The following is a 57,671-nucleotide window of genomic DNA, read 5'->3' on the forward strand; positions in this document are numbered from 1 at the left end:
GCGGCGATCGCGTTCGCCGAGTGGGTCGCCATGCACTACAGCTCCCAGGGCATCAAGGTCAGCGTGTTGTGCCCGCAAGGGGTGCGGACGAACATGTACGAGCGCGGCCAGGAGGAGGACCACCTGACCGCCCGCGCGGTGGGCGCGTCGGGCACGATCCTCGACCCGGCCGACGTGGCCACCACCGTCGTCGAGGGCCTGGCGGCCGAGCGCTTCCACATATTCCCGCACCCGGAGGTGGCGGAGTTCGCGCGCCGCAAGGCGGAGGATCCCGACCGATGGCTGGCCGGGATGTCGCGCTTCATCGACTCCCTGACGACGTCATGACGGGCGACACGGCCGCGGCCCGCCGCGCCTGGCGCCGCCTGGAGCCCTTGCACGGCATGATCTACTTCGTTCCCGAGGCCGCCGCCCGCTACGCCAACCTCGGCCTCACCGGCATGTCCGGATATTTCGCCTCGCGTGGCGCTGCCTTCGGCCGGGCCTCCGCCGACCTGGTCATCGCCACCTTCTACAACTTCTGCCCCGACCTCGTACGCCGCTCCCTCCCCGCCGCCTGGGACGTGGTGACGCCGGAGCAGATGCTCGAGGCCCGCCTCGAAGCCGCCGACGAAGCCCTGCGCCGGGCGGGCATCCACGAGCTTCCTCACCTGGCCGAGACCCTCGACCTGGCCCGCCGCGCCGCCACGGCAGCCTGCGACCATCCCCAGGGCCGACCGCTCTTCGCCGCCCACGCCGCGCTCCCCTGGCCGGACGACCCGCTCCAGCAGCTCTGGCACGCCCAGACCCTGCTCCGCGAGTTCCGCGGCGACGGCCATGTGGCCACCCTCCTCGCCGAAGGCCTCACCGGCCTGGAAGCCCTGGTCCTCCATGCCGCCGGCGGCGAGGTCCCCGTCGCTTTCCTCAAGATCAGCCGTGCCTGGCCGGAGGAGGCATGGACGGCCGCGGAAGCCGGCCTCCACGCCCGCGGGCTCCTGGAAGGGGGCGCGCTGAGCGCAGCGGGCCAGGCGCTGCGCCGCCACCTCGAGGACCGTACGGACACCCTGGCCATGGCCGCGTACGGGGCGCTGGGCGAGGACGGCTGCGAGCGCCTGGCCGAACTCGCCCGCCCCTTCGGCCGCCGGGTCGTGGACGCGGGCCTGCTCAGCCTCGGCTGACGACCTGGCCCGGCAGGCTGCCGGGCTGATCGACGTAGACGGTGCCCCCGCGCTGCCGGAACTCCTCCGCCTTCTCCGCGTAGCCCGCCTGGCGGATGTCGTGGCTGATCCGCATGGAGCAGAACTTCGGCCCGCACATCGAGCAGAAGTGCGCGGTCTTGGCCGGCGCGGCAGGCAGGGTCTCGTCGTGGAAGGCGCGGGCGGTGCCGGGGTCGAGCGACAGGTCGAACTGGTCCTCCCAGCGGAACTCGAACCGCGCGTCCGACAGCGCGTCGTCCCACTCCTGCGCCCGCGGATGCCCCTTGGCCAGGTCCGCCGCATGGGCGGCGATCTTGTAGGTGATCACGCCGGTCTTGACGTCGTCCTTGTCCGGCAGGCCGAGGTGCTCCTTGGGGGTGACGTAGCAAAGCATGGCGGTGCCGTACCAGCCGATCATGGCGGCGCCGATGCCGGAGGTGATGTGGTCGTAGCCCGGGGCGATGTCGGTGATCAGCGGCCCGAGGGTGTAGAAGGGGGCGTCGTCGCAGAGCTCGCGCTGCAGGTCGACGTTCTCCTTGATCTTGTGCATGGGCACGTGTCCCGGGCCCTCGATCATGACCTGGACGTCGTGCTCACGTGCGACCCTGGTCAGCTCGCCGAGCGTGCGCAGCTCGGCGAACTGGGCCTCGTCGTTGGCGTCCGCGATCGAGCCGGGCCGCAGCCCGTCCCCGAGTGAGAACGACACGTCGTAACGAGCGAGGATCTCGCACATGTCGGCGAAGTGCTCGTACAGGAAGCTCTCACGGTGGTGCGCCAGGCACCAGGCGGCCATGATCGAGCCGCCGCGCGAGACGATGCCGGTCTTGCGGCCGGCGGTGAGCGGCACGTACGCCAGCCGCACCCCCGCGTGCACGGTCACGTAGTCCACACCCTGCTCGCACTGCTCGACGAGCGTGTCCCGGTAGATCTCCCACGACAGGTCCTCAGGACGGCCCTTGACCTTCTCCAACGCCTGGTAGATGGGCACGGTGCCGACCGGGACCGGCGAGTTGCGGATGATCCACTCACGGGTCTCGTGGATGTCCGGGCCGGTGGACAAGTCCATGATCGTGTCCGCGCCCCACCGCGTGGCCCAGGTCATCTTCTCGACCTCCTCCTCGATGGAGGACGTCACGGCCGAGTTGCCGATGTTGGCGTTGATCTTCACGAGGAAGTGGCGGCCGATGATCATCGGCTCGGACTCGGAGTGGTTGACGTTGGCGGGGATGATGGCCCGGCCGGCCGCGACCTCCTGGCGGACGAACTCGGCGTCGAGGCCCTCACGGACGGCCACGAACTCCATCTCCCTGGTGATCAGCCCCTTCCTGGCGCAGCCGACCTGGGTGACGGGCTGGCCGGCGGCGCGGCGGTCGCGTACCCACTGCTCGCGCAGGCGCGGCAGCCCGCGCCTGACGTCGGTCTCGATGGCGGGGTCGGTGTGCGGGCCTGACGTGTCGTACAGCGTCACCGTCGATCCGTTCGACAGACGCACCTGACGCATCGGCACATGGAGGTCACCGGTGTAAACCTTGGTAAAACGCGCGTCATGCATCGCGCAAACTCCCTTCGCCGGCATTATCCGGAGCAGGTTCTGGCGGTCGGCGGCTGTCAGCCGTCCTCTCAGCCCGGTCCGTACCGGGCTCCCGCGTTGGACGGCGATGATCGTACCCATCCCCGATGCCGCGCCAAACCTGGCATGATCCGGGTCATGGAGGATCCGACCCCCCGCACAACGGCGACCTACGACCGCATCGCCCCGGTTTTCGCCGAGCGCAGCCGGACCCGCAGCGGCGGCTTCCTGGCCTTCCGTCAGCGGTTCGCCGAGGTGGCGCGGGGGCCGGTGGCCGACCTGGGGTGTGGTCCTGGGCATGACGCGGCCTGGTTCCTGGAGCAGGGGCTGCCGGTGGTCGGGGTCGACCGCTCGACCGAGATGGCCAGGCTGGCCGCCGCCCAGAGGGTGCCCGCGGTGCTCGGTGACCTGCGCAGGCCGCCGCTCGCCCCCGGCTCACTGGCGGGTCTGTGGTGCTGTGCGGCGCTGCTCCACGTGCCCGCCGACGAGACCGAGCCGACGTTGCGCGCCTGGTCGGCGGCGCTGCGGCCGGGCGGCGTGCTCGGAATGAGCACTTCAGCCGGCGACCGGCAGGAATGGGAGCCGATCCCCTACGACACCGAGGTCTCCCGGTGGTTCGTGCACCGCGACCCCGACACGCTGCTGGCGATGCTGGAATCGACCGGGTTCGAGGTCCTGGAACACGGTCTGAGCACCACCCACCGCACCTGGCTCAGCGTGCTGGCGCGCCGGCGCGAGGTTTGACGAGCGCCCTGGGCGGTACGTCCCCATCAGGGGAAACCATGATGAAGATAGCCGCTGTCGCAGGACTCGTGGTGGTGGCCGCGTTGGGAGGGACCACCGCCGCTGGGGACGGCATGGACAAGCACGAAGTCAGCCAGGAGCAGTTCGACACCTTGATGGCCCAATGCCGCTACGCCAACACGGCGCGGGCGCGGACCCAGTGCCGCACGGACGTCAAGGCCATGTACCGGATCGGAGAGGCCGACCCCACGCTCGACTGCCGCACGTACTCCGGCGTGTCCGTCTGCGGCACGCTGAAGCTCAGCAGAGCCGAGCGCCAGTGCACCAAGGACTCCACGGACAAAGGGCTGCCGTTCCGCCGGGCAGAGGTGGAGTGCTTCGCGTTTACCTGAAAGGCGGTCGTCGTGATCATCGTTGGGGTGGACGGCTCACGCACCGGGCTGGAAGCCGCCGCGTGGGCTACTGCCGAGGCCGCCCTTCGACGCACGCGGCTCGTCGTGGCCCACGCCGTGGCCAAGTGGGTGTACGAGGACACGCCCAGCAGCCACTACGCCGAGGTCAGGCGATGGATGCGCGAGGGCGCCACCACAGTGCTCGCGGCGGCCGAGGACCGGGTCCGTCGCGAGCACCCGGAGGTGGAGGTGACCACCGAGCTGCTGCCCGGCGATCCCCGCACTGCGTTGATCCACGCCTCCGAAGGCGCCGAGCTGCTGGTCGTGGGCAGCCGCGGCATCGGCGGCATCCGCGGGCTGCTGGTCGGGTCCGTCGCGCACGGAGTGGCCGCGCACGCCCGTACGAACGTGGTCCTCATCCGTGAGCTGCCCCGGCCGCCGCGCAGGGAAATCGTGGCCGGGGTGGACGGCTCGCCCGGCGGGCTGTGCGCACTCGACTTCGCCCTCACCGAGGCCGAGTTGCACGGTGCGCGGGTGCGTGCCGTACAGGCGTGGGCCTGGCCGCACCCGAGCGGCTTCGAACCGGCCGACCCCAACGGCGAGCAGAACGCCCTCCGGGCGCTGCAGAAGCTGACCGCCGACGGCCGGTCGCGGCATCCAGGGGTGGAGGTGGTGGCCGAGGTCGTCCACGGGCACCCCATCGAGGTGCTCAAGGAAGCGGCTGCGCGGGCCGACCTGCTGGTAGTGGGGACGCGCGGGCACGGTCAGCTGACTGGGATGATCATGGGTTCGATCAGCCACGCCCTGCTCCACCACGCGTCGTGCCCGCTCGCCATCGTCCGCCCCTGACTTGAAAGTTACATCCCGGATCGCGCATCGCCGCAGGTCGCGTCCCTCTGCCCAGGCAGCCGCCTTCCCGTCTCCGAGCCGCGCTCTTACGATCAACGCCAGGCGACGACGGGAGCGCGGACGATGCGGAAGACCTGGGCGTTACTGGCGGCGTTGCTCGCGACGGCCGGCGCAGTGCTGTTCTTGACGACCACCCCGGCCAGCGCCGCCGCCATCAGGGTCATGCCCCTGGGCGACTCGATCACCGGCTCCCCCGGCTGCTGGCGGGCCCTGCTCTGGAACAAGCTCCAGAGCACCGGCTACACGGACGTCGACTTCGTCGGCACCCTCCCGGCGCAGGGCTGCTCGGTCCCGTACGACGGCGACAACGAGGGACACGGCGGCTACCTGGCCACGAACGTCGCCAACCAGAACCAACTGCCCGGCTGGCTCGCCGCGACCCGGCCCGACATCGTCATGATGCATTTCGGCACCAACGACGTGTGGAGCAACATCCCGCCCGCGACGATCCTCAGCGCGTACACCACGCTGGTGAACCAGATGCGGGCGAGCAACCCCGCCATGAAGATCCTCGTCGCCAAGATCATCCCGATGAACCCGTCCACGTGCGCCGAATGCGCCCAGCGCGCCGTGAACCTGAACGACGCCATCCCCGGCTGGGCCGCCACCACCTCCACCCAGCAGTCGCCGATCACGGTGGTGGACCAGTGGACGGGGTTCAGCACCAGCACGGACACGTACGACGGAGTGCACCCGAACGCGGCGGGCGACCAGAAGATCTCCGACAAGTGGTACCCGGCCCTGGTGAACGCCCTGTCCGGCGTAACCCCGTCGCCCACCGTAACCCCGACCGTAACCCCCACCGTCACCCCCACCGGCACTGGCGGATGCACGGCCGCGTACAAGAACGTCGGCCAGTGGCAGGGCGGCTTCCAGGGCGAGGTCACCGTCAAGAACACCGGCACCGCGCCGATGAACGGATGGACGGTCCGGTGGGCGTTCGCCAACGGGCAGCAGATCAGCCAGATCTGGAACGGCACGCTGAGCGCGAGCGGCGCGGACGTGACGGTGCGTAACGTGAGCTGGAACGGCTCGCTGGCACCCGGCGCCACGGCCACATTCGGCTTCCTCGCCTCCTGGAACGGCGCCAACACCGCCCCCGCGCCGACCTGCGCCTAGCAGCTCGTCATGACGTCGTCACGATGGGGGCGCCTTCACTGGCCTGTCACTATGGGGGCACCTTCACTGGCCTGCACCAGCACGAAGCCCTGCCCCCTGAACGCCAGCTGCATGGCCTCCCCGCTCCCCCGCCCGATCAACGCCCCCACCTTCATCGTCCGGTTGACCCCGACCTGAAGCCCCGTGCTCCAGCAGACCGCCGACTGCCCGTCCGCGAACGTCGGCATGCGGGCGACATCGAGGAGCACCGGCGTGCCGTGCGTGGTCACCGCCACCCACCCCGTCCCCGTGACCGTCGTGTTGAACAGCCCACCCGCAGCCACCCCAGCCCCTTGCACCCGCTGAATGTCCCAAGTGAGCTGCGGCTGAAACGCCAGCAGATTCCGCCCGTTGACGGTCAGCCCTTCGTTCTCCAGGTAGAACAGGTGAATGTCGTCGGCATTGTCGGCCAGGTAGAGCAGGCCCTCACCACGGACCCGCATGAGCGAGGCGCCCTCACCGGTGACGGCCTTCTTGAACAGCTTGCCGAGCCCTCCTGCGCCCTCGTAATCGAAGTCCATCTGCCCCTGAAAGGCGACCATCGAGCCTTGTTTGGCGAGCACCTCATGAGGCAACTGGACCCGCAACATCTTCTTGTTCTCCAGCGCGAACCCACCGGGCAGCGGCTGGCCGTCGAGATTGCCGAAAATCGAGCTACGCACGATTCAACCCTTCGAACGGGAATGTTGCCGCCAGCGTACGGAAGAGCCCTACCACCCGCGCACGCGCCTCGTCGACCAAGCGCAGAGCCACGCTGGCTTCCTACGCACGGCGCCTCCGTAGTGCTGCTCCCGCGATGATGAAGCCGATCAGGTACGGATAGATGATTCCGCGTTCGAAGAGGCCGATGAGGACGCCGGCATCCGAGACGAGGATGGTTCCGAAGGCCATCAGCGAGACCAAGCCGAGTATCCCGAACACCACCAGGGCCCGGCCCAGTCTGGGGGAGATTCCTAGGAGCTGATGCGCCCTGCCGATCAGGATGGAAAGCACGTTGCCGGGGATGAACACCATGAGAGCGCCCAGCCCGTGGTAGTCGGTCGTGCCGTTGTCGTCAGACCCCGGAAACACTCCCACCAGCATGCCGCCGACCGCCAGCAGCACCGCCGTCGCGGCCATCGCCCAGCGCCGCCTGCCCGGCAGTCCCCTCAGCATGACGACGCCGCTCAGCGCGGCGAGCCCGAACAAGAAGAAGCCGGTATTCATCACCGTCGCGAGCGGGGAGTAGATGAACTGCCCAAACGCCGTTAGGGGGCCGTGAACCCCGAGGTTGCTGATGAAGTGGTGCGTGTAGCTGTAGGGCGGATCCGTCCATGCTGCGGCGGCGATGACCTCGGCGGTGAAGAAGATGCCTCCGCTGGCGATGAGCGCCGTCCCCGCCCCGCGGCGCTGCTTGATGTCGTTCAAGGTTTCCTCCTGTGGTTGGCATGTGAAGACTGAGGCGGGTCGCTCACACGGGGCACACACGGGGCACACGCGGGGCACACGCGGCGCTGACACGGACGCCCCGATTTGGGGCCTTGCGGGTGAGCGCGCGAAAATCGGGGAATGGACGGGGATGCACGGCTTCGCGTCAGGCTGCTCGGCGCGTTTCAGGTGTCCCGCGGTGACGCCGTCCTGCCCGTTGCGGGTGCGCGGTTGCAGGGCCTGCTCGTACGGCTGGCGCTCGCCGGTGGCCGCGCGGTCGAGCCGGGCGTGCTGGTCGACGCGATCTGGGCCGAGGAGCCGCCGTCCGGCCCTGCCCACGCCCTGCAGACCCTCGTATCCCGGCTGCGCCGCGCCCTCACCCCGACCGGCGCGGCCGGTGGCGTTGTCGTGCAGGTCGCGGGGGGCTACCGGCTGGCGGTGGACGCGGCCGACGTGGACGCATCGCGCTTTGAGCGGCTCACCGCTGCCGGTCGGGAGAGGCTACGGGCAGGTGACCCGGAGGCCGCGGTCGCCGCGCTCGCCGAGGCCGTGGCGTTGTGGGGCGATGATCCTGGCGCCGAACCGGCAGTCATCGCCGCGGTCGCGCCCACGGTCGCGACACGGCTGGTACATGTGTCGATCGAGGCGGTCTCCGACCTCGCCGACGCCGAGTTGTCGCTGGGACGGGCCGAGGTGGCCGCTGCCCGGCTGACCGGGTTGCTGGCCGAGCAGCCGGTCCACGAGCGGGCGGCCGCGCTGCTGATGGACGCGCTCGCCGCTCAGGGGCGTCAGGCCGAGGCGCTGGCCGTCTACGAGCGGGTCCGGCAGACCCTGGCCGATGTCCTCGGCGCCGACCCGGGCACCGCCCTGCGGGAACGCCACCAGCGCCTGCTGCGCCCCGGCCAGAGCGCCGCGGCTGTAACCGGGCGGAATGCCGGGTGGCAGGCGGCCACCGACCCCGGCCAGAAACGGCCGACCAACCTGCCCGCGCCGCTGACCAGCTTCATCGGCCGCGACGATGACCTCAGCCGCATCGGCACCCTGCTCACCACCAGGCGCCTGGTCACCGTCCTCGGCCCCGGCGGCTCCGGGAAGACTCGGCTCGCGCTGGAGGCCGCTCGCCGCCACCGCCACGAATACCGCGACGGCGCCTGGCTCATCGACCTCGCCCCCGTCACCGAACCAGCGAAGATCGCCACGGCCGTGCTCGCCGGGATCGGGCTGCGCGGCGGCGCGATGCTCGACGCCCGCAAGCGAGTCGAGGGTGACGAGCTGGACGTCCTCGTCGGCGAGCTCGGCGGCAGGGAGAGCCTGCTGCTGGTCGACAACTGCGAGCACCTGATCGACGCCGTGGCCCACCTGGTCGCGGCGCTGCTGCCCCGTAGCCCCGGGCTGCGCGTGCTCGCCACCAGCCGCGAACCCCTCGCGGTCGACGGCGAGGCGCTCGTGCCGCTGGCCCCGCTCGCGCTGCCTGACCCGGACGACAGCGTCGAACAGGCCCGAAGGGCGGCCTCGGTGCGCCTGTTCACCGATCGGGCCACCGCCGTACGACCCGGTTTCGACGTCGACGAGACCACACTGCCCGACATAGTGCGCGTGGTGCACGGCCTGGACGGCCTGCCGCTGGCCCTCGAGCTGGCCGCCGCCCGGCTGCGGACGCTGTCACTGCCCGACCTGGCCGGCGGGCTCTCCGACCGGTTCCGGCTGCTGTCCACCGGCAGCCGCACCGCGCTACCCCGGCACCGCACCCTGCGCGCGGTCATCGCCTGGAGCTGGGAGCTGCTGAGCGATCACGAACGCATCGTCGCGGAACGGATCTCCATCCTGCCCGGCGGCGTCACACCCGCCTCAGCCACCGCCGCCTGCGCCGGCACCACCGTGCCCACCGCCGCAATCCCCGAACTGCTCGCCACCCTCGTCGACCGGTCACTGCTGCAGCTCGCGCCCAGCACCGGCCGCTACCGCATGCTCGAAACCATCCGCGAGTACGGCGCCGACCGCCTGACCGACACCGGCGACCTCCGCACGGCCCGCGACCTGGCCGCCGCCCACTTCACCGAGCTGATGGCCCGCCACGACCCTCAACTGCGCGGGCCCGGCCAGCTGACGGCCATGAAGGTCATCAGCGCCGAGTACGACAACACCCTCGCCGCCCTGCGCCACCTGTGCGCCACCCACGACTCCCCCGGCGCGACCGCCCTCGCCCTGACCCTGACCTGGTACTGGCAGATGTCCGGCCGCCACTCCGACGCCGCCTACTGGCTGGGCGAGGCCCTGGCGCTGCCCGGCGGCGGGCCGACGCCCGAGCGCGACTGCGCCCGAGCCGTCTACTTGCTCAACCGGGCGGACATCCTGTCGGGGATCACCGCTGGGGAAGCCGCGGACGACCGGGCGGAGATGCGCGAGCTGGCCGACCGGCTGCTCGCGCATCCGGAGCTGCCGAGCCACTACCGCGTGTTCGGCCCGGTCCTGCTCTTCCTGCTGGAGGAGGAGGAGGCCGCGTTCGCGATCTTCCTGCGCCTGGCCGACGACGACGACGTGTGGCTGTCCGGGCTGGCCCACATGTTCCTGGCCGAGATCGCCGAGAACGCGGGCGCGCTCGACCGGATGCGTGTCCACGTGGAGGCGGCCCTGGCCTGCTTCCGGCAGGTCGGCGACCGTTGGGGCGAGGCCGCCACGCTTCCGAGGCGCGCCCGGCTGCGGCGATACGACGACCTCGACGGCGCGCTGGCCGACCTGCTCGAGGCCCGCGCGCTGGCCGGTGAGTTCGGCTCGCTCAGCCTCGGCGACCAGCTCTACAGCGACCTGCGCTGGATCGACGTGCACATGCGGCGCGGCGACACCGACTGGGCGATGGCGATGATCGACTCCGCCCGGGAGCGTGCGCTGCACGCGTCCTCGGCGGAGCTGCTGGTCCTGGTCGACGCGCGGGAGGCCGACATCCGGGTGCGGCTCGGCGACCTGGGCAGGGCGGCCGACCTACTCGACGACGCCGAACGAGGTCTGCCCGGCGACACCACGTTCCCCGCCGACCACGCCCGGACGCTGGTCGGCAGCGCACGGGCCGCCCTCTGCCTGGCTCTGGGCGACCTGCCCGGCGCCGACAAGGCGCTGCGGGAAGCGTACGCGGCCGCACTGGCAACCCGGGAACTGCCGATCCTGTCGCTGGTGACGGTGAACGCGGCCGCGCTCGCCGAAACGCGCGGCTGGCAGCACGAGTCGGCCGTGCTGCTCGGAACCGCCGCCCGGCTGCGGGGCGCGCACGACCACACCGATCCGCAGGTCCGCGAGCTCACCCGCCGTGGTCAGGCCGCGCTGGGCAGGGAAGAGTTCGCCGCAGCGTACGCGAAAGGCTGGGAGCTGGACGTAAAGACCGCCGTGACCACAGCCGACCCGGCCGGCTGAGGTAGCCCCCTTCACCCTTGAACGTTCGCCGCGAGATCCCGCACAACTTCAATCAACTCCGCCGGATCAAAGGGTTTCGTGAGGTAGGCGTCAACCCCGATACCCCGCCCCCGGCGTTTGTCGTCATCCTGCGCCCGCGCCGTGATCAACACGACCTTGATGTGACTGGTGTCCTCGTCCGTACGCAACTTCTCCGCCGTAGCCCACCCATCCAGGTACGGCATCATCACATCCAGCGTGATGACGTCGGGCATGACGTCCCGCACGCGATCAAGGCAATCCTGCCCATCCGTGGCGGTGGCCACCTCGAACCCCTCCAGATTCAGGTTGACTGCGATGAGCTGACGGATGACCTCGTCATCGTCCACGACCAGCACTTTGCCAAGAACCTCGCTCACGGGCGCAAAGTTAACCGGTAGCGGACCCGTCACGTGCGGTTTTCACGTGATGTGTTCGACGAGCGTTATCCGGTGCAGAGTGGTAGCTAGATGCTGGTAGCCTTATCACTCGTTGAGCCCCGTTAGCTCAGGGGATAGAGCACCGGCCTCCGGAGCCGGGTGCGCAGGTTCGAATCCTGCACGGGGCACGCAGAACAAGGGAAACATTTTCGGACGCCGATCCTCCTCCGGGAGGGTCGGCGATCTCTTTGGTCAGGGTCTTGATCAGTGGCATCTGCTCCGCCTTCACTGTGATGCGGATCAGGACTTCGTGCGTGTCCGCGCGGTAGCGGGTCGCGGTCGGTTCGTACTCTTCGATCTGAGTCAGGACGTTGTCCTGCCGCCTTCCGAGATCGCGGAGCTCTTTCCTGAGCCGGTAGGTGCGACCACGAAGCCCGCAGATCGGTGACGTCCTTTGTCGGCGCGCGCGGATATGACGATGGCGGTGAGGATCAGCCCTTCCTCGGCCATCCAGCGACCGGAGAACCCCGTCAGTTGCCGGCCCAGCACGTGCGGCCCGTTCACGAGCAGGCGGGCGGTGAACGTTCCCCGCAGCGGATCGATGGTCACCAGGGCGTTCTCGAAGTCCAGCCACCGCTTGGTCAGCGGGAACCAGGCCTTGTAGACCGACTCCTTGGCACTGAACAGCAGGCGGTCCCATGACGTGCCGGGATGCTCGCGGGAGAGCGTCCTGATGGCCTCGCGCTCCTCGGGCTGGGAGATGGCGTCCAGCACTCCGTTGGGCACGGTCTCATCGGGTTCGGCGTCTATGCCGATCGTGATGGCCTCCGATCGGGCCCCGATGACCGCGGCGCGGTATCCCGCACAGTGCGTGATGCTGCCGACCAGGCCCTTGGGCCACTGGGGCTCGCCGCGTACGCCGGGGAGCAGCGGCTGCGGCGGCAGGCCGAGCGCGCTCATGGCCTTCCTGGCGCACATCCGCGCCGTGGCGAACTCCGCGCGTCTCTTCTCGACGGACTTGCTGATCACCTCCTTCTCCGCGGCGAACAGTGCCGCGTCGTGGTCTTTGAACGTGTCGACGGCCGCCACCCACGGAGGAAGGATGTTCCCGATCAAGGCTTCAGCGTTCACACCTCAACGCTAGGCAGGCACCTGATCACGGGGAATCGGCGCGGGCCGATTCTGGGGCTGTCAGAGCCCTAATGAGGGGTAGGGCGGGGTAGTGGTGGGATTGCGAACGGCAGGGCCGGACACCGTGATCAGCGAGGAGTCGATCGCCCGGTTGACGGCGTCGATGCGCGAGGCGGCGCCGAGCTTCACGAAGATGTTGCGCAGGTGGCGTTTGACCGTGGCCTCTGTGGTGTTGAGCCGGGTCGCGATCTGCCGGTTGCTGTACGCCTGAGCGACCAGCTCCAGCACCTCTCGCTCCTTGCTCGTCAGGACCTCCGCGGGGGTGCTCTCCATCTGCGTCAGGCTCTCCTGAGAGACGGCCAGGACGATACGGTCGGGTTCGTGGTGGACGCTTCTGATCGCCGACACCAGCTCGTGCCGGTGCACGGTCTTGAGCAGGTAGCCGCGGATGCCGGCGGCCAGGAGCGGGCGCAGTAGGTGCGGCCCGTCGTACATGCTCAGGATGATGACCTGCGTGGCGGGCGACATCGCGCGCGCCCTGGACACGGTGTGCGCAGCCGCGTCGCCGGGGATCTCCACGTCGAGCAGCAGGATGTCCGGCCGCATCTCCGCGACCAGCTGGAGCGCGCCGCTGGAGGTGCCGGCCTCGCCCACGACCACCAGGTCGTCCTGCCCTTCCAGGATCTCCCGCAGGCCCTCCCGGAACAGCGCGTGGTCGTCCACGATGGCGATCTTGGTCGGGCGGTCAATACGACTCATCGAGCGACCCTCGCAGCGGCACGGCGAGGTCGATCCGAGTGCCCCGCTCCACCTCGCTGGTGATGGTGACCGTGCCGCCGAGCAGTGCGACACGCTCCTGGATGGAGATGAGCCCGAGGCTGTGCCGAGCGGGAGGCCGGTCCGAGTCGAAGCCGCAGCCGTCGTCGATCACGGCGGCCAGGAGCTCATGGGGGGCGATGTCCACCCTGATGACGATGGTCGATGCCCTCGCGTGACTGAGCGCGTTGCGCGTCGCCTCGGTCAGGATGAGCAGGCACTCCTCGCTGATCGCCGGTGCCACCCAGTTCTCGTCGCCGTTGACCGCCAGCTCGACCACCACGTCCTCGGCGCCGATCACATCGAGATGGGCGAGCAGCGCCTTCTCCAGACTCTGTATCGGCTCGAGGGGGTGGAGATCGGAGGTCAGCTGCCGTAATCGCCACATGGCCTCCTGGACGGCCTCCCGCGTCCGCTCGATCTTGACCATGGCCTTGGCGGGATCGTCGGCCCGGTGCATGACCGCGAGCTCCGCCTGCCTGTGGGCCACGCTGAGGCACTGGCCGATGCGGTCGTGGAGCTCTCTGGCGATGCGTCTGCGCTCGGCGAGATGCGCCTCGTGCACCTTGCTGAGCAGGAAGCCGGCGTAGCTGGTCGCGGCCTCCCTACTGCGTGTCGAGACGCTCTGTTCCAGGGTCGTCACCAGGCGCCTGAGCAGGAGGGCGGTCGCGGAATCGTCCTGGAGCCGCTGGCTCAGCGTGGTGAACGCCGTGCGGAAGAACACGGAGGCGGCCAGGAGGGACTCGCGGGGATAGACACCGGGCGTCGCCCCGGGCAGGGCAATGTCCCAGGCGAGGAGCTGGGGTGGGTCGTCGGACAGCGGGAGGCCGGCCAGCAATGCCGTGCCCATGTCGGACAGTATCTGGTTGGCGTTGGCCATCACCTGGGCTTTCGCGCGCCGATCCTGGATCAGCAGGCTCCCGGCGACTTCGAGGGCCCGCTCGTAATCGGCCAGGATTACCTCCCGACAGTCTTCAATAAGGGCGAAAGACGCATTCGGGCTGTTTGTTACCTCGTCTACCTCGCCTACCCCCACTGTGCCGCCTTTCGCAGTTCCCCCAGATGCCCATATTTTGGTTCATTACTGACCAGGAGGCAACAGAAGATGGTCAAGGAATGGCGTCAATCGATCAAACCGAGCACGCCTCAATTATTACCGGCCAGTTGTCATGCCCCCGAGCAATGCGGTTCGCCGGGAAGGGTAGGCGCACTTACCGCACCCCGGACGGCGGTGATCCTACTGGACGGGGACCAGAGCGTGACCTGACTGGCTCTTGAGGTCGGGCGGGAGGTCGGACCGCTGGCTGATGTTCAGCTTGCGATAGACGCGGGTCAGATGTTGTTCGACCGTGCTCACCGTGATGAACAGCTTGGCGGCGATCTCGCGGTTGGAATAGCCCACCGTGGCCAGGCCGGCGACCCGGCGCTCGGCATCGCTGAGGATGGCCACCACCTTGCTCGCCTCGGTGGTGTACCCGTCGCCCGCGACGCCCTCGTCGGACAGCGCCCGGCTCAGCGGCCGCGCGCCGCACTCCAGCGCCAGGGCACGCGCACGACCGGCGATGATGCCGGCCCTGCGAAACTCGCCCACGCTGTGATAGGCCTCCGTGAGGTCGAACAGCGCCTTGGCCAGCTCGTAGCGGTCGCCACAGGACTGCAGGCGCTCCGATGCCTGGCGGAGCAGCATGGGGCGGTGCCGCACCTCGCCGGCGGCGGCCAGCAGCCGCATCGCGACGCCGTCGGCACGTGCGGTGCCGGGGCCGGAACGGGTCAGCTGATCCTCGATCAGGCGACGGGCCTCCTCGCGCTCGCCCATGCGGAGGTGAGCTTCGGCGAGATCGGTCCGCCAGGCGATGAACCCCGGAGTGTCCATCTTCCACGTCACCATGAGCTGACCGCAGAGCCGGAAGTCGCGCAGCGCCGCCGCGGTGTTGTCGACGGCCAGCTGGTAGCGGCCGCGGGCGTGCAGGTAGTGCAGGCCGAACCTGGTCTGCAGCATTCCCTCCGGCACCGGCCGGTTGACCTCGGCGAGCCCCTCGTCGTACCGCCCCATCGCGGTGGCGGCCAGCAGCAGACTCGCCAGCGGGCCGCCCACGGCCACGCCCCAGCTGCCCGGCGGGATGATCTGCAGGGCCCGGCGAGCCTGCGCGGCGGCGTCCTCGAGGTCCCCCTGGCGCAGGGAGATCTCCGCCCTGATGGCGGTGAGCCGGGCCAGCCTGGCCGGCGCGCCGCCCGTACGCAGCTCGTCGAGGAAGGTGTCGCACCACGGCGTGGCCATGTCGGGCCGGCCGCCGTAGACGAGCGCGAGCAGCGCGCTCTCCACGGTGTCCATGGACAGGTCGTCCAGGCGGGAGCTGTGCAGGATCCGCTCCGCCGTGCTCGCGGTCTCCTCGCGGGGGCCGTCGACGAGCACCGAGGCCAGCGCCTTGACCGACTCCAGGCGGCGGCTCACCTGGATCGGCAGCACCGCCTCGCTGGCCTGCTCACGCACCGGAGCGGCCAGGTGTGCTAGGAGCGGCGGCGCCGAGCAGCGTAACCACAGCCGTGTCCCCGCGAGTTCGGCCACCGTCTGGGGCTCGGTGTCACCGAGCTTCTCCAGGTGCTCCAGCACGTCCCCCGCCTCGCCCATCCTGCCGTGCCAGAGCAGCGCCCTGGCGAGCACGACCGCGTCGCCGCCCCGCAGGGCGCCGTTGTGCAGGGCCTCGGTCAGCTCGGCGAAGTGGCCGGTGCGCGCGTTCGGGTTGATACGCCAGTCGGCGCGCATCAGCAGCGTCACGATCACGGCGCGCCTGCGCTCGTCCACGCAGCCGCGCAGGGCGAGCTCGAGATAGCCGACGGCGGCTTCGACCTCGCCGTCGGCAAGCCGGGCGTGCGCCGCGGACTCCAGTACGGGCACCGCCCACGCGGCGTCACTGAAGTCCGCCTCGATGAGCTGCTCGGCCACCGTGACGTCGGCCGCTCCCTCGGCGTACAGCAGCTCGGCGGCCCGCCTGTGCAGCTGCTGCCGCTTGTCGGCCCCCAGCTCGGCGAGCACCGCTGACCGGCCCGCCTCGTGGCGGAAGCTGCCCGACTCCAGCAGGCCCGCGGTCTCCAGCCAGTGGATCGACAGGGGCACCGGCGTGCTGTCGGAGTCGGCCAGCCGCCCGACGAGCGCGGGATCATCGAGCGCCGCCAGCCAACTGGCCACCTCGAGCAGTACGGGATCGGCTCGGTGGAGACAGGACAGCACGGCTTCGCCGTACCGCTCGGCGGGCCAGGCGCCGCCCGACTCGGCATCATCCAGCAGCCCGCCCACCAGGATCGGGTTGCCGCCGCTGAGCGCGTGCCACTCCGGCGCCAGCCGCTCGGCCGTCTCGTGGCCCAGGCGCACGCTCGCCATGCTCGTCACCGCGGCGCGCGAGAGCGGCGCCAGTCGTACGGCGGTGCAGTGCGGCTGCCTCAGCATCTCCGTGGGGAAGAACCTGTGCGCGTGGTGCATGTGGTCGGACTGGCTGAACACCGCCATGATCGGTGAGAATCGCGCCCTGCGCACGAGGTAGGACAGGCACAGCAACGAGGCGCGGTCGGCGTAGTGGACGTCGTCGACGACGATCATCAGCGGGCGACTCTCGGAGAGAGACAGCAGCACCGCGCAGAGCGCGTGCACAATCTCGGCGTCGACCTGTTCGAAGGCGTCCAGGCCCGACTGGGCGGCCGCTCCCGTGCGCAGCAGGTCCATCACGCGCTCGTGCGCGTCCGGCGTCAGCGGCGCGTTGTAGAAGAGCTGTCCCAGCACGCCCAGGGCGAGGTCGCTCTCCGCGCGCGACGCCGTCGCCACGAGTGGGAGTGCCCCCAGGTCATGAGCCTGCTCGGCGAAGGCGTGGAGCAGCTCGCTCTTGCCCGTGGCGACGACTCCGGTCACCATCGCGACCCTGCTCCTGCCGTCGACGACCTCCGCGAGCAGGCCCTGCAGGGATGCCAGCGCCGCGTCTCTTTCGATGAGTCTCATGCCGAATCCCCTCACAATAGCGAGAACGGTATTTTGAGACGGGCGGGAATATGCATTTCCATTGGTATTCCCCCATGCCTCACAACCTCTCCCGGAAGCATTTGAGTTAACTCTCAACTGTTGACGGGTCGCAGCTGCTGCTTAACAACACTCAGCACCGTACGACGGCACTCATGTCAAAACATAGGATGTGATCCTTTAATAACGCGGGAGGGACCCAAATGGAGCAACCCGTCTACAACTTTTGATCCGTCCGGCCGTACGAACGGGGCCACCGGACAAGGTGCCGGATGGTGAGCGTTTTCTGACGGTCCGCGCCGACATGCCGGCGGGTCACCGACGAGGCCGCGCCGCACGAGAGGAAAGACCGTCGGAATCCGCGGCTCGGACCCACTCCACAGTCGAATCGCCGGCCCGCGGGGCGGGGCCGGCGATCATGTCAGGGGCGGGCCGGGATCCGCGCCCGTTCGTACGGCCGGGCTCGTCGCACGGCCGCGCCGCCGCCCCGGACGTACGCCCCGGCAAGCGGGCGTGACCTGGGACAGCGGCGCAAGGAGTGCTTACTCGGCGATCCTCGTCCTGGTTGTCCAGCGGAAGACCAGACCCTGGCACTCGTCGTCGAGGTGGTAGTGCTCGGTGGTGCGCTCGAAGTGCTCGTAACCACTTCTGTGCGGGATTTTGACTTTCTCGTCGGCAGGGTTCGTGTTGCGGAACCGGGCCGCGTCGGGGAAGTCGCCGGGACCGCCGACCAGGACGATGTTGAGCCCATACGGCTCGTCATCGATCGCGCAATTGGCAAGAACCTCTCGTACCGAGTCAGGGAGTTGGGTCATGGAGCCCTCCACGAATTGACTTGACGAACCTAAAGGTGGCCGTGTCCTGGCATCCGCCCCCGATGCCCCCTGCCGACCGGCCCCGTTCGATCGTTACCGCGGCGTCCAGCGGAACGTCTTCAGGCAGAGGAGCAGGCCGCCGACGCACCACGCGGCGAGCACCAAAGCGATCATCGGATGCTCCCAGGCGCCGGCCGGTTCCAGGGCGGCCGCCTGTTCGGGCAGGAACACCGATCTCATGCCCTGGGTCATCCACTTGAGCGGGAACAGCGCCGCGAAATACTGCAGCAGGGCGGGCACGTCGGAGAAGGGCAGGTAGACGCCGGAGCAGAACTGCAGGATGAGGAAGGGAAGGGTGATGATGGCGTTGGCTCCGCGCCCGGTCTTCGGCAGGCTGCTGGCCGCGATGCCCAGGAGCGCGCAGGCCACGCCGCCGAGGGCGAGGACCCAGGCGAACGTCACCCACCGGTCGAGGGAGCTGGGCAACTGCACGTCGAACAGCAGCACGCCGACGACGATCAAGATGGCGACCTCAGCGACCATGCAGACCAGGACCTGGATGATCTTGCCGCCGAAATACGACACGTGCGGCATGGGCATGCCGTGGAGCCTCTTCAGCGTCCCGTCGTCGCGCTCCAGCGCGATGTTGATCCCCAGGTTCTGGAAGGACGTGCTCATGATGCCGGCGCCGATCATGCCGGCCGTGAGGATCTGGGCGCCCGTGACGCCGGGCGCCGTCATCCTGCTCATCGACATCGCGCCCAGCAGCATCAGCATGATGGCCGGGAGGGAGAAGATGACGATGAACTGGCCCTTCGTGCGGAAGAAGCCCTTGAGTTCGAGCGCGCCACGCTTCAGCGCCAGCCGGCCGGCGCCCGGCAGGCGCACGGCGGGCGCCGCGGCGAGGTCTTTCGATGATCTCGGGATCGTGGTCGTCACGTCTTCTCTCCGATGAGGCCGAGGTAGATGTCTTCGAGGGTCGGCCGCGAGACGGTCAGTTCGGGGATCTCCCCGTCGAACTGCGCGATGAGCTCGGCGACGACCTGCGTGGGCGTCGCGGTCTTCACCTTGCGCTCGCCGTCCGGAGTGGCCCAGCTGACCGTCGCGTCGGCCTCGGCACGACCGGCCAGGGTGGCGGGCTCGCCCAGGGCCACGATCCGGCCCTCCGCGATCACGCCCACGCGGTGCGCCAGCGCTTCGGCCTCGTCAAGGTAGTGCGTGGTCAGCAGGATCGTGGCGCCCTCATCGGACAGCAGGGAGATCAGCCCCCAGAACTGGCGGCGGGCCTCCGGATCGAAGCCGGTGGTGGGCTCGTCCAGGAAGAGCAGCTCGGGATCGCCCACGACGCCGAGCGCCACGTCCACCCTTCGCCGCTGCCCGCCGGAGAGCGTGCGGACGCGGGCGTCCGCCTTGTCCGTGAGGCCGACGAGCTCGATCACCGAATCGGGGTCCCGCGGCCGCGGGAAATAGCCCGCGAAGTGGTGCACCGTCTCCCGCACCGTGAACTCGGCGGCGTCGGTGGCCGACTGGAGCACCATTCCGAGCCGGGACCGCCAGGCGCGGCCGGCTCGGCCAGGATCCTCGCCGAGCACGCTGACCTCACCACCGTCCCGGTGACGATGCCCTTCAAGAATCTCAACAGTGGTCGTCTTGCCGGCACCGTTGGGTCCGAGGAGCGCGAACACCTCACCCCGAGCGATATCCAAATCGATGCCGTCGACCGCGGATACGTCGCCGTAAGTCTTGCGCAGCTCACGTACACGTACAGCTGTATCGCTCATGCCCCTTAGAGTTGGGGATCGGGCGGGGCTGCGATATTCACCTTTCGGTCCCCCCTACGAGCGTCGATCGATACCCCTAGCCCGCGCTGACCCAGCCTCAACACCGCGTGTCACTCCCCGGTGTCAAAAGGTTGACCCCTATCAACCGTTCGGAGGATTTCGGCCGAGCCGCCCGCCGGTGATCCTCGTAACATGACAGTCATCGAGATCGACGGCCTGCGGAAAAACTACCAGGGCCGCACGACACTGGACGGCCTCTCCCTGACGGTGGAGCGGGGCGAGATCTTCGGGATCGCCGGCCCCAACGGAGCGGGCAAGACCACGGTCGTGGAGTGCGCGTCGGGACTGCGGCGGCCGGACGGCGGCACCCTGCGGGTGCTCGGCCTCGACCCGCAGACCGACCGGCGCCAGCTGCTGCAGCGCATCGGCGCCCAGCTGCAGGAGGCGGCGCTCCCCGACGCGATCAAGGTCGGCGAGGCGCTGCGCATGTACGCCGCCCTCTACGACAAGCCCGCTGACTGGCGGGCACTCATGGACGAATGGGGGCTGACGGACAAGAAGCGGTCCAGCTTCGCGAGCCTGTCCGGCGGCTGGAAGCAGCGGTTGTTCATCGCGCTGGCCCTGGTCGGCAACCCCGAGGTCGTCTTCCTCGACGAGCTCACCACGGGCCTGGACCCCTCCGCCCGCCGCTCAACCTGGGGTCTGATCCGCGAGATGCGCGAGCGTGGCGTCACGGTCGTGCTGGTCACCCACTTCATGGACGAGGCCGAGGCGCTGTGCGACCGCATGGCGATCATCGGCCAGGGACGTGTGGTCGCCGAGGGCACCCCACGCGAGCTGATCAAGCAGGGACAATCCGATTCGCTGGACGAGGCGTACTTCGCGCTGACCGGAAAGGACATGGCATGAAAGGCATCTCGCAGGTCGTCGGGGTCGAGCTCAAGCTGGTCATGCGTGACCCGATGTCGGCGTTCTTCGCCCTGGCCTTCCCGGCGATCCTGCTGTGGGTCAAGATGCGCAGCAACCGGCCGCTGCCGGGCGGTGTGGAGGCCATCGACGCCACGGTGCCGATGCTGAGCATCTTTGTCATCGGCCTGGCCGGGCTGGTCATCCTCCCGACCACGCTGGCGCAGTACAGGGAGCGGCGGGTGCTGAAGCGGCTGCGCGTCACTCCCGCCTCGCCCAGCATGATGTTCACCGCCCAGTGGACCGCCCACATGCTGCTGGCCGCGCTCGGGACACTGCTGCTGATCGCCATCGGCCTGGCCGCCTACGGGCTCGCCCTGCCGGCGAATCCGGCGGTCGTCGTGCTGGCGTGGCTGCTCAGCGCGCTGAGCCTCAGCTCGATCGGGCTCCTCATCGGCGCCTTCGCCCCCAGCGGCCGGACCGCGACGGTGGTCGGGCTCAGCCTCTTCTTCCCGGCGGTCTTCATCTCGGGCGCCATCATCCCGCGCGAGCAGGCGTCGGAGTCGATGCGGGCCATCGGCGACCTGACTCCTGTGGCCCCGGCGGTGGCGGCGATCCGCGACGCCTGGGCCGGCAATGCGACATCCCCGATTACGCTGGGCGTCATGGTAGCGATTTTCGTCATCGCTGGCGGCGTTGCCGTCAGGGCATTCCGGTGGTAGGCGTCACCGACGTCTCACGGTGGGATCGAGCCTCGCCTGCTCTGCCGTACCTGTTCATCCTCCTGCCGACGGTCTTCGCCCTGATGCGGGACTGGCGGCCGTGGGTGCTGAGCCTGGCGCTGTTCGCCGGCGCGTGGCACTGGTTCATGGTGGGCCGCCGGCCGAGCTGGATCGAACGGCCCATCGTGATGGTCGCCTACTTCATGGTGATGCTCGCCGTCATCGCGATTCTGATGAGAATCGACACGCTGTTCATGGTGACCGGCTTGGGAGCGTTCGTACAGTCCTTCACTGTGCTGCCCGGAAGGTGGGCGTATTTAGGGGTGGCGGCGACCTCCGGTGTGCTGGTCGCAGCTCCCCCGGAGCCGGGGCGAAGCCCGGTAGACACGCTCTTCTCGTTCCTCGTGGCGATGCTCGTGGCCTCGACGATCGGGCTGGTCATCCAGACCATCTCCGAGCAGAACGAGAACCGCAAGGTGATGATCAGGCAGCTGAAGGAGACCGGCGCCAAGATGGCCGCGCTCGCCGAGGAGAACGCGGACCTGCAGGCCCAGCTGCTCACCCGGGCCCGCGAGGCCGGCATGCTCGGTGAGCGCCACCGGATGGCCAGGGAGATCCACGACACCATCGCGCAGAGCCTGACCGCCATCATCACCCAGCTGGAGGTCGCCGACAGCGTGATCGACGACGCCCCCGCCGCCCGCACGCGACTGACCACGGCGCAGACCCTGGCCAGGGAGAGCCTGAACGAGGCCCGCCGGTCGTTCCAGGCGCTGCGTCCCGCGCCGCTGGACGACGCGCAGCTCGGCTCCGCGATACAGGACGTCGCCACGAAGTGGTCGCAGAGCACCGGCGTGAACACCACCGTGTCGGTCACGGGCGACCCCCGGCCGCTGCACGCGGAAGTGGAGATCACCTTGCTGCGGGTGGCGCAGGAGGCGCTGGCCAACGTCGGCAAGCACGCCGCCGCCGGCCGGGTCGCCGTCACACTGTCGTACATGGAGGACGTGGTGGTGCTGGACGTGCGGGACGACGGCGCGGGCTTCACCCGAGGGCCGGCGAACTCCGCGACGGACGGGTTCGGGCTCATCGCGATGCGCCAGCGGGTCACCCGGCTGGCAGGTGACTTCGAGATCGAATCGGCCCCCGGTCAGGGGACGGGGATCTCTGCTACTGTTCCCGCCATTCCCGCCGCGTCGGACGCGGGATCATCCGACCGCTTCGGAAACGTGTAGCAGGACATGGCGATTCGTATGATCATCGTCGACGACCACCCCGTCGTCCGCGATGGATTGCGCGGGATCTTCACCGACGACGACTTCGAGGTCGTCGGTGAGGCGGCCGACGGGCCTGAGGCGCTCGTCGTGGCCAGGCAGACCAACCCCGATGTCGTGCTCATGGACCTGCGCATGCCGAAGATGAGCGGCGCCGAGGTCATCCGCCGCCTGCGCGAGCAGGCGCCCGGCATCCGTGTGCTGGTCCTGACCACCTTCTACGACGACGCCGACGTCCTGCCGGCGATCGAGCAGGGGGCCACCGGCTACCTGCTCAAGGACACGCCGGGCGCCGAACTGCGCCGCGCCGTGCAGGCGGCGGCCCGCGGCGAGACGGTGCTGTCGCCCACCGTGGCCGGGGTGCTGACGCAGAAGATGCGCACACCGGAGCAGCAGACACTGAGCCGCAGGGAGCTCGAGGTGCTCGGGCTCATCGCCCGCGGTGCGACCAACCGTGAGGTCGCCGCGAAGCTGTTCATCACCGAGGCGACGGTGAAGACGCATCTGCTGCACATCTTCGCCAAGCTCGGGGTGAAGGACCGCGCGGCCGCGGTCGCCGCGGCCTACGAGGCCGGCCTGATCAAGCCCGGGTCCTGACTAAGGGCACCTAGGGGTGGGCCTGGCCGGAGGCCGAACCATACCGTTGAACAGGCGCCAAATCCCTGCTCACGCGCATCCCCGAGCGGCGTGCACCGCCGCCGGATCCGTCGCGCCCGCAGACACGCCCGGCAGGTCGCCGAAGCCACCCCCTGCAGGAACTGGAGATGAGCCCATGAACACGCTTGCGCTCGCTGACCCGAGGGCCGAGCTGGCGACCGTCGGTGGCAAGGGCGAGTCCCTCGCCCGCCTGGCCGTGGCCGGTCTGCCGGTGCCGGACGGGTTCCACGTCACCACCGCGGCGTACCGCGACTTCGTGGACCGCCACAACCTGCAGGACAAGATCCTCTCGGGCGACGCCGACGAGATCGCGACCCTGTTCGCCGCCCATGAGATGCCGGCCGAGACGGCCGGTGACATTCTGGCCGCCTACGCGGCGATGGGCGAGGATCCGGCGGTGGCCGTGCGCTCGTCGGCGACCGCGGAGGACCTGCCGGGCATGTCGTTCGCCGGGCAACAGGACAGCTACCTCAACATCAGCGGCACCGAGCGGCTCCTGGACGCGGTCAAGCGCTGCTGGGCCTCGCTGTGGACCGAGCGGGCGATCGCCTACCGCAAGCGCAACGGCATCCCCCAGAACGAGGTGGCCATCGCCGTCGTCGTCCAGGAACTCGTGCCGGCCGACGCCGCGGGCGTGCTGTTCACCGAGGACCGCCTCTCCCCCGGCCTCCTGACCGTCAACGCCGCGTGGGGGCTGGGCGAGGCCGTCGTCGGCGGCCTGGTCACACCGGACACGATCACGCTCGACCGCGCGGGCCGTACGGTCGTCACCGAGACGATCGCGTCCAAGGCGGTCATGACCGTGCGCACGCCCGGCGGCACGGCCGAGGAGCCCGTCCCCCTGGACAGGCGCGACGCGCCTGTCCTGTCCGCCGCGCAGGCCGCGCAGCTCGCCGGGCTGGGCATGACCATTGAGGAGTTGTACGGCTGCCCGATGGACGTGGAGTGGGCCATCCACGACGCGCAGCTCTACATCCTCCAGGCGCGGCCGATCACCGGGCAGCGCGAGGTGTGGAACGACTCGCTCAAGGGCGACTACCTGTGGAGCAACGGCAACCTGGGCGAGGCGATCCCCAGCGTGATGACGCCGTGCACCTGGTCGCTCGTGCAGGCGTTCATGAGCGAGATCATGATCCTCGGCGACCTCGGCGGCCACCCCATCTGCGGGAACATCGGTGGCCGGGTCTACATGAACATGAGCCTGACCGCCTCGCTCGGAGCGGCGCTCGGGATCACGAAGAAGATCAAAGAGACCCAGGAACCGGTCTACGGCCGGCTGCCCGAGGGGATCGAGACGCCGCGCCTGCCGATGTCGCGCTGGCAGACGCTCAAGGCAGCCAAGCCGATGCTCGGCGGCCGCCGGGCCGTCCAGCAGGAGACGGGCCGGCTCCCCGAGTACATCGCGACCGTCGCCCAGCGCATCGAGAACATCCGCGACAAGATCGCCGCGCAGGACGACCTGGTCACGCTCTGGGAGAACGAGGTGGAGCCGCAGTTCCGCGAGAGCAACCGCATGCTGGCCTGCGCGGCCCGGCAGGACGCGGGCTCGCTCGTCTACCTCGGCTCCCAGCTGGAGAAGCTGGTCGGAGAGGTCGACGCCAACGCGCTGATGACCGGGCTGCAGGGCAGCAGCAGCCAGCTGGAGAGCCTCGGCCCGCTGCTCGGCCTGGCGCGGATCAAGCGCGGCGAACTCTCCCGCGACGCCTACGCCCGCAGGTACGGTCACCGGTGCCCCGACGAGTTCGAGGTCTCCATCGCCCGGCCGGTCGAGGACCCGGCGTGGATCGACCGGCAGCTCGCCGCACTCACGACCGATCCGGCCGAGCTGCTGGGGCGCCAGGAGGAGGCGAACACCGCCGCCTGGCAGCGGTTCCGCGAGCGGCATCCGCGCAAGGCCGAGAAGTTCCGCCGCAAGATCGACCGCTGGACGGCGATCGTGCAGGCCCGCGAGGACACCCGGTCGGAGATGATGCGCGGCTTCTGGATGGTGCGCGACTTCGTGCTGCGTGCCGGGGAGCTGACCGGGCAGGGCGACGACCTGTTCTTCCTGACGATCGAGGAGATCCTGGAGGTGCTGGGCGGCTCCCGCCGGCCGCTGTCGCGGGTGGCCACGCGGCGGGCGACGTACGCGCTGTACCAGGCGCTGCCGCGGTACCCGGGCATCATCCGCGGCCGGTTCGATCCCGAGCGGTGGGCGGCCGATCCGGACCGGCGGGGCGACGTGTTCGACGCCGCCGCGACGGTGGCGCCGCCGTCGCAGACCGTCAGCGGCATCCCCGGCTCGGCCGGCGTGGTCGAGGGCACGGCCCGCGTGATCGCCTCGGTGGCGGACGGCGACAGGCTGGGAGAGGGCGAGATCCTGGTGACGACCGTGACGAACGTGGGCTGGACGCTGCTCTTCCCGCGGGCGGCGGCGGTCGTCACCGATGTGGGGGCGCCGCTGTCGCACGCCACGATCGTCGCGCGCGAGCTGGGGATTCCCGCCGTGGTCGGCACGAGGAACGCCACCATGCTGCTGCGCGACGGTGACCGGATCCGCGTCGACGGCACCCATGGCACGGTCGAGGTCATCACCACCGCGGTACCCGCGCTCAGCTGAAAACCAGGACGCCGGGCTCGTGGCGAGCCCGGCGTCCTGTTTTTCAGCGGCTCGCGACGAGCAGCCGCATCCCGAGCGGCAGGTCGAGCAGCTTCCCCGGCACCAGGCCCGCCTGCTCCAGCAAGGTCCCGTACTCCTCCTCCGTGCGCTCCCGCCCGCCGGTCATCACCATCATGTGCAGGTCGAAGGCGAGCGGCAGGTACGAGTCAGCGGAGACGACCCGCTCGATGATCAGCAGTTCGGCCCCGGGCCGCATCGCCCGGGCGCAGTTGCGCAGCAACATGGCACACCGGTCGTCGTCCCAGTCGTGCATGATGCGGGAGAGCAGGTAGACGTCCCCGCCCGCCGGCACGGACACGAACAGGTCACCGCCGACGAGCTCGCATCTGTCCAGCACCCCTTCCAGGTGCGCGGACGCGGCCGCGACCACCTCCGGCACGTCGAACAGCACGCCCCGGGCCGAGGGGGTGTCCCGCAGCACCGTCCCGAGCAGGGCGCCCGTGCCGCCCGCGAGATCGACCACGGTGCGCGCCCCGGAGAAGTCGTAGGCGACGGGGACCTCGCGGAAGAACGCCGCGCCCGCCGCCATCCCGGCGTTGAAGGTGGCTGCCCTGCCGGGGTCGTCCGCCAGGTGCGCGAAGACGGGCATCCCGTGGACGTGCTCGAAGGCGGGCTCCCCCGTGCGGACGGCATGCGCCAGCCCGCCCCACGCGGCGCCGAAGTAGTCCTCGCCGTAGAGCGCGACGAGCGGCCCCAGCTCGTCGTGGCGCAGCAGGGCGCCCATCGGCGTGAGACCCCATCCACCGGCGCCGTCGGTGTCGACCAGGTCCACGCGCGCTAACAGCCGGAGCAGGCGGTGCAGCGCGCCGGGGTGGGCGCCGACCGCCTCGGCGAGTTCGGCGCAGGTCAGGCGGCGCCCTTCGAGTGCGTCCGCGACACCGAGCCGGACCGCGACGAAGGTCGCCTGTGCCAGCCAGCCTCCGGTGGCGATCCGCATGAGCTCGTGCTCCATCATGACTTCCTTACGGTGTGGACGGCCAGGCCGTGGAGAGGGCGCCGAGCAGCCGCGCGATCACTTCGGTCCGCCGCGGCACGAGGTAGAAGTGGTCGCCGCCCAGCACACAGAGGGTGAACGCGGCCCGGGTCAGCTCGCTCCACCGCGCGGCCTGCCCGATGGTCACCTCGGGGTCGGCCTCGCCGAGAAGCGCGGTGACGGGGCAGCTGAGTACGCCACCCGAGCGATGCAGGTACGTCTCGTCGACCCGGTAGTCGTTGCGGACCACCGGTAACGTCAGCTCACGGATCACCGGATCGGCGAGGAGTTCCGGCTCCATGCCGCCGAGGCGTACCAGATCGGCGATCAGCTCGTCGTCGGTGCCCGACCCGGTGCCGGAGGCGCGGTGCTCGTGCGGCGCGTGCCGGCCCGAGGCGAACAGGTGCGCCACGCCGCGGCCGCGGGCCTCCAACTCGCGCGCCACCTCGTACGCGATCAACGCCCCCATGCTGTGCCCGAACAGCGCGACCGGCCGGTCGAGCAGCGGTGCCATGGCGTCGGCGATCAGCTTGGCGAGGTGACCCGCATCGTCGACCATCGGGTCCGCGCGGCGGTCGGCCCGCCCCGGATACTGCACGGCGCGCAGCTCGACGGCCGGCGGGAGGTCGCGGTGCCAGGCCCGGTAGAAACTCGCCGAGCCGCCCGCGTGGGGGAAGCAGAACAGCCGCGAACCGGCCAGCGGCCGGGGCGCGTAGCAGGGGAACCAGCTCATGAGATCTCCGCGGCGGACAGTGGCCGCGGCGCCGGCTGGACCAGCAGTTCGGGCCGGCCGATGGCCGCGGTGGCGTCCTGCCAGAGGCGGCTGAGCGACAGGTAGTACTGGCCCTGGCGCAGCGGATCCGCCACCCCCTCGGCCGCCTCGCGCAGCTCGGTCAGCGCCCGACGCACGCCGTCCGGCCACACCGTGGTCACGATGTCGTGGAAGGTCGGGGCCTGTTCCGCGCCGATGACCGTGGCGCTGGGCAGGCGGAGGTGGTCCGCCCCGGCGTCGAAGCGGCCGTCCGGGTCGCGGCCGACGTACATGCGCGGGCTCCACACGAGCGGTCCGTGCGTGTTGACGAGCGTGAGCGAGCCACCCTCGGTTCCCAGCGTGATGCGGTGCAGCAGGTGCAGGTGGGCGTCGGGGTCGTTGGGGGCGATCTGGTTCTGCACGCGCAGGGTCAGCGGCACGCCGCCGATCGTCCCCGTGACGCAAAGGAAAGGCGTTCCGGGGGCGGTGGCGGTGAACGCCCACGGGCGCAGTGCGCCCAGCGCGCGGCCCAGGATGTCGAACAGGGCGTAGGCGACGTGGACGCTGCAGGCGGCGTCCACGTACAGCGGTTGCTGCAGCGCGCGGAGCCGGCGGGCGGCCTCGATGAACGCTCGCACCGGCTCCAGGTGCGCGTACAAGGTGTTGACGTGGTGGACGGCCGGCGCCGCCCGGGCGGCGCGCAGGCACTGGGCCAGCTCGTCGGCGTGCAGGGGGTGCTCCTGGAGCACGTGCACGCCGCGGCTCAGCAGCGCGCGGGCCAGTTCACTGCCCTCTCCCCCGACGACTCCGGCGCGCACCACCACACAGGCCAGGTCGGCCACGCCGGGCACCTGGTCCGGGTCCGTGAGCAGCGGCACCCCGTACGCCCTGGCGTATCCGGCGGATCTGGCGCTGCCGCGGGCGAGGATGCCGGTCAGCTGGAACGGGCCCTGCTCCAGGGCCGACAGGTAGACCTGGCCGAACCTGGTGCCGCAGACCACGACCCGCTTCACAGCGCGCCCTCCTCGAAGATCGGCGCGGTCACGTCGATGCGCGGCACGGCGTCCGTGAGCACGATCGTCGCCACGGGTTCCAGGTCCGCCAGCATCAGGGCGGGGTCGAGCACGCTGTCGGCGTAGTGGACGCCGGGCTCGATGGCCCCGCGGAGCATGGCGAGCGCCGTGTGCGCGACGACCGCGCCGCTGAGCTCGTACGAGTCCGCGGCCCGCAGCGCCAGCGTGTGGGTGGAGTGCGGGCCGCTGAGCTGGAAGAGCAGGACGTAGTAAGGCGTTCGCCCGGCCATTTCGAGCTCGGCCACGCGCGTCAGGTCCGCGGCCGAGGACACCGTGCTCGCGGTGGCGAGGACGCGGTCACCGGTGAGCACGTTGTACCAGCGGGCCTCCTGCAGCCCGAGTTCCCTGGCCACCCGTTCCGCCTCGGCGCTGAGGAAGGGGTAGGCGGTCACCAGGCCGGGGAAGTAGGGCAGTTCGACGTCGCGCGCCGGGGTCAGCGCGCGGGAGACCCGGCCGCCGTCGCGCCACCCGGCCAGGGCCTCGCCGTGGCCGCCGGCCAGCAGGTAGTCGCCCGCCGCCGCGGGGGTGAGCCGGTCGAGGCCGCCGGTGTAGACATCGAGGCGGAGCGGGCCGCCTCCGGCGAGCCTGGCCAGATGGCGGGGCAGGAGGCCGGTGAGGCCGGGGAGCATGCCCGCCGACAGGACGGCGCGGCGGCCGGCTGCGCCGGTGAGGGCGAGCAGGGCGAACGCGGGGTCGTCGCCGGCCGCGTCCACATAGTCGGCGCCGGCGGCCAGTGCGGCCCGCGCCACCCGGTCGAGCAGGAGGTAGGAAGGGCCCGCGCAGTTGACCACGATGCGGCAGCCCCGGCAGAACCTGGCCAGCGACGTTTCGTCGTAGGCGTCCACCTGGCACGCCTCGCCGCGGCCGGCCAGTTCGTCGCGCACGAAGCGGCGAGCGGACGCGCCGTCGCGCCCGCCGATGCGCACGCCGTGGTCGGCGAGCAGCCGCGCCGCCGCACCGCCGACCGCGCCGTACGCTCCGACGATGCCGATCACCCGGTCACCCCGGTGATCAGCTTGGCCACGCCGGGCGCGTACGTGGCGTCGAGGCAGCTGAAGTGGTCGCCTTCGACGTCGTGGACGGTAAGCCGGCCCAGGCAGAGGTCGCGCCAGAAGTCCGTCATGTCGTTCTGCAAGGTCGGCACGAGGTTAGTGATGCCGCGCTGGCGCAGGAACGTGATGTCGCCCGCATACGGCTCCGGGTCGTAATGGGTGACGGCGGTGAAGCTCTGTTTGAAGACGCGGTACGCGAGGGCCACGCGGTCCGGCGGGTGCTCGAGGTCGCGGGCGACGGCGGCCAGCCGCTCCTCGTGGGGGACGGCGGCCAGGGCGGCGAAGCGGCGACCGATCTCGGCGAGCCCGGGGTCGTGGTGGCCGGCGAGCGCGGCCAGGCTGCCTTCGCGCACGTGACCCGAGTCCAGTACGGCGTGCAGGGCCCGGGCCAGGTCTGCCGCCGGGTAGCCGAGCCGTTCCGGGTCCACGCCGCAGGCCTGGGCGAAGCCGTACTCCAGCATGAGCTCGTCGGCGATCCGGTAGGGGAAGCGGGAGCTGCTGATGACGGTGAGCTCGTCGACGACCGCGCCGCTCTCGGTGAGCTGGCGGGCGAGCTCGGTGGCGACCAGGCCGCCCATGCAGTAGCCGACGACGTGGTAACGCGACGCCCCCTCCTTGAGCAGCAGCCGTGCGTATGATGCGGCCAGCGTTTCCACCGCCGTGGCGGGCTCCAGCTCCAGGTAGCGCTCGGCGTCGTTGACCACTAGGCCGATCAGGGGCCCGCCGGAGAGCTCCCGGGTGAGGGCGCGGTAGGGGGTCAGGGTTCCGGTGCCGTCGTGGACGAGCACGCGCGTCGGGCCTTCGCCGCCGGCCAGGTGCACCAGCGGGCTGGCCTGCGTACGGGACTGCCCGCGGGCCCGGTCCTCGCGTGCCTGGCGGAGGTGGGCGGCGAGCGCGGCCACGGTCGGCTGGTTGACGAGCTGGCGGACGAGGCTGTCCCAGTAGGAGTCTTCTGCTTCTGGCAGCTCCTCGCGTATCCGCCCGGCCAGCCGGGTGACCAGCAGCGAGTCGCCGCCCAGCGCGAAGAAGTCCTGGTCCCTGCCGACCCGTGGGAGTCCGAGCAGCTCGGCCCAGAGCGCGGCCAGCCGCCGTTCCAGGTCGTCACGCGGCTCCTCGCCTGCGGGGGCGGCCTCGCCGGCCGCGCGCGGGAGGAGGGTGCGCAGCCGCTTCCGGTCGATCTTGCCGTTGTCCGTCAGCGGCAGCTCGTCGACCACCTGGACGTGGGCCGGCATCATGTAGTCGGGCAGCCGCTCGGCCAGGAAGCTCCGCAGCCGCGCGAGGTCGACGTGCTCGCGGTCGGCGGGGAAGCGGGCCGCGAAGACGCACTGGCCCAGGGGCGCCAGCGGCTCGGCGGGCTCCGGCAGGCAGGCGTGCACGTGGGCGCCCGCTCCTTCCAGCAGGTCGTGCCACTCCTCGCGGGTGATGAAGGTGCGGTCGCGGCCGCGCCGCACGTCCTCGTAGTCGCCGGGGTTCATCAGGAACTCCATCGAGCTCATGATCTGCACGTGCTCGCGGGTGGTCTCGATGAACACCAGCCAGCCGCCTGGTGCGAGCAGCTCGCGGAACCTGGCCAGGACGACGGCGGCGTCCTGGGAGTTGTGCAGGACGTTGGCGCAGAGGATGACGTCGAAGGAGTTGGGTTCGTACCCTTGGGCGCGGTAGTCGGCGTTGATGTCGAACAGGCCGTACCGCACCCATGGGTGGTCGGCGAAGCGCTCGGCCGCCTGGCTGATGAAGAACCTGGACAGGTCGGTGAACAGGTACTCCACCTGGTGCCCGGCGAGTTCGGGGATCAGTTCGGCGCTGGTGCCGCCGACGCCTGCGCCTGCTTCGAGGACGCGCAGCGGGCCGCCTTCGTGGTGTGCGGCAACGCGGCCGACGACGGCTCGGGCGATGCGGTTGACGTACCTGCTGAGTACGTTGTCCTTGTAGGCTCCCTCGGCTGTTTCCACGCCCGCCCCGGGGAACAGCAGTTCGCGCGCGTCGAGTTCGCCGCGCATCAGCTCGGGCAGGTGGGCGGTGCTGGCGCGGAGGAATCCGATCAGTTCGGCTCCGTAGTCGAGGCCGTCGGTCAGTGTCTCGACCTCGCTCCAGAGCGCGGCCAGGTCGGCGTCGGGGCGCAGGTTCCGGTACGCGCCCGCTGGGTCGAGGTCGAGCCGTCCGCGTTCGTGCAGTGCCGTGAGCCAGCGCCTGACGAGGCGGTGGTGGTCCGGCGCGACCCTGGCGGTCTCCAGGATCTCGGCCGGCTCGTGGGCGGCGTCTGCGCCGGTGAACAGTCCCGCGTCGCGTAGCGCGGCGGCCATCGAGGTCAGTGCGATCTCGTCCAGCGTCTCGGCCACCGCGATCACCTGGGGCAGATCGACGCCGGCGAGGGCATCGGCGGCCGCGGCCTTCGCCGCGTCGGCGACGTCCAGGCGAATGTCCGGCCCGGTTCCGGGCGCTCCGTGGTTGTCGTCGTGCTTGCGTGCCGCCTGGGCGAAGGCGACCAGCCTGCGCTCCAGCGCGCGGTCACCGTCGACGATCACTGTGCTGGCGGCGATCGCCGGGTGGGCCTGCAGCGCGGCCTCCACTTCGGCCAGTTCGATCCGGTGGCCCCGGATCTTGACCTGGGAGTCCTGCCTGCCGAGGAACTCGATGTCGCCGTCCGGCCAGTAACGGCCGAGGTCGCCGGTCCGGTAGAGGCGTTCGCGGTCGTGCTGGACGAATCGTTCGGCGGTCCTGGCCTGGTCGCCGAGATATCCCCGCGCCACTCCGGCGCCGCCGATGTACAACTCGCCCGCCACCCAGTCAGGGCTTGGCCGCATGTTCGCGTCGAGCACGTGGAAGGTCTGGTTGGCCAGCGGCTTGCCGTACGGGACGCTGACCCGGCCGGCGGGCAGGTCACCGATGGGGTGGTAGATGGACCAGATGGCGGCCTCCGTCGCCCCGCCCAGGCTGATCAGCTCCAGTCCCGGCAGCCGCCGGCGGATCTGGCCGGGGAGCGTCACCGGGATCCAGTCGCCCGACAGCAGGGCCAGCCGGAGCGTGGCCGGCTCCACCCCGGGCTCGGCGTCCAGGTAGTGCTGGAGCATCTGGAGCTGCGCGGGCACCGAGTTCCACACGGTGACTCCGTGCCCGGCGATGAGTGCGGCCCAGTGCGCGGGGTCGCCCCGGCGCAGCGGGTCGGGCAGCACCAGGGCGGCGCCAGTGGCAAGGGTGCCGAAGATGTCGTAGACCGACAGGTCGAAGCCGAGGTTGGCCAGGCCGAGCACGCGGTCGTCCCGGCCGATGCCGAAGCGGGTGCTGATGTCGTCGATCGTGTTGCGGGCGGCTCGATGCTCGATCATCACGCCCTTGGGTGCGCCGGTAGAGCCCGAGGTGTAGATGACGTAGGCGAGGTCGTCCGGGCGCCGCTGGGTCGCGGGCGGGGCCGGCTCGAAGGGATCGGGCGCGGAGGGATCGGGCGCGAGGGTGTCGACGGGGATCCAGCCGGGTTCCGCGTGCCAGGACTGGGTGAGCACGAGACGCGCCCCGGCGTCGGCGAGGATGCGGTCGCGCCTGGCCGGCGGCTGGCCGGTGTCGATGGGAAGGTAGACGCCACCGGCCAGCAGCGTGCCGAGCACGGCCACGATCTGCTCGACGCCCTTGTCCATGACCACCGCGACGATCTCACCCGCCGCGTGCCCGGCCGTGCGCAACACCTGTGACACCGCTGCCGCCCGGCCGAGCAGCTCGCCGTAGGTGACCGAGCCCGTGCTGGTGATGACGGCGACCCGGTCCGGCGCGCGCCGTGCCTGGTCCACGACCTCCTCGTGCAGCAGCCCGTACGGGAGCGGCGCCGCCGTGTCGTTGACGAGGAGGCGGCGCCGTGCCTGGGCGCCGGGCAGCTCGACGGGAGAGTGAGCTGCCCAGGTCTCCTCTTCGGCCAGGCGTCCGAGTAGCGAGGCGAAGGCGGTGAACATGTCGTCGACCATGCCGTCGGGGAACACTCCCGCGCGCACGTCCCAGTTGATCAGCAGCGCGCCCCGGTGCTCTTTGACCTGGCAGTCGATCCACACCTGTGGCGTCTGGCTGATGCCGTAGACGGGCTCGCCGTGCTCGGCCTCCTCCTGGTCGAGGCCGATGGCGCTGGTGAACACCACCGGCATCAGCCCGGCGTCCCTGCCACGCCGGCGGGCGACCTCGCGGATGACCTCGATGCCGCCGCAGCGGCGGTGTTCCATGTCGGTGAAGAGCTGCCCGCCGACGGCGCGGGCGCGGTCGGCGAAGGGGGTGCTGGGCGTGGTGTCGACGGCGAGCAGGTTGAGCGTGGTGAAGTCGCCCACGACCTGGTCGATCCCGGGGTGCAGCGGCGGGCGGTCGAGCAGGGTGAGGTTGAGTGTGAACGCGGGCCTGCGGCTCCATCGCCCGACGACCTCGGCGTACGCGGCCAGCACGGCCTGCGACGGGGTGATGCCGGCCGCGGCGGCGTGAGTGCGGAGCCGCGCCCACTCCGGCGGCTCCAGCCTGGTCTCGGAGCGGTCGAACCTGGCGCCGGCGTCCTGGTCGAGCGCGGGTAACTCCGGTGCGGGCGGCAGCTCGTCGATCCTGGCCCACCAGTAGGCGCGGTCGCGGTCGTAGCGTGTGCTCTCGCGCTGCGCCCGCATGGCCAGTACACAGTCTCGGAAGCTGACGGGCACGGGCGGGAGTGCCGTCTCTTGGAGCAGCAGGTGCAGCTCGGACAGCAGCAGCTGGATGCTGACGTAGTCGGCGATGAGCAGGTCGATGGAGGCGTGCAGCAGCGCCCCGTGGTCGGTGCGGGTGATCCGCAGCTCGAACAGCGGCCAGGCGCCCGCCGGGTAGACGGTGTGCGCCATCTCCTCGCGGATGGCGGCGAGGTGCGGCTCGGGGTCCGCGCCGCGGAGATCGGCCGCGCGCACCTCGTAGGCGGGCACCTCGGCCAGCACGTGCTGGTGGCCGTCGGGGTGGATCACGGCGCGGAGCATGTCGTGACGGTCGATCAGGGTGCGCCAGGCGGCCTGGACCCGTACGGGGTCGAGTTCGGGGTAGGCGACCTCGACGTAGCCGTGGCAGGCGACTCCTCCGTAGCCGAAGGCGTCGTTGCGGCCGAGCAGGTAGGCCTGCTGGACGTCGGTCAGCGGGAAGGGGTCAAAGCGGCGTCCGGGCTCCGGACGGACGGTCTCGGCTTCGGACTCGCGACGCAGGTGCTCGATGATCTCGGGCTTGGCTTCGAGCAGGGCCGCGCGCCGTTCACCGGTCAGTGCTCCCTTGGGTGCGCGGAAACGGAGCTGCCCGCCGTCCTCCCACAGCCGGATCCCGGCCGCCTCCATGTCGGCGATCAGTTCGCGTACGGCCGGTGCCTGGGTCACAGCACGCCTTCCTCGGTGTCATGGGTGCCGATCCTCTCGGCACAGTCCGCGATGGTGGGGGCGGCGAAGAAGTGCCGCAGGGACAGGTCCACGCCCAGCCGCCGCCTTACGATCTCCGCGAAGCGGGTGGCCTGCAGGGAGTCGCCGCCCAGGGTGAAGAAGTTCTGGGTACGGCCTGGTGGTGGGGTCTCGAGGAGTTCCGACCAGATCGCAGCGAGTCGTTGCTCCGTGCCGGGGCGTGGGGGGTCGTCGTCGGGTACGGGTTCGAACTCGGTGGTGAGGGCGGCTCTGTCGATCTTTCCGTTGGCGGTCAAGGGCAGATCGTCCAGGGCCGTGATCGCAGCCGGGACGGCGTAACCGGGCAACCGATCGGCCAGGAAAGCGGCGAGCTCATCCGCTTTGACATCACCCGGAGTCACGAACGCGGCCAGGCGACGCCGGCGACGATCCCCGACCGCCACCGCCACCGCCCGGGACACCCCCGGATGCGCCAGCAGCGCGGCTTCGATCTCCCCCAGCTCGATGCGATGCCCACGGATCTTGACCTGATGATCAGCCCTGCCCAGAAACTCCAACGTCCCATCCGGCCAATACCGGCCCAGATCCCCGGTGCGATACCAGCGCCCACCAGCGTGCTCGACGAACTTGTCCGCGCTGGCCTGTGGATCACCCCGATAGCCCACAGCCACGCCGGCGCCACCGATCCACAACTCACCCGCCACCCAGTCCGGGCAGTCCCGGCCCCGCGCGTCCACCACCCGATACCGCTGATTACGCAGCGGAAACCCATACGGGATCGACGTCCACTGGGCGGGAACGTGATCCACGTCCATCGCGTTGGACCAGATCGCCGCCTCCGTCGCACCACCCAACGCCACCAGACGACACCGGCCGCCGCTCCGCACCGCCAGCCGAGCCGGCAGATCCAGCCCCACCCAGTCGCCCGACACCAACGCCAACCGCAAACTCGGCGCCACCTCCGACGCGGCGACCAGCAACATGTCCAGCAACGTCGGCACGCTGTTCCACACGGTGACCTGATGTTCCGCACATAACCGCGCCCAAGCCTGGGCGTCACGCCGGTCCTCTTCACCCACCAGCACCAGCGCGCCGCCGACCGACAACAGGCCGAACACGTCGTACACCGACAGATCGAAGTCCAGCGCCGACACCGCCAGCACCCGATCATCCGGCCCGACGCCGTAGCGCTGGTTGATGTCCTCCACCGTGTTCAACGCCGCCCGATGAGAGACCTCCACCCCCTTCGGCTCACCCGTCGACCCCGACGTGAAGATCACATAAGCCGACGCGTCCGGCGACACCACCACCGGCCCCGCCAACGGCACCGCCAACGGCTCCACCAGCGACGACACATCACCCAGCACATACCGCACCCCGGCCCGCGCCAAAATCCGATCCCGCCGCGCCACCGGCTGATCCACCCCCACCGGCACATACACACCACCCGCCGCCAACACCCCCAACACAGCGACGACCTGATCAGGCCCCCGAGGCACCATCACACCAACCGCATCCCCCGGCCCAACCCCCGCACCACGCAGATGCCCCGCAACCCGCAACGCCCGATCCGCCAACTCCCCATAAGTGACCACCCCCAGATCCCCGACCAACGCCGGACGACCAGGCTCACGCCCCGCCCGCGCGAAAAACCCGCCATGCAACACACCCTCAACCACCGGCCCAGCCGTGTCATTGACCCGATCCCGAACCACAACCTGCCCAGCAGGCAACCCCACCGGAGCCGCAACCGACCAATCACCCTCCACCAACCACCCCAGCAACCCCCCATACGCCTCGAACATCGCATCCAACACACCCGGCGCGAACAACTCCTCCACCGCGTCCCAGCGGGCCAGCAGCGCGCCGTCGACCTCCGCCACCTGGTTGTCCAGCCAGACCTGCGGAGTCTGCGACACGCCCCAGACCGGCTCGCCGAACGCGGGCCCGAACGCGGCGGCGCCGGTGATGCCGAGCGTGCTGGTGAACACCACGGGCATGGTCATCTCGACCGTGCCAGCCCGTCTGGCCAGCTCACGCATCACCCGGACCGCGGAGACCTCGCCGTGCTCGAGGCCGCGCCACACCTCGTCCTGAAGGCTGCGCGCGCCCTCCAGCCAGCTGGCTTGCGACCGGTGGCCGACGAGCAGCAACGAGGTGAAGTCGCCGAGCACACGGTGGATGTCGGGGTGGACCTCGCGCCGGTCGAACAGCGTGAGGGTGAGCGTCAGCTCCGGCTGCGCGCTCCAGGCGGCCAGGACCTCGCCGAGCGCGGTCGCCAGCACGGTGGCGGGGGTCAGGTCGTGCCGCCTGGCCAGGTCGGTGATGGCGCGCCACTGCTCCGCGGGCAGCCGCAGCTCGCGGCGGGTGAACCGGGGCCGGTCGATCATCGCCGGGTCGACACGCAGCGGCAGTTGCGGGGCGGGCGGGAGTTCGGGCAGCCGGGCGGCCCAGTAGTCCTTGGCCTTGTCGAAGGCGCCTGGGTCGGGGGTCAACCCGAGCAGGTAGTCGCGGAACGACACCCCTATCGGCGGCAGCACGGCCGACGGGTCGTGGTAGAGCTGGTCGAGTTCGGCGAAGAAGATCATCATGCTCAGCGCGTCGATGATGATGTTGTCGAAGCTGATGCCCAGCCGGATCCGGCCCTCATGGCGGGCGGCCCGCGCGTCGAACAGCGGCCAGACCGCCGGGTCGAGCGCCTGGTGTGACATGTCCGCGCGGAGCGGTTCGACGCCGTCGACCAGGCGAATCCGGAATCGGGGCACCTCGGGCAGGACGCGCTGGAGCCCGTCCTCGTCGAACACCACGCGCAACATCTCGTGCCGCGCGATCAGTACGTTCCACGCTTCTTCCAGCCGGTCGAGGTCGATCTCGCCGTCGAACTCGGTGTAGAAGTGGCAGCCGACGCCGCCGAGCGTGAAATGCTCGGCCCGGCCGAGCCAGTAGGCCCGCTGCACCTCGGTGGGCGGGAACGGGTCGTGGCGGTGCTGGACGTCCGCGGTCAGCTCGCGGGCGGGCGGGGCCGCTTCGCCCAGGCTGAGGGTCGCCGCGAAGCCGGCGAGCACCGGCAACTGGAAGAGCAGGCTCAACCTGGCGTCGTGGACGCCTGCCGCCCGCAGCTTGGCGATCATACGTGTGGCGAGCAGCGAGTCTCCGCCGAGAAAGAAGAAGTTGTCCGTACGCTGGACGGAGGGGATTTCGAGCAGGTCTGCCCAGATCTTGGCGAGCACGATCTCGGCCGGGCCGACCGGCGGTTCCTCCACGGTGCGCACGCCTGCTGCAAGCGCTTCCATGGTGAGGGCGGCTCTGTCGATCTTTCCGTTGGCGGTCAAGGGCAGGTCGTCCAGGGCCGTGATCGCAGCCGGGACCGCGTAACCGGGCAACCGGCCGGCCAGGAAAGCGGCGAGCTCGTCCGGTTGGACATCACCCGGAGTCACAAAGGCGGCCAGGCGACGCCGGCGACGATCCCCGACGGCCACCGCCACCGCACGACTCACCCCCGGATGCGCCAGCAGGGCCGCTTCGATCTCACCCAACTCAATACGATGCCCACGGATCTTGACCTGATGATCGGCCCGGCCCAGAAACTCCAACATCCCATCCGGCCAGTACCGACCCAGATCCCCGGTGCGATACCAGCGCCCACCAGCGTGCTCAACGAACTTGACCGCGCTGGCCTGAGGATCACCCCGATAGCCCACCGCCACGCCGGCGCCACCGATCCACAACTCGCCCGCCACCCAATCCGGGCAGTCCCGGCCACGCGCGTCCACCACCCGGTACCGCTGATTACGCAGCGGAAACCCATACGGGATCGACGTCCAGTGAGCGGGAACGTGATCCACCTCCAACGCATTGGACCAGATCGCCGCCTCCGTCGCACCACCCAACGCCACCAGACGACACCGGCCACCGCTCTGCACCGCCAGCCGAGCCGGCAGATCCAGCCCCACCCAGTCACCCGACACCAACGCCAACCGCAAACTCGGCGCCACCTCCGGCACACTGACCAGCAGCATGTCCAGCAACGTCGGCACGCTGTTCCACACGGTGACCCGATGATCCGCGCACAACCGCGCCCAAACCCGGGCATCACGCCGATCCTCTTCCCCCACCAACACCAGCGCGCCACCGACCGACAACAAACCAAACACGTCATAGACCGACAGATCGAAATCCAGCGCCGACACCGCCAGCACCCGATCATCCGGCCCGACGCCATACCGCACGTTGACGTCCTGCACCGTGTTCAACGCCGCCCGATGAGAGACCTCCACCCCCTTCGGCTCACCCGTCGACCCCGACGTGAAGATGACATACGCCGACAAATCCGGCGACACCACCACCGGCCCCGCCAACGGCACCGCCGGCAACGACACATCAGACAACACATACCGCACCCCGGCCCGCGCCAAAATCCGATCCCGCCGCGCCACCGGCTGATCCACCCCCACCGGCACATACACACCACCCGCCGCCAACACCCCCAACACAGCGACGACCTGATCAGGCCCCCGAGGCACCATCACACCAACCGCATCCCCCGGCCCAACCCCCGCACCCTGCAAGTGCCCCGCAACCCGCAACGCCCGATCCGCCAACTCGCCATACGTGACCACCCCCAGATCCCCGACCAACGCCGCACGACCGGGCTCACGCCCCGCCTGCGCGAAAAACCCGCCATGCAACACACCCTCAACCACCGGCCCAGCCGTGTCATTGACCCGATCCCGAACCACAACCTGCCCAGCAGGCAACCCCACCGGAGCCGCAACCGACCAATCACCCTCCACCAACCACCCCAGCAACCCCCCATACGCCTCGAACATCGCATCCAACACACCCGGCGCGAACAACTCCTCCACCGCGTCCCATGCCAGATGGAGCCCGTGTTCGTACTCGTTGATCTGGTGGTCGAGCCACACCTGCGGCGTCTGCGTGATCATCCAGCCCGGCTCCCCGAAGGCCTCTCTGACCTCGGGCACGATCAGCTCGGTGCCCAGATTGCAGGCGAACACCACCGGCGCACCCGTGTGCTCCCCGTCACGGGCCAGGTCACGGAGCACTTCGACGCCGGAGTAGCCGGTGTGGCCGGCGTCGGCGCGGAAGCGGGACTGCAGGGCCCTGGCCCGTTCCGCGAACGGCTGGGCCTCGGAGAAGTCGGCGGCCAGCAGGATCAGGTTGGTGAAGTCCGCGACCATGTGGGCCACGTCCGGATGGACGGTGTCGTCCCGGTCGAACAGCGGCACGTTGATGAGGAAGCGCGGTTCGCCGCTCCACGCGGCGAGCACCTCGCAGTACGCGGCGGCCAGCACCATGGCGGGGGTCAGTCCGTACGCCCGGGCCTGCGCCTGGATCCGCTGCCACGCCTCGACGGACAACCACCGCTCACGGCGTGCGAACCGGGGCCGGGCGATCAGGCTCGGGTCCACGGCGAGCGGCAGCCGGGGTGCGCCGGGCAGCTCGTACATGCGGCCCTGCCAGTACTCCCGGTCCCTGGCGTGGTCCCTGGAGCGTGCGGCGTTCCTGGCCGCGAGATAGCGGGGGAACGACCAGACCAGAGGGGCGGCCGGCGTGCCCGGATCCAGGTAGAGACGGGCCAGGTCCCGCAGCAGGATCTGCAGGCCGAGCACGTCGGCGACCAGGAAGTCCACCTCGAAGTGCACCCGGGTGCCGCCGTCGGGAAGCAGCGACAGGCGCACGTCGAACACCTCGCCTCTGGAGGCGTCGAACCGGCGGTGGGAGAGCTGCTCGCGGACGTGCTCGGCGGTGTCCTCGCCGAGCCCCGAGGGGTCGTGCACGGTCAGGTCGTGCACGGTCAGGCCCGGCCACGGGCTGGTGTCCATGATCTGCTGGGTGCCGTCGTCGTGGAAGACCGCGCGCAACATGCCGTGCCGGTCGATCAGCGCGAATACGGCCCGCTCCAGCCTGGCCGGGTCGATGCCCGAGCCGTCGAACTCGAGGTAGGCGTGGCAACCGACACCACCGATGACCTGCCCGTCCGTACGGCCGATCCAGTACGCCAGCTGCACCGGGGTCAGCGGGAACGGCGCCGTCTCGTCCACGACCGTCTCGGGCTCGGCAGGTGCCGGCGACCGCGAGGAGACCAGCGACCACCAGGCCGCCAGGGTGAGCTCCTCCGCCAGTTCGGCGAAGGCGACCCCGGCTCCAGCGCGCCGCCACCGCCCGGCCAGTCTCATGGCCCGCAGCGAGTCGAGCCCCAGGGTGACGAGGTCGGCTTCGTCCGCGATCGCGGAGGGGTCGATGCCGAGCTGGCCCGCGATATCCGCGCGCATCGACTCGAGGGACGGAACGGGAGATTTGTCCATCACTAAAGAAACCCGCCTATCAACGTGGGGCCGAGTGCGCTCAGGAGGGGTCAGCCGCCAGCAGCCTGCGTGCCAGGCCGGACGGGGTCGGCTCCTCGAAGATGTCCTTGAGCTTGAGCCGTACCTCGGTCACCCGCTTGATTTCCTGAAGCAGTTTGACGGCCAGCAGCGAGTGCCCGCCGTGGGCGAAGAAGTGGCTGTCGGGGCCCATGTCGGAGCGGCTCAGCATGGCGTTCCACAACGACACGAGGGTGTCGACCAGCTCGTTCCCGCTCTCCGCGGGCAGTCCCGGCTCCTCCGTGACGGTCTCGGCGCCGCGCAGCTCCTGGGCCAGCCGGCGCAGCGCCGGGTAGTCGACCTTGTCGTTTCCGGTCATCGGGAAGGCGTCCACGGCCACGTACTCCTGGGGGGTGGCGGCGTACGGGAGGGACGCGCTGGCGTGCACCCACAACTCCGAGCCAACGTCCGGCCGGTCCGGCGCCACCACGAAGGCCCACAGGACGGCGTCGGCGCTGGGGTCGCCGACGATCACGACCGCAGCGGCGCGTACGTCCGGGTGGGTCAGCAGCACGCCCTCGACCTCGGCCAGCTCAATCCGGTTGCCGCGCAACTTGACCTGGCGGTCGAGCCTGCCGAGGATCTCCAGCCGGCCGTCGTGCGCCCATTGGGCCAGATCGCCGGTGCGGTAGAACCGCCCGTACGAAACGTGCTCGCCGAACCGCTCGGCGGTCAGGTCGGGGCGGCCGTGGTAGCCGACGGCCACGCCGTCGCCCGCGATGCACAGCTCGCCGCGCGTCCCGATCGGCAGCGCGCGGCCGGCCGGGTCGGCGACGTACACCTTGGTGTTGGCGATCGGCACGCCCACGTCGACGCGGTCCGCGGCGGCGTCGACGCGTCCGGCGGTGGACCAGATCGTGGTCTCGGTGGGGCCGTACACGTTGGACAGCTCACAGCCCGTCGCGGCCAGCTTCCCGGCCAGGACGGCGGGCAGCGGCTCACCGCCGCAGAGCACGCGGCGGCCGGCGAGCAGGCCCGCGACCTGGTCGATGACGAGGCGCCAGGTGGTCGGCGTGGCCTGGACGATGGTCACGTCGTAGCGCCGCAGGGCGTCGGCGAGCGGTTCGCCCTGCGTGCGGGCGTCGTCCGGGGCGACGGCCAGCCGGCCGCCGGCCGCCAGGGGCAGGAACAGCTCCAGCGCGGAGATGTCGAAGCTGAACGTAGTCAGCCACAACATGGTGTCCCCGGCGCCCGCCGCCAGCTGGTCCGCGAAGTGGGCGATCAGGTTGGCGAGGGCACGATGGTCGATCAGGGTGCCCTTGGGCAGCCCGGTGGAGCCGCTGGTGTAGATCAGGTACGCACGGTCGTCCGGCGCGACCGGGCTGGGCGGCGGCACCGTACCGGAGACCGGTGCCACCGAGTCGACGTTCACGAGCGGCAGGACCGTACGCTCGCCGGGAACGGTGACGCCTTCTCCGGCGAGCACCACGACGGCCGCCGAGTCGTCGAGCTGGTGGCCGAGCCGCTGCTCGGGGTGGTCGGGGTCGAGCGGCAGGTACGCCGCGCCGGCCAGCCATACGCCGAGCGCCGCCGCGGCCAGCTCGGGCCCGCGCGGCGCGAGCAGTGCGACGACGTCACCCCGGCCCGTGCCGGCGGCAAGCAGCAGGTCGCGGGTGGCCTCGGCGGCGGCCCACAGGCGGCGCAGGCCGATCCGGCGGTCGCCGTCGAGGACCGCGACCGTGTCCGCCTCGGGAGCGGCGAACACCCGATCGGCGATCATCTCCAGCACGGTCGCGGGTGTCACCGTGCGTTCGGTGGCGTTGGCCTGCTCGATGACCGCCCTGTCTCGTTCGCACCAGACGGACACGTCCGCCAACGCCGTGTCCGGCCCCGCAGCGAGCGTGACGAGCAGTTCGTCGAAGCGGGCGAGCAGCAGCTCCACCTCGGCCCTGCCGAGGACGTCCACGCAGAAAGCGGCCCTGATCTTGATCGCCTCCGGCGTGGAGGTGACGAAGAACTCCAGGTCGAACTTGCTGGAGCCGTTCTCGATCACCACCTGCGCGGCGGGCATGCCGTCCAGCGTGAACGCGGCGCCGATGTCGGCGGGGACGTAGTTGAAGGTGTGCCGGAAGAGGTTGTTCCGCCAGCCGTCGCGCGGCACGAGCTCCAGCAGGTCGTCCACCGGGTAGTCGGCGTGCGCCATGGCCTCCATGAACGTGCGGCGGGTCAGCCGGGCGTGCTTCCTGAAACTCTCCGCCCAGTCGACCCGGGTACGCAGGGTGAGGACGTTGATGTGGTAGCCGAGCCGCGCGCCCGCGTCGGGGGTCCGTACGCTGATCGGTGAGCCGATCGTGAGGTCGGGGCCGGCGCCGTGAGCGGCGAGCAGCACCCCGTACGCGGCCAGCAGGATGACGGATTCGGGCGACCGCAGCTCGGCCTGCATGCGCCGGGCCGCGTCGCGGGCGGCGGGAGACAGCTCCCAGTTGATCACGTCGCCGGCGAGGGTGACCTGCGACGCCTCCGGCTTCTCGCACCACAGGTCCAGCTCGCCGGCGCGGAACCCGTCCAGCTTGTCGCGCCAGAACGCCGCGCTGCGCGGATCCGCGGCCGGTTCACACCAGACCGGCGCCACCTCCAGCGCCGGCGATTCGCCTGCCGCCATCGCGTTGTAGAGGGCCGCGAGCTCGCCGAGCAGCAGCGCCGACGACAGGCCGTCGAAGATCGAGTGATGGATCGCCAGGCAGTAGACCTCGCCCGCCTCCTCCTCGACGACCGCGGCGCGCACGAGCAACTCGCCGTCCGCGTGGAACGGCCGCGCGAGGAACCCCGTCAGCCACTCCCGCGTGCCACCGCCTTCCTCGAGCCGCAACTCGACCGCCTCTGGCGGCAGGACCTCCCGCATCATCGCCTCGGTCTCGATGCGGAAGACCGTGCGCAGGATCTCGTGACGGCGCAGCAGGCGGGTCATCGCGTCCAGCACGAGGGGCCGCCGCAGCGGGCCCGCCACGGTGAAGGCCACGCTCAGGTTGTTCACCCCGGTGCCGGGGACGAGCTCTTCCAGCAGCCACAGAGCCTGCTCCTTGCGCGTGGCCCGCTGGCCCAGCATCTGCTCCATGGTCATCGCTCCAGCAGCTCGGTGACGGCGCGGGCGACCTCGTCGGACCTGAGCAGCTCGTCGTGGCCCTCCTCGAAGCAGAGCTCCTTGGCCACCAGGACGGCGTCGGTGCCGGCGCGCAGCCGGTTCAGGCCGTTGTTGGGGTTGGACGAGCTCAGCGCGGTGCCTCGCCGCCAGCCGTCCCAGGGGTCGATCAGGTCGGCGTAGGTCAGGTAGGACAGGAAGGCGCTGAAGGTGGCCCACATCTCCTCGGCGTATTCCTGGTCGAGACCGGCCCTGATGAACGCGTTGTGGCCGACGTCGCGGAAGGTGTGGAAGAGCCGCGAGGCGTACTGCTCGACCGTGATGCCTTCCTCCTCGGCCACCCGATCCATGGTCTCCCTGGTCAGGGCGATGTCCTCGGCGCTGAGGATCGTGGACAGGACCGAGAAGACCTTGTCGAACTGGAAGTAGACGTTCTCCAGGCTCGTGGGCTCCGGATCGAAGACGATCAGCTCGGGCGGCGCATCCTGCAGCTCGGCCAGCGCGTCGACGAGCTCGGCCGCGTAGACGGCGCCCACGCAGTAACCCATCACCGCACGGACCGTCATCCCGCTCTCCTTGACGGGCTCCAGCCAGGACCGGACGTACGCGGCACCGCCGATGCCCGAGTCGGGCGCCACGGCGGGCGGGGCGACGTGCCAGTACGTGGCGTCATAGGCCAGTCGCTTCACCAGGTCGGGGAAGCCGGCCTCGATGCGGCCGGTTTCCGTGAAGTCGACGCAGAGGACCAGGTCCGTCGATGAGTGCGATTCGTGGAGTTTCGTCCACGTGGTTACCAGGTTCATGCTCACTTTCCTTCTGCTTAGGAGTTCCCGCCGTCGAGGGCGAGCTGAATCAGGAGATCGGCGTCCATGCTGTCGATGGCCTGGGCGCTGCCGTTCGTCTCCGGCTCCTCGGTGCCGGCCAGGCGGAACAGGCTGTCCAGCAGCCCGGCCTCGCGCAGCCGGGAGATCGGGATGGTCGTCAGGAGCTGCCGTACGTCGGTGTCGCTGCGCGGCACGCCGCTGCCGGTCGCCTCGCTGGGGAAGAGCTGCTCCAGCACCAGGCCGGTGAGGGCATGGGGGGTCGGGTAGTCGAAGACCATCGTGGCCGGCAGGCGCAGGCCGGTGACCACGGTGAGCCGGTTCCGCAGCTCGACCGCGGTGAGCGAGTCGAAGCCGAGCTCCTGGAACTGGCGCTGGGGGTCGATGGCCGATCCGTCGGGGAAACCGAGCACGGTGGCGGCCTGCTCGCGTACGAGGTCGGACAGCACCGGCCCGCGTTCGGCCGGCTCCAGCCCGGCCAGCCGGCTGGCGAGCCCGACTGCCGTCCCGGCCCGCCGGAGCGGGGTCCTAGCGTTGCTCCGGGTGAACCGCGCGGGAACCAGGACCGCACGGTCACTCTGGAGCGCGGTGTCGAACAGGGCCAGGCCGTCCTCGTTCGACAGCGGCACCACACCCGAGCGGGCCAGCCGCCGCAGGGCGGTCTCGTCCAGCTCGGCCATCCCACCGTCCTCCCACAGGCCCCAGGCCAGCGAGATCGCCGTACGTCCCTGCGCCCTGCGCTGCTGGGCCAGGGCGTCCAGGTACGCGTTGGCGGCCGCGTAGTTGGCCTGACCTGGACTGCCCAGCACGCCGGCCAGCGAGGAGAACAACACGAAAGCGGTCAGGTCCAGGTCCTGTGTGAGCTCGTGCAGGTGCCGCGCGGCCTCGGCCTTGGGCCGCAGCACGCTGTCGAGGCGGTCCGGAGTGAGGGCGGTGATGACGCCGTCGTCCAGCACGCCGGCCGTGTGCACCACTCCAGCGAGCGGGCGGTCCTTCGGTATGCCCGCGATCACATCGGCGAGCGCGTCGCGATCACCCACATCGCACGCGGCGACGTTCACCTGGGCGCCGAGCTCCGACAGCTCGGCCACCAGTTCGGCGGCGCCGGGCGCCGTGATGCCGCGCCGGCTGACCAGCACCAGGTGCCGCACCTGGTAGGCGGTGACCAGATGCCTGGCCACCAGCCCGCCCAGCCCGCCGGTGCCACCGGTGACCAGCACCGTGGCCTGCTCACCGAACTCCGGCTTCGGTCCCTCGTCCAGGCCGGTGGCCCTCACGAGGCGCGGCGTCCACACTTCGCCGTCTCTGATCGCCAGCTGCTCTTCACCGCTGGCCAGTGCCCGCTCGACCGCCTTCGCCGAGGAGTCGTCCCCGTCGAGGTCCAGCAATGTGAGCCGGCCGGGCTGCTCGGCCTGCGCGGCACGTACCAGGCCCCACACTGCGGCCTGGTCCGGGTCTGGAGCCTGGCCGGGGCCGGTCGCCACCGCACCACGGGTGACCACGACCAGCCTTGACGCCGCGTATCGGTCGTCGGCCAGCCACTCCTGCACCAGTTTCAGCACGTGGTGGGTGGCCTGGTTCGTGCCTGGCTCAATGATCGCCAGGACCTGCTCGGGAACCGGTCCCGCCTCGGCCAGGTGGTCCAGGCCGGGATGGGTCTCGGCGCCGAGCGCGTCGTCGCGCTCGGAGATGACCGCCCAACGTGGGGCCTGGGCCACGGGTTCGCCGGGAACGGCGGTCCACTCGAGTTGGCGGATCTGGCCTTGCCCGGTGGCCGGCCCCGTGGTGGAGAGGGGGCGGAGGGTGAGAGTGTCGATCTGGGCCACGGGCGCGCCGACCTCATCGGCGACGGCCAGCGTGACACCGCCCGCCGCCTGGCTGACTTTGATCCGCAAGCTGGTGGCCGCACTGGCGTGCAGCCTCACCCCAGACCAGGCGAAAGGCAGATACGGCCGGCCAGGCTCCGGGGCCGGCAACAGATCACCCAGAGCACTCGCATGCAGACACGCATCCAGCAACGCCGGATGCAACCCGAACCGGCCCGCCTCGGCATGCGCCTCATCCGGCAACACGACCTCGGCGAACACCTCACCCGGCCGGCCCCACGCCGCCACCAGCCCCTGGAACACCGGTCCGTAGTCCAGCCCGATCCCGGCCATCTCCTCATACAGGCCCTCGACCGCGATCGGCCGGGCGGTGGGCGGGGGCCATGCCGCCAGGTCGAATACCGGCGCGGGCACCTCGGGGGTGAGCAGGCCCTGAGCATGCTGCACCCACTCCTCGCCCTGCGGAGTACGCGAGTACAGGCTGATCGGCCGCGCACCACCGTGGTCGGGGCCGCCGGCCACCAACTGCACCTGCAGACCACCCTCATCCGGCACCACCAACGGCGCCTGAAGCGTCAGCTCCCCCACACCCGGACAACCGATCTCCTGCCCCGCCCGCAGCGCCAACTCCACCAACGCCGCACCCGGAACGACCACCCGCCCGTTCACCACGTGATCAGCCAGCCACGGCTGCGCCGACAACGACAGGTGGCCGCTGAAGACCACGGACTCGCTGCCGGCCAGTTCGGTCACCGCGCCGAGCAGCGGGTGATCGACACCCGCTAGCCCGGCACTAGCCATGTCCCCGGCTCCGGTACGCGACGAGATCCAGTAACGCTGATGCTGGAACGCATACGTCGGCAACTCCACCCGTCGGGGCAAGGCCGGAGCGAAGAACGCCTCCCAATCCACCGCCCCGCCATGGGAGTGCAACAGCGCTAGCGCCTCCACCACCGTGCGGACCTCTTCTCGGTCCTTACGTACGACCGGGACGAACACCGCGTCGTCAAGGCTTTGCTGTGCCAGTCCGGTCAGGACGCCGTCCGGGCCAACCTCGAGGAACACCGACGCGCCCGTGGCGGCGATGCCGTCGGCGAACCGCACTGCCTGCCGTACGTGATCCGCCCAGTAGGACGGATCGCTCAACTGCCCCGGCTCGGCGAGTTGCCCGGTCACGTTGGAGACGATCGGAATGACCGGGTCCCTGAACGTCAGACCGGAAATGGCCTCGGCGAACTCGGCCAGCATCGGCTCCATCAACGGCGAATGGAACGCATGCGACACCCGAAGACGGCTGGTGCGTACCTTTCGCTCGGCCAGCACACTCGCGATCTCCTCGACCGCCTCTTCCGCACCCGAGACCACCACCGCGGACGGCCCGTTCACCGCCGCGATCCCAGTCGTGCCCTGCAGAAGCGGCAACACCTCGGACTCCGGGGCGGCGACCGCCAGCATCGCCCCACCCGATGGGAGCGCCTGCATCAACCGCGCCCTGGCCGCGATCAACGTGCACGCATCGGCCAGCGAGAACACCCCGGCCACATGCGCCGCCGCGATCTCCCCGACCGAATGCCCCACCAACACATCGGGGGCGACGCCCAGTGAGGACAAGAGCCGATACAGCGCCACCTCGAACGCGAACAACGCCGGCTGCGTCATCCCCGTCTCATCCAGCACCCCATCCGAATCGGCGAACATCACCTCACGCAACGGATAGGGCAGCAACGGATCCAGCACCGCGCAGATCTCTGACAGGGCCTCCGCGAACACCGGGAACGCCTCTGCCAGGTCGCGGCCCATGCCCACCCGCTGACTGCCCTGACCGGTGAACAACAACGCCAGCTTGCCACCCGATCCACTCCCCGTGACCAAGCCCGGTGATACGGAGCCGTCGGCCAACGCCCGCAGCCCGGCCAGCAGTTCGTCACGATCCCCGCCGACCACGGCAGCGCGATGCTCCAGCACCGTCCGGCCCGTCGCCAGCGACCAGCCCACATCAGCCAGCTCCACCTGGTCCGTCACCCACGACACCAGCCGAGCGGCCTGCGCCCGCAACGCCTCCGGACTCTTCGCCGAAACCGCCCACGGCACCATCGGCAACCCCGCCGCGACCACCCCGGGCTCCACCACCGGACCCTGTTCGAGGATCACATGCGCATTCGTGCCACTGATCCCGAACGACGACACCGCAGCCCGCCGTGCACGACCGTTCTCCTGCCACGACACCGGCTCGGTCAGCAACTTCACCGCACCCGCCGACCAGTCCACGTGCGGCGACGGCTCATCCGCATGCAGCGTCTGCGGCAACACACCATGCCGCAACGCCATCACCATCTTGATCACACCGGCCACACCCGCAGCCGCCTGCGTATGACCGAGGTTCGACTTCACCGACCCCAGCCACAACGGCCGATCCTCCGCCCGGTCTCGACCGTAGGTGGCCAGTAGGGCCTGGGCTTCGATCGGGTCACCCAGCGTGGTCCCGGTGCCGTGCGCCTCCACCGCGTCGACGTCCATGGTGGACAACCCGGCGTTCGCCAGCGCCTGCAGGATCACCCGCTGCTGGGAAGGACCGTTCGGCGCGGTCAGGCCGTTGCTGGCGCCGTCCTGATTGACGGCACTGCCGCGCAGCACCGCGAGAATCTCATGCCCATTGCGCCGGGCATCTGACAACCGCTCGACCAGCAGCATCCCGACGCCCTCGCCCCAGCCGGTGCCGTCGGCCGAAGCCGAGAACGCCTTGCACCGGCCATCAGGTGACAACCCGCGCTGCCGCGAGAACTCCACGAACGTGCCCGGAGTGGCCATCACCGTCACACCACCCGCGAGGGCGAGATCGCACTCGCCCGACCGCAACGCCTGCGCCGCCCAGTGCAGCGCCACCAGCGACGACGAGCAGGCCGTGTCCACGGTGACGGCGGGACCTTCGAGCCCCAACGTGTATGACAGCCGACCGGACGCGACGCTTCCGGCATTGCCGGTCCCGATCAGCCCTTCCAGCTCACCCGGCACAGCCGAGAGCCGGGTCCCGTAGTCGTGGTACATGACGCCGGCGAATACACCCGTACGGCTGCCGCGCAGCGTGGTGTGGCTGATCCCGGCCCGTTCGATCGCCTCCCACGAGGTTTCCAGTAGGAGCCGCTGTTGCGGGTCCATCGCGGTGGCCTCGCGCGGCGAGATCCCGAAGAACCCAGGATCGAAGTCACCCGCGTCATACAGGAACCCGCCATGCCGGGCATACGACGTCCCCCGATTATCGGGATCCGCGTCGTACAACTTCTCCAGATCCCAACCACGATCGGACGGGAACTCACCCACCGCGTCCCGGGCCTGCGCCACCAGCTCCCACAGATCCTCCGGCGACGCCACACCCCCCGGGAACCGGCACGCCATCCCCACGATCGCGATCGGCTCATCCACCACCGACGCGGCAGCCACCACAGCCTGCGAAACCTGCCCACCGGCCAGCTCAGCGGCAACATAGTCCGCCACCGCCTCAGCGGTCGGGCAATCGAAGACCAGCGTCGCCGGCAACCGCAGGCCCGTGGCCGTACTGAGCTGGTTGCGGAACTCCACCGCGGCCAGGGAATCGAAGCCCAGCTCCTGGAAGGTGCGATCTGGCTGCACCGAATCCACCGAGGGGTACGCCAGTACGCCGGCGACTTCCCGCCGTACCAGATCCAGCAGAATCGGACGCCGCTGAGCCGCCTCAAGTCCGGCGAGCCGCTTCGTGAGCCCGTTGGCCGTGCCAGCACGACGCACCGCACCGCGCCCGGTAGCGCGGGCCCGAACGAATCGCGCGGGAACCAACAACGCCCGGCCGGACGATACCGCGGTATCGAACAACGCCAGCCCATCCTCAACCGACAACGGCCGCACCCCGGCCCGCTCCATACGGCGCAGATCAGAATCACCGAGCTCACCCGCCATACCACCGGAAGCCCACAGCCCCCACGCCAGCGACGTGCCCGGCAACCCGCGCACCACGCGGTACTGGGCCAGCGCATCCAGATAGGCATTGGCCGCCGCATAGTTGCCCTGACCCGCACTGCCCAGCACCCCGGCCACCGAGGAGAACAACACGAACGCCGACAGATCCAGATGCTGCGTGAGCTCATGCAAATGCCACGCCGCATCCGCCTTGGGCCGCAGAACCGCGTCCAACCGCTCACCAGTCAGGGAGGTGACGAGAGCGTCGTCCAAAACACCCGCCGTATGCACCACACCCGCCAGCGGATGCTCCTCCGCGACCGAGCCGATCAGCGCAGCCAACGCGTCACGATCACCCACATCACAGGCGGCCACACTCACCCCGGCACCCAACTCGGCCAACTCGGCCACCAACCCGGCAGCACCAGGCGCCTCCAGGCCACGCCGGCTGACCAGCAGCAGATGACGGACACCATGCACGGTCACCAGATGCCGGGCCACCAACGCACCCAGCCCACCCGTCCCACCCGTGACCAGCACCGTCCCACCCGGACCGAACACCGGCCCGCGGCCCTCAACGGGCTGGCCCCCGACCACCGCGGCAGGGCTGAGCTGCGGCGTCCGCAATTGACCGGCCCGCACCGCCACCTGAGGCTCGCCCGTGGCCAGTGCCTGACCGACCACGTCGGCAAGAACACCGGCAGCATCCAGATCCAGCAGCACGAACCGGCCCGGCTGCTCAGCCTGCGCCGCCCGCACCAGACCCCACACCGCCGCCTGCGCCAGATCCGGAGTCTCACCCGGCTCAACCGCCACCGCACCACGCGTGACCACGACCAGCCGCGCCGCCGCCAACCGCTCATCGGCCAGCCACTCCTGGATCAACCCGAGCACCGCATGTGCGGCGGCGTGTGGTTCATGACCGTCGGCCGGGCAGGTGACGAGGATTGCCTCAGGCAGATTCTCGACGTCGAGTGAGGCCAGTGCTTCCGTCCCGGTATCCAGCATGACCCAGCGGGACGCGTCCGGCGTGGACGTAGCGGAGACGACGGCCCAGTCGAGCTGATGCAGCGAACCCTGGATACCGCTGGCCGTCAACTGAGCCGACAGAGGCCGCACGGTAAGCGCGTCGACCTGGGCCACAGGCGCACCGGTCTCATCGGCGATGGTCAAGGCAATGCCGGCGGCGCCAGCAGCGTTGCCGATACCGGCGCTGCTGGCCGTGATCTTAACGCGGAGGCTGGTGGCCGCACTGGCGTGCAGCCTCACCCCAGACCAGGCGAAGGGCAGATACGGCCGGCCAGGCTCGGGCGCCGGCAACAGATCACCCAGAGCACTCGCATGCAGACACGCATCCAGCAACGCCGGATGCAACCCGAACCGGCCCGCCTCGGCATGCGCCTCATCCGGCAACACCACCTCGGCGAACACCTCACCCGGCCAACCCCACGCCCCCACCAGGCCCTGGAAGATGGGGCCGTAGTCCAGCCCGATCGCGGCCATCTCCTCATACAGGCCCTCGACCGCGATCGGCCGGGCACCCTGCGGCGGCCACACCACCAGCTCGGACACCGGCGCCTCAGAGCCGAGCAGGATTTGAGCCTGCCCGGCCTCCTCAGCGGTGAGCAGGCCCTCGGCGTGCTGTACCCACTCCTCGCTCTCAGCGACGCGCGAGTGCAGGCTGATCGGCCGCGCGCCGCTGTGGTCGGGGGCGCCGGCCATCAACTGCACCTGCAGACCACCCTCATCCGGCACCACCAACGGCGCCTGAAGCGTCAGCTCCCCCACACCCGGGCAACCGATCTCCTGCCCCGCCCGCAGCGCCAACTCCACCAACGCCGCACCCGGAACAACCACCCGCCCGTTCACCACGTGATCAGCCAGCCACGGCTGCGCCGACAACGACAGGTGGCCGCTGAAGACCACGGACTCGCTGCCGGCCAGTTCGGTCACCGCGCCGAGCAGCGGGTGATCGACACCCGCTAGCCCGGCACTAGCCATGTCCCCGGCTCCGGTACGCGACGAGATCCAGTAACGCTGATGCTGGAACGCATACGTCGGCAACTCCACCCGCCGCGGCAACGCCGGAGCGAAGAACGCCTCCCAATCCACCACCCCACCACGGGAGTGCAACAGCCCCAGCGCCTCCACCACCGTGCGAACCTCATCACGGCCCTTACGAACAGCAGGAACGAACACACCGCTGTCGAGACTCTGCTGCGCCAGCCCCGTCAGGACACCATCCGGTCCGACCTCAAGGAACACCGCCGCACCCGTGGCGGCGATGCCATCGGCGAACCGCACCGCCTCCCGCACGTGATCCACCCAGTAACCGGCGTTACTCAACAGGCCCGGCTCAGCCACACGACCGCTCACGTTGGACACGATCGCCATGTCCGGCTCGTGGAAGGTCAGACCCGCGATCGCCTCAGCGAACTCGGCCAGCATCGGCTCCATCAACGGCGAATGGAACGCATGCGACACCCGGAGGCGGCGCGTCCGCACCCCCCGCTCAGCCAGCAGGGCGGCGATCTCCTCCACCACGTCCTGCTCACCGGAGACCACCACCGCGGCCGGCCCGTTGACCGCCGCGATCCCGGCCCGGCCCTCACGACCCTCCAGCAGCGGCACCACCTCGCCCTCCGGCGCGGCGACCGCCAGCATCGCCCCACCCGACGGCAACCCCTGCATCAACCGAGCCCGCGCCGCGACCAACGCACACGCATCCGCTAGCGAGAACACCCCCGCCACATGCGCCGCGGCGATCTCCCCGACCGAATGCCCCACCAGCACATCGGGGGCGACGCCCAGTGAGGACAAGAGCCGATACAGCGCCACCTCAAACGCGAACAACGCCGGCTGCGTCATCCCCGTCTCATCCAGCACCCCATCCGCATCCGCGAACATCACCTCACGCAACGGATAGGGCAGCAACGGATCCAGCACCGCGCAGATCTCTGACAGGACCTCAGCGAACACCGGGAACGCCTCTGCCAGGTCGCGGCCCATGCCCACCCGCTGACTGCCCTGACCCGTGAACAACAACGCCAGCCTGCCGCCCGAACCGCTCCCCGTGACCACACCGGGTGCGTCCGACCCGTCGGCCAACGCCCGCAGACCCGCCAGCAGTTCGTCACGATCCCCGCCGACCACGGCAGCGCGATGCTCCAGCACCGTCCGGCCCGTCGCCAGCGACCAGCCCACATCAGCCAGCTCCACCTGGTCCGTCACCCACGACACCAGCCGGCCGGCCTGCGCCCGCAACGCCTCCGGACTCTTCGCCGAAACCACCCACGGCACCACCGGCAGCTCCGAGCCACCAACCACAGCCTCGACCACGACCGGAGACGCCTCCAGCACGACATGCGCATTCGTGCCACTGATCCCGAACGACGACACCGCAGCCCGCCGCGGCCGATCCAGCTCACCCCACGAACGAGCCTCGGTCAGCAACTCGACCGCGCCAGCCGACCAGTCCACATGCGGCGACGGCTCATCCACATGCAGCGTCCTGGGCAACAGCCCGTTGCGCATGGCCATCACCATCTTGATCACACCAGCCACACCCGCAGCCGCCTGCGTATGACCAAAGTTCGACTTCACCGTGCCCAGCCACAACGGCCGATCCACCGCCCGGCCCTGACCATAGGTCGCCAGGATGGCCTGAGCCTCGATCGGATCACCCAAAGTCGTCCCAGTCCCGTGCGCCTCCACCACGTCCACATCAGCCGCCGACAGGCCCGCGTTGGCCAGCGCCTGCAGGATCACCCGCTGCTGCGACGGCCCGTTCGGCGCCGTCAGACCGTTACTGGCCCCGTCCTGATTGATCGCGCTGCCCCGCAGCACGGCCAGCACCTGATGACCGTTGCGGCGCGCGTCCGACAACCGCTCCACCAGCAACATGCCGACGCCCTCACCCCAGCCCGTGCCATCGGCCGAAGCCGAGAACGCCTTGCACCGGCCGTCCGGCGCCATCCCACGCTGCCGCGAGAACTCGATGAACATCCCCGGCGTCGACATCACCGTCACACCGCCGGCGAGCGCGAGATCGCATTCGCCCGACCGCAGTGCCTGCGCCGCCCAATGCAGCGCCACCAACGAGGAGGAACACGCCGTGTCGACCGTGACCGCCGGGCCCTCCAAGCCCAGGCTGTAGGACACCCGGCCAGACACCAGGCTCCCGCCGCTGGTGGAAGCCGGCGTCCCCAACCCGTAGTCGTGATACATCACCCCGGCGAACACACCCGTACGGCTGCCCCGCAGCGCGGTGACCTTGATCCCGGCCCGCTCGATCGCCTCCCACGAAGCCTCCAGCAACAACCGCTGCTGCGGATCCATCCCGGCCGCCTCACGCGGCGAGATCCCGAAGAACCCAGGATCGAAGTCCGCCGCGTCATACAAGAACCCGCCGACACGTGTGTACGTCTTGCCCGCCACCCCCGGCTCCGGCGCATACACCCCCTCGACATCCCAACCACGATCGGCCGGGAACTCCCCCACCGCATCCGTCCCGGCCACCACCAGATCCCACAGATCCTCCGGCGAGGTCACCCCACCCGGATACCGGCACGCCATCCCCACGATCGCGATCGGCTCATCCACCACCGAGGTGGCAGTCACAACCGCCCGTTCGGCATGCCCGCCCGCCAGCTCACCCGCCAGATAGCCGGCCACCGCCTCAGCAGTCGGATAATCGAAAACGAGGGTGGCGGGCAACCGCAGCCCCGTAACCGCGTTCAGCAGGTTCCGGAACTCCACCGCCGAGAGGGAGTCGAACCCGAGGTCCTGGAACTGGCGTTGCGGATCGACCGCTGATCCGTCGGCGAACCCGAGAACCACCGCCACCTGGCCGCGGACCAGGTCCGACAGCAGCGACTGGCGTTCGTCCATGTCGAGCCCGGCGAGCCGCTTCGTGAGCCCGTTGGCCGTGCCGGCACGACGCACCGCACCGCGCCCGGTAGCGCGGGCCCGAACGAATCGCGCGGGAACCAACAACGCCCGGCCGGACGATACCGCGGTATCGAACAACGCCAGCCCATCCTCAACCGACAACGGCCGCACCCCGGCCCGCTCCATACGGCGCAGATCAGAATCACCGAGCTCACCCGCCATACCACCGGAAGCCCACAGCCCCCACGCCAGCGACGTGCCCGGCAACCCGCGCACCACGCGGTACTGGGCCAGCGCATCCAGATAGGCATTGGCCGCCGCATAGTTGCCCTGACCCGCACTGCCCAGCACCCCGGCCACCGAGGAGAACAACACGAACGCCGACAGATCCAGATGCTGCGTGAGCTCATGCAAATGCCACGCCGCATCCGCCTTGGGCCGCAGAACCGCGTCCAACCGCTCACCAGTCAGGGAGGTGACGAGAGCGTCGTCCAAAACACCCGCCGTATGCACCACACCCGCCAGCGGATGCTCCTCCGCGACCGAGCCGATCAGCGCAGCCAACGCGTCACGATCACCCACATCACAGGCGGCCACACTCACCCCGGCACCCAACTCGGCCAACTCGGCCACCAACCCGGCAGCACCAGGCGCCTCCAGGCCACGCCGGCTGACCAGCAGCAGATGACGGACACCATGCACGGTCACCAGATGCCGGGCCACCAACGCACCCAGCCCACCCGTCCCACCCGTGACCAGCACCGTCCCACCCGGACCGAACACCGGCCCGCGGCCCTCAACGGGCTGGCCCCCGACCACCGCGGCAGGGCTGAGCTGCGGCGTCCGCAATTGACCGGCCCGCACCGCCACCTGAGGCTCGCCCGTGGCCAGTGCCTGACCGACCACGTCGGCAAGAACACCGGCAGCATCCAGATCCAGCAGCACGAACCGGCCCGGCTGCTCAGCCTGCGCCGCCCGCACCAGACCCCACACCGCCGCCTGCGCCAGATCCGGAGTCTCACCCGGCTCAACCGCCACCGCACCACGCGTGACCACGACCAGCCGCGCCGCCGCCAACCGCTCATCGGCCAGCCACTCCTGGATCAACCCGAGCACCGCATGTGCGGCGGCGTGTGGTTCATGACCGTCGGCCGGGCAGGTGACGAGGATTGCCTCAGGCAGATTCTCGACGTCGAGTGAGGCCAGTGCTTCCGTCCCGGTATCCAGCATGACCCAGCGGGACGCGTCCGGCGTGGACGTAGCGGAGACGACGGCCCAGTCGAGCTGATGCAGCGAACCCTGGATACCGCTGGCCGTCAACTGAGCCGACAGAGGCCGCACGGTAAGCGCGTCGACCTGGGCCACAGGCGCACCGGTCTCATCGGCGATGGTCAAGGCAATGCCGGCGGCGCCAGCAGCGTTGCCGATACCGGCGCTGCTGGCCGTGATCTTAACGCGGAGGCTGGTGGCCGCACTGGCGTGCAGCCTCACCCCAGACCAGGCGAAGGGCAGATACGGCCGGCCAGGCTCGGGCGCCGGCAACAGATCACCCAGAGCACTCGCATGCAGACACGCATCCAGCAACGCCGGATGCAACCC

32 protein-coding genes, 1 tRNA gene and 1 riboswitch (2 of these 34 running past the window's edge) are annotated in these 57,671 nt (G+C 70.2%); of the genes, 13 read left to right on the forward strand and 20 right to left on the reverse strand.

Annotation, left to right across the window (positions count from 1 at the left end; genetic code table 11):
* Positions 1-327, forward strand: the end of a protein-coding gene (locus OHA25_RS56840) for an SDR family oxidoreductase (protein ID WP_327585089.1). The gene continues 459 nt to the left of window position 1, outside the view; 327 of the gene's 786 nt are visible here — the last part of the coding sequence; its start codon lies off the left edge, out of view; its stop codon occupies positions 325-327.
* Complete coding sequence (locus OHA25_RS56845; protein WP_327585090.1) at positions 324-1,157, forward strand: SCO6745 family protein; 834 nt, start codon at positions 324-326, stop codon at positions 1,155-1,157. The genes OHA25_RS56840 and OHA25_RS56845 overlap by 4 nt, the downstream gene beginning before the upstream one ends.
* On the opposite strand, the gene thiC is transcribed toward OHA25_RS56845, so the two are convergent.
* Positions 1,144-2,727, reverse strand: a complete 1,584-nt coding sequence (gene thiC / locus OHA25_RS56850) for a phosphomethylpyrimidine synthase ThiC (protein WP_327585091.1) — start codon at positions 2,725-2,727, stop codon at positions 1,144-1,146. The two genes, OHA25_RS56845 and thiC, sit on opposite strands and share 14 nt — an antisense overlap.
* A riboswitch (TPP riboswitch) is annotated at positions 2,720-2,832 on the reverse strand. It overlaps the preceding gene by 8 nt.
* A 51-nt stretch (positions 2,833-2,883) precedes the next feature.
* Between thiC and OHA25_RS56855 the strand changes: the two genes are divergently transcribed.
* The 4 genes from OHA25_RS56855 to OHA25_RS56870 all read left to right on the forward strand — a co-directional run bounded on the left by OHA25_RS56855 (position 2,884) and on the right by OHA25_RS56870 (position 5,909).
* The gene (locus OHA25_RS56855; RefSeq protein WP_327585092.1) at positions 2,884-3,489 is read left to right on the forward strand and encodes a class I SAM-dependent methyltransferase; all 606 of its coding nucleotides are present in this window, start codon (positions 2,884-2,886) and stop codon (positions 3,487-3,489) included.
* A gap of 38 nt (positions 3,490-3,527) precedes the next feature.
* Positions 3,528-3,881 carry a hypothetical protein gene (locus OHA25_RS56860; RefSeq protein WP_305924608.1) on the forward strand — a complete coding sequence of 118 codons (354 nt, stop codon included), beginning with the start codon at positions 3,528-3,530 and terminating at the stop codon, positions 3,879-3,881.
* A gap of 12 nt (positions 3,882-3,893) precedes the next feature.
* Entirely contained in the window at positions 3,894-4,730 is an 837-nt protein-coding gene (locus OHA25_RS56865) for a universal stress protein (protein WP_327585093.1), read from the forward strand.
* A 123-nt stretch (positions 4,731-4,853) separates the two neighbouring features.
* The gene (locus tag OHA25_RS56870; RefSeq protein ID WP_327585094.1) at positions 4,854-5,909 is read left to right on the forward strand and encodes a cellulose binding domain-containing protein; all 1,056 of its coding nucleotides are present in this window, start codon (positions 4,854-4,856) and stop codon (positions 5,907-5,909) included.
* Positions 5,910-5,944: 35 nt separating this feature from the next.
* On the opposite strand, the gene OHA25_RS56875 is transcribed toward OHA25_RS56870, so the two are convergent.
* The gene (locus tag OHA25_RS56875; RefSeq protein ID WP_327585095.1) at positions 5,945-6,610 is read right to left on the reverse strand and encodes an AIM24 family protein; all 666 of its coding nucleotides are present in this window, start codon (positions 6,608-6,610) and stop codon (positions 5,945-5,947) included.
* A 100-nt stretch (positions 6,611-6,710) separates the two neighbouring features.
* Positions 6,711-7,355 (reverse strand): DUF998 domain-containing protein, encoded by a 645-nt coding sequence (locus OHA25_RS56880; RefSeq protein WP_327585096.1) that lies wholly within the window; start codon positions 7,353-7,355, stop codon positions 6,711-6,713.
* Between the two features lie 141 nt (positions 7,356-7,496).
* Between OHA25_RS56880 and OHA25_RS56885 the strand changes: the two genes are divergently transcribed.
* The gene (locus OHA25_RS56885) at positions 7,497-10,760 is read left to right on the forward strand and encodes an AfsR/SARP family transcriptional regulator (protein WP_327585097.1); all 3,264 of its coding nucleotides are present in this window, start codon (positions 7,497-7,499) and stop codon (positions 10,758-10,760) included.
* Positions 10,761-10,771: 11 nt separating this feature from the next.
* On the opposite strand, the gene OHA25_RS56890 is transcribed toward OHA25_RS56885, so the two are convergent.
* Positions 10,772-11,158: a response regulator transcription factor gene (locus tag OHA25_RS56890; RefSeq protein WP_327585098.1), complete on the reverse strand. Its 387-nt coding sequence runs from the start codon at positions 11,156-11,158 to the stop codon at positions 10,772-10,774.
* A gap of 116 nt (positions 11,159-11,274) precedes the next feature.
* On the opposite strand from OHA25_RS56890, the gene OHA25_RS56895 reads away from it, so the two are divergent.
* A tRNA-Arg gene (locus OHA25_RS56895) sits at positions 11,275-11,346 on the forward strand.
* A 175-nt stretch (positions 11,347-11,521) separates the two neighbouring features.
* On the opposite strand, the gene OHA25_RS56900 is transcribed toward OHA25_RS56895, so the two are convergent.
* The 7 genes from OHA25_RS56900 to OHA25_RS56930 all read right to left on the reverse strand — a co-directional run bounded on the left by OHA25_RS56900 (position 11,522) and on the right by OHA25_RS56930 (position 19,707).
* Positions 11,522-12,289 (reverse strand): 4'-phosphopantetheinyl transferase family protein, encoded by a 768-nt coding sequence (locus OHA25_RS56900; protein ID WP_327585099.1) that lies wholly within the window; start codon positions 12,287-12,289, stop codon positions 11,522-11,524.
* Positions 12,290-12,349: 60 nt separating this feature from the next.
* A complete protein-coding gene (locus OHA25_RS56905; protein ID WP_327585100.1) occupies positions 12,350-13,048 on the reverse strand; it encodes a response regulator transcription factor in 699 nt (232 codons plus the stop codon).
* Entirely contained in the window at positions 13,035-13,955 is a 921-nt protein-coding gene (locus OHA25_RS56910; protein ID WP_327585101.1) for a sensor histidine kinase, read from the reverse strand. The genes OHA25_RS56905 and OHA25_RS56910 overlap by 14 nt, the downstream gene beginning before the upstream one ends.
* A 387-nt stretch (positions 13,956-14,342) precedes the next feature.
* Complete coding sequence (locus tag OHA25_RS56915) at positions 14,343-17,093, reverse strand: AAA family ATPase (RefSeq protein WP_327585102.1); 2,751 nt, start codon at positions 17,091-17,093, stop codon at positions 14,343-14,345.
* Positions 17,094-17,653: 560 nt separating this feature from the next.
* Positions 17,654-17,926 (reverse strand): DUF5988 family protein, encoded by a 273-nt coding sequence (locus OHA25_RS56920; RefSeq protein ID WP_327585103.1) that lies wholly within the window; start codon positions 17,924-17,926, stop codon positions 17,654-17,656.
* 93 nt (positions 17,927-18,019) lie between these two features.
* Positions 18,020-18,865, reverse strand: a complete 846-nt coding sequence (locus OHA25_RS56925; protein WP_327585104.1) for an ABC transporter permease — start codon at positions 18,863-18,865, stop codon at positions 18,020-18,022.
* Positions 18,862-19,707 (reverse strand): ABC transporter ATP-binding protein, encoded by an 846-nt coding sequence (locus tag OHA25_RS56930; protein WP_327585105.1) that lies wholly within the window; start codon positions 19,705-19,707, stop codon positions 18,862-18,864. The genes OHA25_RS56925 and OHA25_RS56930 overlap by 4 nt, the downstream gene beginning before the upstream one ends.
* 192 nt (positions 19,708-19,899) lie before the next feature.
* Here OHA25_RS56930 and OHA25_RS56935 point away from each other — a divergent pair, with 192 nt between their 5' ends.
* From OHA25_RS56935 to OHA25_RS56955, 5 genes are all read left to right on the forward strand, one after another.
* Positions 19,900-20,616 (forward strand): ABC transporter ATP-binding protein, encoded by a 717-nt coding sequence (locus OHA25_RS56935; protein ID WP_327585106.1) that lies wholly within the window; start codon positions 19,900-19,902, stop codon positions 20,614-20,616.
* Positions 20,613-21,335: an ABC transporter permease gene (locus OHA25_RS56940; protein ID WP_327585107.1), complete on the forward strand. Its 723-nt coding sequence runs from the start codon at positions 20,613-20,615 to the stop codon at positions 21,333-21,335. Before OHA25_RS56935 ends, OHA25_RS56940 begins: the two co-directional genes overlap by 4 nt.
* A complete protein-coding gene (locus OHA25_RS56945) occupies positions 21,329-22,570 on the forward strand; it encodes a sensor histidine kinase (protein ID WP_327585108.1) in 1,242 nt (413 codons plus the stop codon). Before OHA25_RS56940 ends, OHA25_RS56945 begins: the two co-directional genes overlap by 7 nt.
* Positions 22,571-22,576: 6 nt before the next feature.
* Positions 22,577-23,206: a response regulator transcription factor gene (locus OHA25_RS56950; RefSeq protein ID WP_327585109.1), complete on the forward strand. Its 630-nt coding sequence runs from the start codon at positions 22,577-22,579 to the stop codon at positions 23,204-23,206.
* Between the two features lie 175 nt (positions 23,207-23,381).
* Complete coding sequence (locus OHA25_RS56955; protein ID WP_327585110.1) at positions 23,382-25,865, forward strand: PEP/pyruvate-binding domain-containing protein; 2,484 nt, start codon at positions 23,382-23,384, stop codon at positions 25,863-25,865.
* A gap of 43 nt (positions 25,866-25,908) precedes the next feature.
* Here OHA25_RS56955 and OHA25_RS56960 read toward each other — a convergent pair whose 3' ends face one another.
* The 9 genes from OHA25_RS56960 to OHA25_RS57000 all read right to left on the reverse strand — a co-directional run.
* Positions 25,909-26,880 (reverse strand): methyltransferase, encoded by a 972-nt coding sequence (locus OHA25_RS56960; RefSeq protein ID WP_327585111.1) that lies wholly within the window; start codon positions 26,878-26,880, stop codon positions 25,909-25,911.
* Between the two features lie 7 nt (positions 26,881-26,887).
* Positions 26,888-27,631 carry a thioesterase II family protein gene (locus OHA25_RS56965; protein WP_327585112.1) on the reverse strand — a complete coding sequence of 248 codons (744 nt, stop codon included), beginning with the start codon at positions 27,629-27,631 and terminating at the stop codon, positions 26,888-26,890.
* Positions 27,628-28,662 carry a Gfo/Idh/MocA family oxidoreductase gene (locus OHA25_RS56970; RefSeq protein ID WP_327585113.1) on the reverse strand — a complete coding sequence of 345 codons (1,035 nt, stop codon included), beginning with the start codon at positions 28,660-28,662 and terminating at the stop codon, positions 27,628-27,630. The genes OHA25_RS56965 and OHA25_RS56970 overlap by 4 nt, the downstream gene beginning before the upstream one ends.
* The gene (locus OHA25_RS56975; RefSeq protein WP_327585114.1) at positions 28,659-29,717 is read right to left on the reverse strand and encodes a saccharopine dehydrogenase NADP-binding domain-containing protein; all 1,059 of its coding nucleotides are present in this window, start codon (positions 29,715-29,717) and stop codon (positions 28,659-28,661) included. Before OHA25_RS56975 ends, OHA25_RS56970 begins: the two co-directional genes overlap by 4 nt.
* Positions 29,714-35,122: a non-ribosomal peptide synthetase gene (locus OHA25_RS56980; RefSeq protein ID WP_327585115.1), complete on the reverse strand. Its 5,409-nt coding sequence runs from the start codon at positions 35,120-35,122 to the stop codon at positions 29,714-29,716. The genes OHA25_RS56975 and OHA25_RS56980 overlap by 4 nt, the downstream gene beginning before the upstream one ends.
* Positions 35,119-41,436: a non-ribosomal peptide synthetase gene (locus tag OHA25_RS56985; RefSeq protein ID WP_327585116.1), complete on the reverse strand. Its 6,318-nt coding sequence runs from the start codon at positions 41,434-41,436 to the stop codon at positions 35,119-35,121. The genes OHA25_RS56980 and OHA25_RS56985 overlap by 4 nt, the downstream gene beginning before the upstream one ends.
* A 73-nt stretch (positions 41,437-41,509) precedes the next feature.
* The gene (locus OHA25_RS56990) at positions 41,510-44,581 is read right to left on the reverse strand and encodes a non-ribosomal peptide synthetase (protein WP_327585117.1); all 3,072 of its coding nucleotides are present in this window, start codon (positions 44,579-44,581) and stop codon (positions 41,510-41,512) included.
* A 2-nt stretch (positions 44,582-44,583) separates the two neighbouring features.
* Entirely contained in the window at positions 44,584-45,408 is an 825-nt protein-coding gene (locus tag OHA25_RS56995) for a hypothetical protein (RefSeq protein ID WP_327585118.1), read from the reverse strand.
* A gap of 17 nt (positions 45,409-45,425) precedes the next feature.
* On the reverse strand, positions 45,426-57,671 hold the 3' portion of the coding sequence (locus tag OHA25_RS57000; RefSeq protein ID WP_327585119.1) for an SDR family NAD(P)-dependent oxidoreductase. It continues 20,592 nt past the right edge of the window; the window shows 12,246 of its 32,838 coding nt (coding positions 20,593-32,838); the start codon falls outside the window, past its right edge; its stop codon occupies positions 45,426-45,428.

The organism is Nonomuraea sp. NBC_00507, from assembly GCF_036013525.1.
Lineage (GTDB): Bacteria > Actinomycetota > Actinomycetes > Streptosporangiales > Streptosporangiaceae > Nonomuraea.

Coding starts and splice junctions, on each gene's coding strand:
- OHA25_RS56995 (WP_327585118.1), bottom strand. CDS start 45,408: ATGAACCTGGTAACCACGTGGACGAAACTCCACGAATCGCACTCATCG.
- thiC (WP_327585091.1), bottom strand. CDS start 2,727: ATGCATGACGCGCGTTTTACCAAGGTTTACACCGGTGACCTCCATGTG.
- OHA25_RS56860 (WP_305924608.1), top strand. CDS start 3,528: ATGATGAAGATAGCCGCTGTCGCAGGACTCGTGGTGGTGGCCGCGTTG.
- OHA25_RS56885 (WP_327585097.1), top strand. CDS start 7,497: ATGGACGGGGATGCACGGCTTCGCGTCAGGCTGCTCGGCGCGTTTCAG.
- OHA25_RS56965 (WP_327585112.1), bottom strand. CDS start 27,631: ATGAGCTGGTTCCCCTGCTACGCGCCCCGGCCGCTGGCCGGTTCGCGG.
- OHA25_RS56905 (WP_327585100.1), bottom strand. CDS start 13,048: ATGAGTCGTATTGACCGCCCGACCAAGATCGCCATCGTGGACGACCAC.
- OHA25_RS56915 (WP_327585102.1), bottom strand. CDS start 17,093: ATGAGACTCATCGAAAGAGACGCGGCGCTGGCATCCCTGCAGGGCCTG.
- OHA25_RS56935 (WP_327585106.1), top strand. CDS start 19,900: ATGACAGTCATCGAGATCGACGGCCTGCGGAAAAACTACCAGGGCCGC.
- OHA25_RS56955 (WP_327585110.1), top strand. CDS start 23,382: ATGAACACGCTTGCGCTCGCTGACCCGAGGGCCGAGCTGGCGACCGTC.
- OHA25_RS56870 (WP_327585094.1), top strand. CDS start 4,854: ATGCGGAAGACCTGGGCGTTACTGGCGGCGTTGCTCGCGACGGCCGGC.
- OHA25_RS56960 (WP_327585111.1), bottom strand. CDS start 26,880: ATGATGGAGCACGAGCTCATGCGGATCGCCACCGGAGGCTGGCTGGCA.
- OHA25_RS56940 (WP_327585107.1), top strand. CDS start 20,613: ATGAAAGGCATCTCGCAGGTCGTCGGGGTCGAGCTCAAGCTGGTCATG.
- OHA25_RS56930 (WP_327585105.1), bottom strand. CDS start 19,707: ATGAGCGATACAGCTGTACGTGTACGTGAGCTGCGCAAGACTTACGGC.
- OHA25_RS56910 (WP_327585101.1), bottom strand. CDS start 13,955: ATGGGCACGGCATTGCTGGCCGGCCTCCCGCTGTCCGACGACCCACCC.
- OHA25_RS56855 (WP_327585092.1), top strand. CDS start 2,884: ATGGAGGATCCGACCCCCCGCACAACGGCGACCTACGACCGCATCGCC.
- OHA25_RS56950 (WP_327585109.1), top strand. CDS start 22,577: ATGGCGATTCGTATGATCATCGTCGACGACCACCCCGTCGTCCGCGAT.
- OHA25_RS56845 (WP_327585090.1), top strand. CDS start 324: ATGACGGGCGACACGGCCGCGGCCCGCCGCGCCTGGCGCCGCCTGGAG.
- OHA25_RS56990 (WP_327585117.1), bottom strand. CDS start 44,581: ATGGAGCAGATGCTGGGCCAGCGGGCCACGCGCAAGGAGCAGGCTCTG.
- OHA25_RS56920 (WP_327585103.1), bottom strand. CDS start 17,926: ATGACCCAACTCCCTGACTCGGTACGAGAGGTTCTTGCCAATTGCGCG.
- OHA25_RS56985 (WP_327585116.1), bottom strand. CDS start 41,436: ATGCGCGCGGATATCGCGGGCCAGCTCGGCATCGACCCCTCCGCGATC.